Source organism: Candidatus Symbiopectobacterium sp. 'North America' (genome assembly GCF_015762685.1).
Classification (GTDB): domain Bacteria; phylum Pseudomonadota; class Gammaproteobacteria; order Enterobacterales; family Enterobacteriaceae; genus Symbiopectobacterium.
On sequence record NZ_PEHF01000033.1, the window covers coordinates 1 to 57,671 of the forward strand.

Sequence of the window (57,671 nt, forward strand, 5' to 3'; positions counted from 1 at the left end):
AAGGTACAAGTATAGATAATTATACTTGATTGAGGGTGTGTGCCACCATGATAGGGGAAGACCCCTTGTTGATCACTCTTTATATCAGCTTGGTGCTCAGGCAAAAAAACCAATCCCTTAAACAAAAACTCCACCAGCGACAAAAAGCCGAGGCGGAAATTAACCGAGTATCAGCCCAATTCCATTCAGTATTAGATGGCCTTCCCTGTGGGGTTATCCTGCTGGATTAATACCTGAAAATAATCTGGCAAAACGGTAAATATCAATGGCTGTTAGCACCAGACAGGCTCGAACAGGCATATCCAAAGGTCGCGCTCACACAGCTTATCCAATCAGGGTTTAATGGTGAAGAATCACAATTAATCGAATTTTCTCTCGACAATAAACGCTGGAAACTGAATTTATACTTGATCTCCAGCAATATGATCTCCTTATTTATCGAAGACTACACCGAACCCTTTGAGTTGAAAAAGGTGAGCGAACTCTCGAGTCGCCTGGCATCCCTAGGGGAGTTGACTACGGGTATCGCCCACGAAATTAATAATCCCGTGGGGCTCATCAATCAATCCATGAGTCTGATGCAGGATATTATCGACGATATGAAACGTGCATCGCCGTCCACGACTTCGCAACCGCAGGTGCTGCAACAGGGACTTGAGGAAGCTGAATTATACCAGCCAATCGGTGCAGGAATCGGCTCAGCGCATTGGCAGTATCATCCACGATCTCAAACACTTCTCACGCTACGGACTCAGCAATGTTAAGCCTGTTGCACTCAACCATATTGTCGAAACCGCGCTGCGGTTAACCCATAACAATGTCAAACGGTTGCAGTTGCAGCTCTCACTCCATCCTCAACTTCCTGCGATTAAGGGGGACGAGCTGCAACTCCAGTTGTTACTTATCAATTTGATCCAGAATGCCTGTCTGGCGATGGACAAAATCCATCCATTGCTGACGATTGAAACCAGAATCGAAGAAGGTCGGGTATACCTTAAAGTCATCGATAATAGCTCTGGTATGCAGCCTCACATTCAGGCACGTATTCGCGAACCCTTTTTCACCACCCGTCGCGAGCAAGGAGGAACCTGGGCTTGGGCTTTCGACCACCAATAAAATTCTTGTCGAACACGGAGCCCAGTGGCTTATCCATTCGCAGCCCAATATCGGCACCGAAATGAAAATCTTGTTAGGAATGTGCAATGAAGCTTAGTCGCAATATTCTCGTTATCGATGATGAAACCCGCTGGTTGCGCACCATCGATATGTTGCTTAATCGGCATATTCCTGAGGCCAAAACCTACACCTGCGAAAACAGCCGTCAGGCTTTGCAACTTATCAACGATTTGGATATCGCGCTGGTGCTACTCGATCTCAATATGCCCGCCCTCGACGGTCGGCAATTACTGAGGGATATTCGCGAGCATGCTCCCTATGTGCGAGTGATCGTATTGACGGGACTCAATGAAACCGAAATCGCTGTAGAGTGCATGAAGCAAGGTGCCTACGATTTCATTACCAAAACCAGTTCGACCGACCAGCTACTGATAGGCGTGCGCCGCGCCATGGAGATGATTGGGCTGGAACGTCGTTACCATCAAATTAAAGAGGGTTTCTTTAATCGCATGAATCTGAGTGCGTTCGATAGAATCCTCACAACTGACATCAAAATGCACGACTGCTTTACTTTCGCTGCCGCGTTGTACGATAGCCACGAGCCTATTTTAATCGAAGGGGAAATAGGCACGGGTAAACACCTGTTTGCGGAGGCGCTGCAACAACAGCTTTGTCCAGAATTACCCTTGTTAACGTTGCCACTGGCCGACATCTCGCCGCAGATATTAGAGCAAAAACTGTTTGGGGTTGCCAATCAAGCGGGCTTGCTCGACATGGCAGGCTCAGGCTTTTTGCTGCTTGGGCATCTCGCGCTAGCGAGTGAGGAAACCCAAAGGGTGCTCACTCAACTGTGCCAACGCAAACGCTATTTTCCACAGGGTTCATTACAGGAAACCGCTCTCAAGTGCCGATTATTGTTTAGCACCACCGTGCCGCTGGAGCAGCTCGAGCAAAAGCATTTTTCCCACGGATTGCTCTATTGCCTGCAACCACAACGCATCAGACTACCGCCGCTCAGGGAACGGACCGCTGATATTGGTTTGTTATTACAGCATTTTAATGAGATGGCCTGCCAGGAGTTAGGGCGGGATTACCTCGCGCTGCCCCACGATCTCGCGAGCCGGTTGGAGCGTTATGCATTTCCCGGAAATATTGCCGAATTAAAGTCGTTAACTTTTACCGCGGCGGGGATCAGTAACGGTCAGGAACTGGCGCTCGCGCCTTTTTTAAGGTGTTAGAACAGACTCAACAGATACCTCAAAGTGAACGAATGACTTTTCCAGCGAATTTGCCCACCATCAGAGAACTCACAGAGCAGCTGATACATGAGGCACTCATTCGCACCAATAACAACCAGAGTGCCGCAGCCAAACTGCTAGGGATAACTCAGAGCGCTTTGAGCCGCTGTTTAGGCAATGCGTGCATGAGTAGAGAAACAGGCATCCAAAAACAAAAAGCTAGCGAGAATACATAATACCAATCGGTACATTTTTGTGTTAATGGCTGAGTTTGAGTTTCATCAACGCTTCTTTGGATAGGCCAGTGGATTTTATTACAATCGCGAGCTCCACACCGTTGTGAAGCAATTCAGAGGCTATTTTCAACGTAGCCTCACGCTGGCCTTTTTCAACGCCTTTTTCGATGCCCTTCTCGATGCCCTTCTGTTCCAGTTGCTCTGCTATGGTCATCAGTTCATCTCCGTGTTGCGGTACCCGTTGTGCCAACTGTCTTAGATAAGCTTGAGCGTCTATCGCGTTTCCTGCCTGTACCATATAGTTTATCAGCGATCTGACCTGCTGTCTGGTCATGTTAGTCGTCAGGAAAATGGTTACCAGCATGTCTGTTAGCTCAGACAAATCGCGTTGGCGAATGTGCTTTTGTATCAGTGTCAACGCGGCTATACTGCGATGCCGCATAATTTCATCATCGGGAATAATCGTCACATCAACTAGCGGAAAATCCTCACTGTACAGCTGTTGGGCCAATGCAGGATTGTCAAACAGCTGTAACCAATTGGTGGTGTTCGGACAGGGGCTAGGTTTGCCTGCATAAAACAACATCGGGATCACCAGCGGCAGTTGTTTATTTCCAGCATCAAGGTGTCGTTGCATCGCGGCAATAGCGTACCGCATCAGTCGGAATGCCATCTGCTTATCAGGTTTGCTTTGGTGCTCAATTAAAACATGAACATAGCCTGCTCCAGCACGGGTCTGTAGGCTGTAAAGCACATCACTGTAATACGCTCTCAGATCATCTTCAACAAACGAGCCGGATTCCAGTTTCAGCGTAGTAAGATCGCAAAGCGCCAATAACTTTTCAGGCAAATGCAGTTGGATAAAATCCCGCGCAGACTCTGGATACGTAAGAAACTGCTTGAAGGTTGCATCGTGGGGGCAGGTGACTTTGTTGTTGGCCTTTTTCATCAGTGTGGACTCTGAAATTTATCCGCACCAGTTTACTGGCTGTAACCTCTCGCGTTCCTCAATACCACCAAGCCATTAATTACTGCCTTCATCTTGCCTGTCTACACGTTATAACTCTCTATAAGAGGCGCTTTCTAAACAGCCGACTTAGTCATCGCGTTTCAGAGGGGTATCTCCTTTACGCCAAACCACCCCGCGAATGTAGGTTGGTTTGGCAAGGAGGTGATGACAGCGTTTCAGACGTTTTTCATGCTATCAGGCACTAAAATGCATCCGCAACGCGACTGGTGGTGCACCTACTCCATCATAGCGCCATCCAACGCAAGAAACGCCGTTGCTTTTCGATAAGCGTCGTCCATATCGTCCGCCAACGTTTTGGGGAACGGCAAGATCTTTTGCACCTTGGGAAACATGGCGCTCAGGCTCTCACGCACTTCAGGCTCAGAGGTCAAATACACATAACCCGCGCAGTAATCCCGCAGTTCGTTTTTATATTGCTTCATCCATCGCGATGCCTGCTTCTCTTGTTCATGCGGTTCTCTCTCATGTCCATGCCTTGCCGGAATCCACGCCAACGCCACGCGCTGCTGCTGCGTCAGAATGTGCGTCAATCCTGCCAGTAACCTGTCCGTGCGATTCGGCATCTCCAATGCGGGAAAGCGCAGGAATACCACGGGCCAGCGCGAACTGTCGAAAATTTCACTGTCCAGTTGCTCACCGGAATAATGATGTTGTTGGTTCATTTTATTCATCCTTTTCTGCTATGGGGGCACGCAATAGCCCCGTGATAATCAGTAATGCCAGCGCACCCAATGCGTAGAACCAGGGCCAGCTAATCCAGCTCACCATTTGCGCCCCTGCAATGGTGGCCAGCGTGCTGGCAAACCGTCCTACGCCGTAAAAAGCAGCGTAATCGGTGGCGGGTTGCGCCCCGCGTGACCACCCCAATATTCTGGCGCTCAGCGCCACAAAAATGCCGCTCACCGCCGCGCCCACCGCTATCGCTCCCGACATGGCGAGCCACGACTGCACCCGAACAAAACCAGTTGTCATCGCTGCCAATGCCAGCAAGGCCAGCGCGGTGAACGTTATTAGCGCACCGGAAAGCCCGCAGCGGCGCATCAACGGCATAGAGATAACGGCGGTGATCAACATGGTGATGGGCCCGAGCGTGCCGACGATCCCACCGATCTGCTCTATTGGCACATTGAGATCGAGCAGCATCAGGCGATTCAGTCCCGCAATCGGGAAGATAACGCAGCACGTTAACGTCAATAGTGTGAGTCGCTTGCGCTGTACCGGGTTACGCAGCAGCGCACTTAGGCTCGCGGCGTCCCGGCGCGTAGCGTTCGGTAGGTCAGCATGCGGTAGCTCTTTCATTAACAGCAGCACCGGCAATACCAGCAGTAAGAGAGAGGCCGCATAACACAGGAAGATGGCCTTCCAGCCATAGGTGTGAAACAACTCGACAAAAGCACCGCCGCCAATCATGGCACCTGTCAATAATGCACCCAGTTTGCAGGCCGCAGCACGCGGTCGCCAGGTTGGGTGAATGCGTTCTACCGCCAACCCGTCCAGCGCAATATCCATGGTTGCCATGGTGAATGCCACTGAATTAGCCCCATGGTCATGCCGAAGCCGATGTACAGCGCGCTAATGCCGAGCAGTGTGGCTAACTGCTCACCCGTGCGCAGTGACTGCGTGTCAGACAGTGTTGCTTGTTCCATCGGTATCGCCAGCGATAAGCCAGTGAGGCATACACCACGCGATCGTTGCCATAGTTACAGAAGTTATTGGACAGGCACGTGACATAGCGTTTATCGAACAGGTTATTGACGCTGACCTTGCCGCTTAATCCGTTAAGCGTTGGCGATCTTTTGCCGAAATCGTAACTGACTGACGCATCGAATACGGTGTAGCTCGGCGCATCCAATCGCGTGGCGTTGGCGGTGTAAACGTTAGGCGAATATCCCCCCACCTTGCTACCGACATAGCGCACGCCGCTGCCCACGGTAATCCCCTCCAGTACGCCGGAGCGGAAGCGATAATCCGCCCACAACGAAGGGGTGTAATCCGGAATGCCGATAGGTGCCTGCCCGACATCTGCACCTAATCCTTTAACCACTTCGGCGTTGGTGTAGGTCAAGGCACCGGTCACATTGATGTTATCCGTAACCGCCATCTTGCTTTCAAACTCAACGCCGCGTGAACGTTGTTCCCCGGTTTGGTAGGTGGTGTAAGGGTTGGCGGAGGTGACGACGTTACTTTGCGTGATATCAAAATAGACGAGCGTAAACAGCGCATTAAAATGCGTAGGTTAGTATTTTACCCCCCACTTCGCGCTGCTTCGCTGTGGTCGGCTTAAAGGCGCTGCCGCTGGCATCAGTACCATTGACCGGCAGGAATGACGTGGAGTAGCTGACATAAGGCGCAATCCCCATGTCAAAGTTGTAAATAAGCCCGAGCTTACCACTCACCGCTTCGTCATCTTGCACGCTACGGGTGTCATTCAGTCGGTTATCGGTTCTGGTTCGAATGGTGTCATAGCGCATACCATCCACCAGCGTCCAAAGATCGATATCGATCTGATCCTGCGCGTAAAAACCCGCCTGATTGTTGTGCTGCTTCTGATTGGTGATGCGCGCCAGCGTCAGGTTGGTCGCTACGCCATATATCGGGTTCAGGAAATCAATGGAGGGTGCACCGCCATAATCCCGAATTTGCGCCCAGTCCGATTGCTGATAATCAAAACCGAACAAGGCCGTGTGATACAAACGTCCGGTATCAAATTCAGCCTGAAGTTGCAGATCGGATGTCAGACCGCGCAACGTTTCATCCGTCCCCAGCGCGTAACGCGAGATAGTATGCCCATCGGCCCCCATACTGGACGTACCTACGCTCTTGGTCACTGTAGAGTGATCGAGATAGCGGAAGTTGTGGCGCACGCTCCAGGTGTCATTGATGCGATGCTCAAACTGATATCCCACCATGCTCTGCTTACGATCGAATTGATCAAACGCCGAATCGCCGTCGTTGAAATTACGGGGGATTTGCCCTGCCGGGCTGGGCCACAGTGAACCGACCGTGGGCAACACGCCGTAGTATCCCCCTTCAGGATCGTGCTGATAGCTCATGTTCAGCGTGAATGAGGTATCGGTATCGGGGATCCAGGTCAGAGAGGGGGCGACATAGACGCGTTCTTCTTTGGTATTCACTACCTGCGTGTCAGATTTCCGGCCAAGCGCGACAACACGATAAAGCAACGAGCGGTCATCGTTGAGCGGCCCAGCGGAATCCACACAGAGCTGCATCCGGTTATGGCTGCCGTAGAGCATCTCAACCGCGTGCTGCGGCTCGCTGGTAGGCACCTTGGAAATCGCATTGATCAACCCGCCAGGCGTCACACCGCCATACAGCGTGGACGATGGGCCTTTGAGGAATTCAATGCGCTCGATACCATAGGTTTCAATCTGCGGAATGGCATAACCGCCGCCACGCAGTAAACGTAAGCCATCAAGATACTGGTTGCTGTCGGTCGGTGAACCGAAACCACGAACATAAGGCAAATCATAACGCGATGCCGAGCCGCGAACTTCTGCCGCCACGCCCGACGAATAGCGCAATTCCTGAACCAGACTTTGCGCGCCCTGCGTGTCAGCCTGTTCGCGGGTAATCACGCTGACCGACTGCGGCGTTCTCATCAGCGGGGTGTTGGTTTTGGTACCAGAGGTGCTGTTGCTGGCAAGATAACCCACTACCGGACCCAGTCGGCTATTTCCCTGCGCCTGAACCACCATGGTGTCGGGCGTTCCCCCTGATGCAGTCATCGCTGAAGGAGGCAATACATAAATTTGCACCGTGGTTGCATTACTAAAGCGGTAGCCCAGCCCGGTGCCATTGAGCAGGGTTACCAACTCCTGTTCTGCGCCCAGCGTGCCACGCACGGGTTTGCCAATGGCGGCCATTTCCGGCTCTTCACGGAAAACAACGGACAGGCCAGTGATACGCCCAATGTCGTTCACCGCCTGAGTGACTGATTTCGCCGGGAGATTGAAACTGAATTGCTGCGCTGCTTGCTGCTCAACCTGCGCTGCGGCGCAGTGCGCACCACTAAAGCTGGTCAATAAAAGGGTGGCGAATACGTAGCCTGCCTGGTGTGCTCTTTTTTGTTTCATTAGAAGGGATCCTTATCTCGTGTCATGAACTGCGAGCGCGTTAATAATAATAATTATCATTTGCACTATCACTACATTCACGAATGAGAAAACGGATCACTGAACCATGAAAATGAATTTTTTAATCAAAAAAATCACAAGACATTGTAAAATATATTATTTTATGGAGAGAGAATCACCAGCCGTTCAGTGACTTTGTGCATCTGAAACCCGACGCTGGCCTGCAACGACGCCAATGCCGCATCGCTATCCACCAGCGAAAAGCTGCCAGTCACAGTTTGATTGGCCAACGCAGATGCCGGGATGAGAATACGCCCGGGACGATAGCGTTCCACCTCACGCACCACATCAGACAGCCGAGTACGATAGAACACATAACGTCCTTCACGCCACGCCATTTCATCAGCAACATTCACGCTGACAGGTGCATGGGTTCCGCTGGCGCTAAACCATACCTGCTGTCCGGGTTTAAGCATGGTGGGAGTCACAGCCCCACCCGCTGTGACCGCAACACTTCCCTTTGCCAGGGTCACCAGAGCAGCAGTATCCATCAAACGTACATCAAATTGCGTACCAAGCACCCGCACGTCACCCGCCGCCGTTACCACCACAAAAGGCGTCTGCGACGGCGTGACATCAAAAAAAGCGGCACCGCGCAGCAAATGGACGCGCCGTCCTTGCGGCGTAAGCTCGACGTTGAACGCGCTATCCGCATCCAGCAATACCCGCGAGCCATCTGCCAGCGTGACGTCTCGACGTTCGCCTTTGCTTGCCACGTGGCTCGCTGTCGCATTCTGTATCCAGTAGGGATTTTCCAGCCAGAGCATCCCCTTCAACACCAATGCACAGCAGGCGCTGGCCGAAACCAGCCACCGCCTTGCGCGTCGATGACGTTTTTCCTGCTTGATTGCCGTGAGATAGACCGCCAGCGCGTCAGACTCCTTTTCCGCCAATCGCTTGCCCGGTGCATCGGTTGCCTGCCACACCGCCTCGACCGCGCGATATGCTTCATCGTGCGCGGGGTTACTCTGTCGCCACTGATCACAGGCAATTCGCTGAGCGCGCGAAGGATTATCCCGCAGAGAAATAAACCGGTCGCGCGCTTGTTCGCGGATCTGCGTCTCAGTCGGTGTCATCGTGCTGGCCTCCTATGCGCGCTTCGCAGGCAGCTACAGCCCGCGCCATGTGTTTTGCCACCGCTCGTGATGAAATCTCCATCACCGCAGCAATTTCCGAGAAACTGCGACCATGAACCCGATTGAGCAAAAAGATATGCCGCGTTTTTGCGGTAAGGCAGCCAGGATTTCATCAATATGATGGATGTTCTGCTGTGCGGATACAATGTCTTGCGGCGACTCGGCTTCCTCAGCGTAGTGCTCGGGCAGCACGCCCTGAAGATAGTCCGCTTTGGTTTTTTCCGCTCGCAAATGGTCAATTGCCGCATTGCGGGCACAGCGGGTGAGATAGGCAGCAGAGTCACCTTTCAACTCAATCGCCTTTTCCCACAAGCGCAGAAAAATATCCTGCACCAAGTCACTGGCAATATTACGGCACCCCACCCGACGCCGGATCTGCCGTTCCAGGCGTTCATGCTTTGTGAGGTATAGCGCGGCGAGATCCTTGCTTTTGTCGGTCATGACGTCGAGCCTCGAACGGTAGTAAAAACAGTTCCGAACCGCGCAAGGATCCTGTGCAACAACGCGGGAAGAATGGGCTGAACGGACGGCAATTATTGCTGATGTTATCAATCGTTTCCAGCAAATAAAAATGATAATCAATGTATTACGTTTAGTACGGTTATCGCTCGGGTGGCTTGCAGTGGAGATATGCATTGCATGGGATTATCCTACACTTAGTGGTGAAAACACGCACAGGAATCCCATTTACCTATTAAATGACGCGAGATTACGTTATGGAATTAAAGGATTATTACGCCATTATGGGCGTAAAATCGACTGACGCTCTTAAGACCATCAAGACCGCCTATCGTCGATTGGCCCGCAAATACCACCCGGATGTCAGTAAAGAGCCCGACGCCGAAGCACGGTTTAAAGCCGTGGCTGAAGCGTGGGAAGTGCTGAGTGACGAACAGCGGCGAGCAGAGTATGACCAACTGTGGCAACACCGTAATGATCCGCAGTTCACCCGGCAGCCTCAGCAGGAAAGTGGCCAGCGCTATAAGGCTGAAGACGTTGACGATCTTTTCTCCTCTATCTTTGGTCAACATGCACGCCAGTCACAGCAATCCCGCGCAACCCGTGGTCATGACATTGAAATCGAAGTCGCGGTATTTCTCGAAGAAATCCTTAGCGAGCACAATCAAACCATCAGTTACAGGCTACCGGTATATAACGCCTTCGGCATGGTAGAGCAGGAAATTCCCAAAACGCTCAATGTGAAAATACCGGCAGGTGTGGGCAACGGTCAGCGCATTCGCCTTAAAGGCCAGGGAACGCCGGGTGAACAAGGTGGGCCGAATGGCGATCTGTGGTTGGTTATCCATATTGCTCCGCATCCACTGTTTGATATTGTGGGCCACGATTTGGAAATTGTGGTCCCGCTTGCCCCTTGGGAAGCAGCACTGGGCGCAAAGGTCACCGTACCGATACTGAAAGAGAGCATTCTGCTGACGATCCCTGCGGGCAGTCAGGTAGGCCAACGGTTACGTATCAAAGGTAAGGGGCTTATCGGTAAACACCATACCGGCAATCTGTACGCCGTGATAAAAATCGTGATGCCACCGAAACCGGATGACAGCATCAGCACCCTGTGGCAACAGTTGGCAGACGCCCAACCATCCTTTGATCCTCGCAAAACATGGGGGAAAGCATAATGTCTACAGTAACCATCGCCTTTACCGTTTCTGAGTTTTGCCTACATACCGGCGTTTCGGAAGATGAACTGAGTGAAATTGTCGGCCTGGGGGTGATTGAACCTCATGAAGATGAACACTCATGCTGGCAATTTGACGATCGTGCAGCCGCGATTATGCAGCGCGCCCTGCGTTTAAGAAGGCAGTTAGCGTTAGATTGGCCCGGTATCGCCGTAACCCTGACATTATTGGAAGAGAACGCGCAGTTGCGCCAAGAAAATCGACGACTGCAACAGCGTCTATCCCGCTTTATTTCACATGTTGGATAAAGCCAGCCTGCGTAGCACGGTTTAAAATCCGTAGTAATGTGCTACGCATCAGAGTGCATCAATGATAGTGCGGTGCCAGCTCTTCTTCAGTAGGGCTGGTCATCCCTTTAATGTAAGTATCGGTGTTCACAGTATTACCCATCTGTGCGAGGTAGCAAATCAGCATGTAAATTTGTTGTCAGGCCATATATTGGCTGTGGTATTATTATAATTAACCTGGTTATTTTATAATTCGCCATCTTATATCATTATTAACCACAAATAACTTATTCGTACAAAAATTGCTTCATTTCAGGTCAAAGGCATATGAACATCTCTTATAAAAAAATCAAAAAACAAATATTTTCGAAGAAAATTATCCTTACCTCAATTATTCTCTCTATAATGTTTTTTATTTTTTGATATATGTTATGGGCAAGTAATATTTCTCGAAATACAATACTGATAAAATCCCTTCCAGAGCTTACAATTTATATCACGTTTGCATCGACTCTGGGGCTTATATTCGCCGCAAAAGTAGCTTATCAACGACCACTGGGAAAATCACCAAAGTATATTTTTGAAGTTTTTTTTAGCTGGTTCTGCATGGGGTTTGTTTTAATACTCAATATTTTTGATGTCTACGTCTACCTTTTCCCTGACGAAGTGATTACATATACCTCAGAATATGAAATTGTCTTTCCAGGTCCGTCGAGAGGGAAAAGCGGCCGCTGTGAAGCAGGATTATGGGTAAAAGACAGGCACACAAACCAATGGAAACAGTTATGTATCAATCAAAAGATACTGTTAACCAAAAGAAAACAAGGCATGACTTATCTACACATGATCTTTACTGATCCATAATCACCATCATACAGAGTATCAGGGCGGTTCCCCCGCCCTGTCGTATAGATCCTGCGTTATAGAGTTTCACCATTGGTCGCGGTAACATCCTGATACCAGTAGAAACTCTTCTTACGGTAGCGGGCCAGCGTGCCGTTACCATCGTTATCCTGATCGACATAGATAAAGCCGTAACGCTTGTTCATTTCTGACGTCGATGCACTGATAAGATCGATGGGTGCCCAAGAGGTATAGCCCATCAGCTCCACGCCGTCTTTCACCGCCTCTTTCATCTCTTTCAGATGCGACTGGAAAAACGCAATGCGGTAGTCATCATTGACCTGATGATCTTCGTCGATCTGATCTACCGCACCCATGCCGTTTTCCACCACGAATAGGTGGATCTGATAACGATCGTACATATCATTGAGCGCAATCCGCAGCCCAACCGGATCGAGCTGCCAGTCCCATTCGGTAGTTTTCAGATAGGGGTTTTTCACACCACCGGCAATGTTACCGCCCACTTTATCCATCTTGTCGGCGTTGACGCTGGTGACCAGAGACATGTAGTAGCTGAAGGAGAGGAAATCCACCGTATGCTGTTGCAGGATCTCTTCGTCACCCGGCAGCATGTTGATGTGGATGCCTTTTTCCGCGAAACGGCGCGTCATGTGGCGCGGATAGCGTCCGCGAATCTGCACATCACTAAAGAAGTAGTTGAGCTGGTTTTCGCGGTATGCCAGCAAAATATCTTCCGGCGCACAGCTTTCCGGATAGGTCAGCAAGCGAGTCAACATGCAGCCAATTTTTGCCTCCGGGCAAAGACGACGACAATGTTTTACTGCCAACGCGCTGGCAACAAACTGATGATGCAGCGCCTGATAGATCACGGTTTCAATCTCATCATTCGAGAAGCGCTCCGGCACAATCCCGCCAGTGGTAAACGGGTGACAGATGATGCTGTCGATCTCATTAAACGTGAGCCAGTACTTCACCTTATCTTTGTAACGCTCCAACACGGTAACGGCGAGTTTCTCAAAACAATCCACCGTCTTTCTGCCATTCCACCCAGCAAAATTGTTGACCAGATAGATCGGCATTTCGTAATGGGACAGTGCTACCAGCGGCTCAATACCGTTATTGCGCAGCTCATCAAACAGTTCGTCATAGAAACGTAGCCCCTCTTCATTCGGCTGCTCTTCAACACCAGTGGGGAAGATACGTGTCCAGGCAATGGAGACGCGCAACACCTTAAAGTTCATCTCGGCAAACAGGGCAATATCTTCACGAAAGCGGTGATAAAAATCGATACCACGGCGTTTAGGGTACGCGCTGGTGTCAGTGGCGGCGATAGCGTCGGGAATCTGCTCATCGGAGATTTTATAGTGCTTCTCATACTCTTCACGTTTCAGGTTCTTTTTGTGAATTGCCATATCTGCCCTGGACAGCCCTTTACCTCCCACCTTCCACCTGATTGGCCGCCAGTGCGCCTCCCCATAAAAATCCTTTTGGAAAACCAGTAATTGCTGAATCTTTCATATTCTCTCTCCCATTGATGATTAAACGATAGCGCTAAACAAGGTCATTAAGGTGTTGCTGTTATTTACGCGATGTTGTTCGGTGGCGGAAATCGACTGATAGTCATCGGTATTGGCGATTACCACAGGCGTTGTCACATCAAAGCCTTTGGCGATCAGCGCCTCAAGATCGAAGGTCACCAGCAGTTGCCCTGTGGTCACACGATCCCCTTCACTGACATGGCTGGCAAAATGCTCACCGTTGAGTCGTACCGTGTTGATCCCGACGTGCACCAACACTTCCACACCATCATCAGAGGTGATGCCGATGGCATGTTTGCTGTGGAACAGTTTTGATACCACGCTGTTTACCAGCGACGTCACTACCCCTTCAGAGGGGAGAATTGCGATGCCTTTACCCATGATTTCACTGGCAAAGACCGCATCCTTAACCGAGGTGAGCGGCACGACAGTGCCATTGAGCGGTGCCACCAGCGTGATGCCCGGTAACAGGCTTTGTCTACCCGCAGTCGTCAGAGGGGCAGAAGGCGTTGTCGTTTTTGACGTTTTTGCCGTTGCTGTCGACGACTCGCCGAGTGACTCATCAAAGCCCAGCAGGTAGGTCAACAAGGCCGAGAGAGTGAACGACATGCCGATTCCAATCAGGTAATAGGCAAACGTGGTCGTCATAAACGCAGGCAACGTGGTCAATGCCGGGAAGACATAGGCCATAACCGTGGTGCCCATTGAACCGATAAAGCCACCCGCGACCGTCCCGGCAATCAGCGATGCCACCAGCGGGCGCTTATATTTGATAGAAATACCGTAGACGATAGGCTCGGTTACGCCAGCAAACAACGCGGGCACCATGCTGGATAGAGCAAAGGATTTCAGCTTTTTATCTTTAGCTTTCAGGAACACGCCAAACGCAACCCCCGCCTGCGCAAAGGTCGCTGCGGCCGTAGCCGGTTTGATGGTGTCAAAGCCACGCAGCGCCAGGTTATTAAGCATCACCGGCACCATGCCCCAATGCAGGCCAAAGATCACTAGCAGCGTCCAACCACCGCCCAGGATCGCCCCGGTCAACATGCCGCTCACGCCGTTCATGTAAGCAATGCCCTCACCGATACCGTCCCCGAGGTAGACACCAATCGGTCGGACGGCAATAACAATCACCGGCACCATTATCAGCATCCCCAACATCGGCACAGCCACCATTCCGATGCTTTGGTGAATCAGACGTTTTAGCAATCGCTCCAGATAGGAGTAGGCCCAGATAGCCAGTATCGCTGGGATCAACGTGGAGGAATATTTCATCAGCACCACCGGAATCCCCAGAAACTCGACAATGTCCCCCTGTTTTGCCATCAACCCGGTGAACGTCGGTTACAGAAATGCACCGACAATCGCCACGGAAACAAACGGATGTGCATTGAACGCTTTAGCACAGGAAAATGCCAACAGCAGCGGCAGGAAATAAAACACGCTGTTGCTCGCTGCCGCCAGAATTTTATAGGTACTGCCTGCGGTATCAATAAAGTGGTAGGTCGAAAGGATCACCAGAAATGCTTTCAGCATCCCGGCACCGGCCAATGCAGGCACAATTGGCACTAAAATAGAGGACATTTTATTGAACAAACGTCCGACCATATTGCCTTTCTTCCCATCGGATTCGCTCTCACTATCAGAGGGGGCATCACCTTTAATGCCAAACTCCTCCACTAAAAGGCGATATACCGTAGAGACATCATTGCCAATCACGACCTGGTATTGATTATTGCTTTCGACGACCAGAATAACGCCATCCAGGTTATCCAATGCGGCTTTATTAAATTTAGTGCCATCTTTTAGTGAAAGTCTTAAGCGTGTAATACAGTGAGTTAACGAGCCAACGTTCTTTTCACCGCCAATAAGCTCAAGTATTTCCCCGGCAAGTAAACGAAAATTACTCATGGGCTGACCTCGATAATAGTCATCGTCGTATTTTTATTACAAAATGAATAAGCAACTGTTTAAGCGCTTGTAGTAAACCCCATCATGAAAACTGTCTTTAAACGTTATTTCCTCACATGTTCAATATGTATAGAAAGAAACATCATTTCATCATCGGTTAGCGAGTGGCCATAATCATGGCTAATAAATTTATTCACGCGTTTGGCGCATTCATAGGAGGCAGAATATTTTAATACCACAACGTCATGCAACGAGCTGTAATCGCTGGTGACATAAGTATTACTCAGTAACCGATGCGCAAAAAATTTCAGGTGAGTAACAAACCGCTGAAAATTGATTGAGTCTTCTTGGTATTCAATTTTGAAATGGTATTTAACAATGTTCAGAATATCCTGAATCACTTTCGATACGGCCTTTATATCCGGCATCGCACCGTCTTTCTGCGAGTTCAACAGATGTAGGGCAATAAACCCTGCTTCGTCTTCAGGCAACGCCACGTGGAGTTGGGCATTAATTTCAGCAATCGCCCACTGACTGATGATAAACTCATTACGATAAAGGCGCTTAATATCCCACAGCAGCATATTTTCGACATAAGTACCCTGCCAGGTTCTTTCGATAGCAAAACTCAAGTGATCTAGCAAAGAGGCATAAACGCTTTTGTGAATTTTTCTGTCGAGTTTACTGGTCGCCTGCTTAACGATATCCAGAACGATATTAAACAGCGCATCAGGAACATCCTTAAATGCTTCGCTGGTTTTATCGATGCAGTTCTCTTCATCAAGTCGAAATATTTTTTGAATACAGGCCTCATCGACCAGGTCATCGGTTTTTTTGTTAAAACCAACGCCTTTTCCAATAACAACGCACTCCTTGCCGCTAAAATCGCGTGCAACGATGACATTGTTATTCAGAACCCGCTGTATTCTCATATTCTACCCAAAAAAAAAGCAAAACCTAAAAGAGTCTTTTATCTCTTTTAGGTTTTACCTGTTATTCAAAGAGTAACAATCCATGCCTGAGAATACACCATAACCCAGTATACCTTGCAAGTAGGAGATGTTTGATTTTCGTTTTATTGTGATGATTATCAAGCATTAACAAGAGATTTACCATACCCTACAGCCTGCATAAAATATGGCAACAAAAAAACATCCCTGTCTCAGTTTTTTCGCTCTCAACGCGGGTCGAGCGGTTCCAACCGATCCCGAATCTGCTCCCGCCAGGTAGCCGACAAGGTTTCAATCTGATAAACCGCTTCCAGCGCCTCTCGGCTGGCGGCCAGATCGAAAATGATATCCTGCACGCGACTCAGCGGCCATTGACCGTAAGTGCGCTCCAACAGATCAAACGTGGCACCCGCGTAAACCTCGCCCTCCTGCAACACGCGATAGAACCAGCCGTTGCGGGATTGCGCATGCATTAAGGCCGGTGCGGCATTATCTTCCAGTCGCCCCGCCATGGTATTGCAGGCAATACGCCCCCAGGATACCTGAAGCAGCGCTGTTCCCACGTTGAAGATATCACCCGCGCACACGCTCTGTTCAGTCATCCCCTGCGTTGAAAAATTTTCACCAAAAATGCCCGGGGCGTCAAATAGCGCAGCGCGATCGGGGTACTTAGCGCGCCAGAAAGCATAGTGTTCCCACGCATAGTGTAATAGAGCACAGTCCGGATCCGGGTAGTAGGTTTTATCCCCCTGCTCAGTTTCCAGACCGTGAGAGTGAATCCAGGCCCGCTCGCTAAACACCTTCTTCCCATGAGAGGTAGTTGTTTGTTTCGCATTGCACAAAATACGGGATAACGTTGCTGTGTGTTCCATAAAGCTTCCACGTTCCATAAAACCTCCACCCTCAATGCAGGTGCTCCCCAAGACAATCAGAACTTGTAGGCAATTCCCGCCCAGAAATTGCGCCCTTGCTCAATGAACCCTTCGTTATAGGCATACTCGGTATTGAACAGGTTATTGACCGAGGCATTGACGCTGACACCACGGCCCACGTCGTAATCGGCACGCAGGTTGGTCACGGTGAAGTCAGAAGCACGCTGTTTCGCGTCACTGCTGTTGTAAGCCGAGGATAGTGCTTCCTGCGACATGGTGAAGCTTAAGGTTTCGCAAGGCTTGAAGGTCATCCATGCCACCAGCGTATGCGTCGGCAAATCGGTCACTTTACCCACTTCGTCCTGTTTCACATCAGCATGAATCAGGCCATAGCTCAGGCCAAGGTCCAGCATCTCCGTCACGCGCCCTTTTACACCTAGATCCAGGCCGGTGTAGTCCACGCGCCCGCTGTTACGGTTTTGCAGGGTATTGGCATCAATGGTGTGCCCCAGAATCGCATCATTGACGCGGTTATAATAGACGCTGACATCATAGGCCCAGTCGCGGGTAAAGGTGCCGTTCCAAGTCACATCAATGGCTTGCACCCGTTCTGGGTTCAAGTGCGGGTTCACCAGCACCGTCTGGCCGTTATAGGCGGGTTTCGAGGTGGTGTAACGCTCTTTGAGCGTGGGGAAACGTGTACGATCCGAGAAAGAGAGCGACAGCGTATCTTCATTGGCGAAGTGATATTTGGTCATCAACTGCCAGTTAAAGTCATTCTGGCTATTGTTGGCGTAATGGGTAATATCGCCGCTTTTCTCGTGTTTCATGCCCTGACGACTGTCGCGCAAGTCATAGCTGATACCGGCCACCACGTCGAGATTATCGGCCGCGGCCCATTGGTATTCACTCGCCAAAGACCAGGTACGATCTTTGTAGCGGTCAAACGGCGCATCGACAGCCCCTCGTTCCCGATGCACATCATCCTTCTAGTTCACTGCAAACGAGAGCAAATCACTGGTGCGCACATCGGCAGCAAGTTGCAGCCCGGCCCCGTTAGTGAAATCGGAGTAATGGCTGTAATTTCCTTTACGGTTATTCAGGTCGGCCAGCGATTGATACATCATCAGCGTATTTTCGAAGGTATCACGATAGAGACGGCTCTTCAGGGTATAGCGATCGCCAAGCTGTGTGGTGCCCTGATAGTAGTAGCTCTCTTTATCATACTCCAATAGCGGGACTGCTGGCCGCTGTTGCCCGAGTAGGGTGGGTTCTCTTTGCTGCCGTCCTGATTGATATAGGTAAATATGTATTCGTCATTTTCGCACGGGGTAAAGCCCACTTTGACGATCCCGCGTTTATCATCCGCCGCGGAGTTGATCATCTTGCCATTCTGACCGGCAACCGGATTGTCTACGCTGCGCGGCAGGCCGAGAAAATCCTGTTTTACCCGGCTACCGCTGAGCTGGATATAGCCCGTGTCATTACTGGCACCCAGTGATGCCCGGGTGTCGAAGGCGTTTGTTTTGCTGCGAGTCCAGCCCTGACGATATCCCACGCTGGCTTCCAGCGGCTTGGTTGGCTTCTTGCTGGTGATATTGATGGCCCCGCCCATCTGATTCGGGCCTTGCAGCAACGACGAATAGCCTTTGGACACTTCCAGCGACGCCAGATCGGAGGTAAGGAAACGCCCTAAATCCAGATTGCCGTCATAAGGAACATAGACCGGTACGCCGTCAAAATAGACCGGCACCTGGCGGCTATCAAAGCCACGTACCTTGACCTGCTGTTCATTACGTACGCCCGATTTTTGCAATACCACGCCAGGCACCACGCTAAGCGCCTGTGCCACATTGCGTTTATCCAGCTTTTGTATGGTTTCCTGATTAAGCACCGTGGTGGTAGCCGCAGGCACCGGGCTCGACCACACGGTCATGGTGTCGCTTTCCAGCCCAGCAACAGCGTTATGCGCGAAAGCAAGCGACAGCGCGGTGTAAAGATAATTTCTCTTAAATCTCATTGTTATTATGTCCTTTTTTTATTTTCACTAATGCGGCGCGTAATAGGGCGTCGAGGTCACAAACAGCGTGATGCAACAATCGAGATAATCCGGCAGGGTGGCGAGCGTGATGCAGCCAGTCAGCGCCAGCGTGCAGGCAGGCGCGAGGGTGGGGGCAAAGCGGGCAATATTCGCTGCTTGTTCAGGGGTAAATTTGTCGAGTTGTATGTAATCAGGTGCCGCAAGCAGCGCTGCCAATGCCTCGTCCGGCGTGTCCGCCTCCACCACGATCTTTCTTTCCGGCGCATGGCGGCGCAGTTGGCTGACCATGGCAGGCCAGTCATTAGCATTCGCGAGAAAGCGGCGGTGATTGGCAAACAGCAGGATGGTTTCACTACAACCGGCGCGATGAATCAACCCGCCAGCGGCCCGCACTGCATGCGTGGCGAGCAGCTTGGTGCCGGGGATCATTTTGCGCGTGCAGGCGATATGCCCGTCAGGATGGCGCTGGCGCAGCAGTTCCAGCATGCGCGCCAGATAGCCAGATACGCCGCAGCTCCATTTCAGTACATTCTGTACCGCCTTCCATCCCTGATGCAGCGCCGCCGCTGATCCGCTGGCATACAGCAAGGGCTGCCCAGCAACCACGTACTCGCCATCACTCACCGAGGCCGTCACATTCACCCCGAGTGACGTGAGCATCTGTCGTGCAGCGGCAATCCCGCTGACACAACCACCCTGCCGATGAAAGAAGGTGATATGTCCTGGCTCTGCGCCAATACCGAGCGCCTGGGTCGTCAGATCGCCACCCTGAATATCTTCGAGCAGCCAGGCGTCGGTGAGCGCCTGCGCAAGGAAAATCATGATGTTGCTCCGAGCGGCACGCTGTCCCAATAGATCAGCGCCCAGTCACGGATTGGTGGCGCAATCGCGCTGACATCCTGCTGCTGATACCAGCGATACAGCCGCTCACGCTCCTCATCGCTGAGTGTGCCGAAGCTCCATTTCACGTTTTCTTCGAAGCGTGCATAAGTGCTGTTATCCTGCTGGCAGTTTGGCCCACGGATAAAATCGACTTGTGCATAAATCCCCATTTGATACAGCACATTGAGGGCATAGATATAGTTAGGCAGCTCCACCACTTAGCGCCCTAACGCCCGCTGAATCACCGGTGACATAAACGAGGTGCTGACCAGATGTGTGGTATACACACGCAGTCGTGCCTGCCGGTTCAACTTCGCCATTGCCTGTCGCATATCGGCCACCAGCGTCGAACGCGACGCCACCGCGATATCACACACCGGCAGTTCATCCCAGCTTTCTTCCCAGGCACGACGCACCCAGCTCACGTTATCTGCACCTTGCTGCTGCGCACGACGGGCTGCCACCGCCAGCATGCCCGGGCTGTAATCCACGCCATATAACGTCTCCAGGTTATCCGCCAGCGCCAATGCCACGGTGCCCGGACCGCACCCCATATCAAACAGCGACTGCGCACCGCGCAAATCAATCTTCGCCACCAGCTGTTGCAGATAGCAGTCCTGAGGCGAAGCACAGTTTTCTGCCATCTTCTCCGCCCGTTTATCCCAGTGATCGGGCGTTTTTTCGGTGCGATGCGCCAGCGCCAATTGCTGGCGGTAAAGGTCTGCAAAATCAATATCATCAATCAGCATTGCTATCCCTTCTCAATGAGTACCATACAAATGGCGGTGAATCTGCGCGGGGGTTACCCGGTACAACGCGGCGAGCCTGTCGGTGTGCAATTGCGTTGCGGGTTCGCCCTGTGTCACCCGGCCATCGGGCTCCACCATCACTACGCTGTCGGCAATCACGCGGACATGAAGAGGATGATGCGTTGCCATCAACAACGTCATCCCCTGCTGTTTCAGCGCCACCAGCGTTTCCAACAGATCGATTTGGTGACCAAAATCCAAACTGGAAGCCGGTTCATCCAGCAGTAACAAGCGTGGTTTCTGTGCTAACGCGCGGGCAATCAGCACCAGTTGCCGTTCACCGCCGCTCAGCAGGTTCCAACGCCGCTCGGCCAGATGGGCGATCCCCAGCGCAGTGAGCTGCTGCAAGACGGCGTCTTGTTCGCGCTGGCCCGGCACGGCAAACGTGCTCATGTGCGGGGTTAGCCCCATCATCACCATATCGAGCACGCTAAAAGCGAACGCGCCTTCATGCGCCTGCGGCACCCAGGCAATCACGCTGGCGCGCTGCGCATCTGAATAACGGTGCAAGGGAGTATCGGCCAGCACAATTTCGCCGGAAAGCAGCGGCAACACGCCAAGAATGGCGCGCATTAACGTGGTTTTCCCGCAGCCATTGGCGCCCAGCAGACAGCAGGCACTGCCCGCTGGCAGGGAAAACGCCACATCGCGCAATACCGCCTGGCGGGCATAACCTACCGTGGCCTGCCGCACCTCGAGCAGCGACATCATCGGCCTCCTCGTAACAACAGCAGCAGGAAGAATGGCGCACCGATAAAGGCGGTCAGAATGCCCAGCGGAATTTCAGTGGCGCTCAGCGCACGCGCCAATGTATCGGTCAGCAGCAGCAAAATGGCACCGATGCTCATGGCAACCGGCAACAAACGCTGGTGATTATTTCCCGTCAGTAGACGGCCAATGTGCGGCACCACGAGCCCGACCCAACCGATAACACCAGCCACAGCCACCGCGCTGGCGGTCATCAGCGTGGCGCAGACAATTAGCCCCATGCGCAAGCGTGTGACATTAATCCCCAGAGCACGTGCTTCATCGTCTGCCAGCGTCAGCAGGTTCATGCACCAGCGCAGCAGCAGCAATGGCAGCATGCCCAGCAGAATGATCGGTGCACACAGGTCAAGATCAGCGCGCGTCACCGTGGAGAGCCCACCGAGGAGCCAGAAGGTAATGGAGGGCAGTTGGGTATAAGGATCGGCGAGGGTTTTGATCAGTGAGATCCCCGCGCCGCACACCGTTCCCAGCGCAATGCCAACCAGCACTAACGTCAACACCGGATCGTGCCGCGTCACCTGTCGGGTGATCAACCAAACCCCGGCCACCACCAGCAGTCCTCCAGCAAATGCCAGTAACTGGATCAATAGCAGCGGCAAACCCAGCCAAATCGCGATGCAGGCACCGAAGCCCGCCCCCGATGCCACGCCGAGAATATCAGGTGAGACCAACGGGTTACGAAACATCCCCTGATAGGTGGTACCTGCTCCTGCCAACGCAGCGCCAATCAGCAACGCCGCCACAATGCGCGGCAGGCGGATCTGCCAGAAAACGATCTGATCTTGCGGCAAAAGGCTGTCAGGGCTGAAAAACAGCCCGATCACCCGATGAAGGCTCAACGGATACGCGCCGGAAAAAATAGCCAGCGCAATACACAACAGCGCCAGAGTACTTAACAGCGTAAACAGGGTTACCGTTCTCATTGCGCGTTAACGATACGGTTAAACCGGGCCTCGCTCAGCGGTGCATGCCAGAACAACGTGGCAAAGCGCATCATGTCGGCTTCAAATGAACGTGCCACGTCCTCATCCAGCCAAGCGTGCAAGCGTCTCAAACCGAGCAGCCGATTGATACCCGGCGGCGCATCTAACCAGCCAAACGACAAGCCGCTAAGAAACAGGATGCGTTTTTGCGCAATGGCCTTCACACCCTGCCATACCGGATCCTGCGTCAACGTGTGCAGGGTCGCCGACTCCTGCACCAAAATGATGTCCGGCTGCCAGGCCAGAAGGTTTTCCAGCGACACCTGCGCCAATCCCTGACGTCCCGGCAGTTGCGCGACATTTCTCAACCCCAGCAGTTCGGCCGCTTCAGTGTGCAGGGAACCGGCCAGCCCGGTTTCCAACCCACTGGCCCCGCGTGCGGCATAAAAGCGAACGTTGGCGGCATCCGAGTGGGCGAAGGACTGCGCCTCCTCAATAAACTGACGCGCCAATTCCGCCTGCGGCTCGGTGCGAAACGCCACGCCCAGCGCGTTCCCGATCTCCTGTAACTGCTGCGGCGTGCGCGCCAGCGTGCCGTTGATCAGTAGCCACGGGGTTTGTGTTTGGCTGCTGATACGTTGCGCTTGTGAGGTCCAGGTTTCATCCGCATTGCCACAGTCGACAATCAGATCGGGTTTCAGTGCGAGCAGTTTTTCCAGTGACAGCGTGGTCGCACGCCCCGCCAGACGGCCCAGCTTGGGTAAGCAGGTAATCACTTCCGGCAACAGATCGCTACCCGTTTGAGAGAAATCGAAGGAGGATAAACCCAGCAATTTTTCCGGTGCCGCCGCCATTAGCAACAAATCGGCAGGCGCGCCCGCACTGATCACGCGCTGAATATTCTGCGGAGCGGGTAAGCTTCCCACCGCAAATGTCAGAGCGTCGCCGGAAAAGGCGGGCCATCCTCGCAGTAACCCTGCGGCAGCCATCGCCTCAAGTAAGCGTCGTCGTGTTACTAGCATAACATCATCCTGAATACGCAATATTTCGTTACATATTTACACACATAACGAAAGGAACGTTGCTCAATGTCAACATTTGCTAACTCAGGTAATCATTCACTGCGTAACTTTTCAGATTCCACCGACGCTCAAAGACAAGGAATGCCAATACACTAACGTGGCCGAACTTAAGCTAATATCTTGGAAAATAAATATAAAATAGGGTGGTTATGGCATGTTATCAATGGCGTTCACGCGCCGTAATGGCGACACTGATTGCGGTATCCGTCAGTGCCTGTGTACCGATGCAGCGCCAACGCGCCGCCTACACGGATCTTTGCCAAAGTGAGTACAGCTTCAAAGTGCCTGGCCCGCAGGGTGAAACCACCCTGACGCTCGAAACCTATCTCTACGATCACGCGATCTCCTATGCCCCTTCCCGCTACAGGCAAGCGCTGTTCTCCATCCCTTACGTGAATGAGCCGGAAGCCAAACCGGAGTTTTATGTCCAACTGATCGCCTATAACAAAAACCGCCTGCGCCCTTCCCGCCCCGGTAAAAAAGGCGAACCTGCCATTCCGGTGCTCTACGACAGCAGGCAGGCTTATGTCACGCTGGAAGATGGCACGCGGGTAAATGCGCGGCCTGAACTGTTTCTCGGTATGCTCGCCTACGATTTTCCGATTCCCGATATGAGATACGCACACCAGTCCCCCTACGACATCAACAGTGATGAAGTGCACCGCCGTATCCCGAAACTCACGAACAACGACGATTACGGTTCAGTCTATGTAATATTCAAAACGCCAAGCCTCACGGAAAATGCCAAGTGGACCATCCACTTAGGGGAATTAATGGTGGCGGGTCAAAAAGTGGCTATTCCCCCGATGCCGTTGTGTTATCACCCTAAGAAAGAGTGGATCGGCATTGAACCGCTGATGCGCCCGTAGCGAACCAAACCCTATGTATCACCGATGCATCAGGAAGGAGAGGCTGGCCCACGGAACGCCCGACGCCATTCGCTCGGGCTCAGGTTAAAACGGGCCTTAAAACGTTGTCGGAATGAAATCGGCGAGGCAAATCCCGCCATGTGAGCTACCACCTCGACGCTATGATCGCTGCTTTTCAACAACATCTGACTGCGCTGCAATCGTTCCGCGGTAAGCCACTCGCCCACCGTCATACTGGTTGCCTTGATAAAGTGGCGGGTAAAGGTGCGGCGACTCATGCTGACAAAAGCCGCCAGCGCGTCCAGAGAGTGCGGCTGGTCGAGATGGCTGCGCAGATAGTCCAATAGCGCATTAATATGCGTGTCTCGTGTGGTTTCCGGCACCGGGCGTTCAATAAACTGCGCCTGCCCGCCATCGCGATAGGGAGGCACCACCATGCGACGCGCCACGCGATTTGCCAATGCACCGCCACAGTGACAACGGATAATATCCAGACAGCAATCAATCCCTGCCTCCGTCCCGGCAGAGGTGATCAGGCGATCGTCACGGGTGTACAGCGCATTGCTGTCCAGTTGCACATCAGGGAAACGACGGCTGAAATCGCGCTCAAACTCCCAATGGGTGGCCGCGCGCCGGCCCGCCAGTAACCCAGCATAAACCAGTACGTAAGTGCCAAGGCACAGCCCCACCACTTCCGCACCACGTTGCCAAGCGCGAACCAGTGCCGCCAGCAGTTCAGGCGCGGGTTTCTCATCCGGGTGATGCCAAAACGGAATAATAATGATATCGGCCGTTTCCAATAGCGCCAGACCGTGCTCCACATCAATGGAAATCCCACTATCAGAGCACACCCTGTCTGGCGTTAGTGCACAAATGTGCATCTCAAACCGACCCGGCTCCGGCAATGCCTTGCCGAAGACCATGCTGGGTACAGAAAAATGAAACGGGCTAAATCCTTCAGTGGCAACAATAGCAACGCGTAACGCGGACATAGGCTATTTTCTGTGGCATATCGGTTTGCTGGCTACGGGCCATTGTCGTCACCAACGCCTTCAAAGCGCGAGCATTTCCCCATCGTCGGGAATCAACACCCGTTGTTCGATGCCGTTTTCCCGACAGTATTCAAGCAGTTCGGCACGGCTAAGCAGGCAATGGTTCACCGCCTCCATGTGTGAGGCGCACAATAATGCTGTGCGGCAACAGATCGAGCGTTCGACTGGCATCCTCTTTTCCCATAATAATCGGGCCAAAGCCATCCACGGTAGCGCACCCGATATTCAGCACTATTACCTCGGGTTGGTAACGCTCCAGACTGTCGACATAAGGGGGAGCCCATACGGTGTCGCCCGCAATATAAAGGCGTTTTTCCTCCGCGCTGTCAAACACCAGTCCGCTGGTTTCCCCCATACGCGCCGCCAGACCTGGGTTAGCATATAGGGCATCACTGCCATGCTGCCCGCCGGTTTTCCAGAGCGTGATACCGGCCAGGGTATTCTCCTGTGCCAGCACCTGTACGCACGTGAACCCCTGCGAGCGAATCAATGCGGCATCCTATAGATTCTGGGTATAAATCGGCATGTCCTTGGGGATATGACGTTGGGCGGCTTCGTCCCAATGGTCGGAATGGGTGTGCGTCACAATCACCGCATCCACCTCCAGCAGTGCTTCTAACGACAAGGGCAGCGACACCATCGGATTGCGCAGCCAGGAACGGGCGGTTCCGGCAAAGCCCTCCCAGGCCTCTTTCTCCGCCAGCATAGGGTCGATCAGGAAAGTCGCTCCGGCATAGTTCAACTTCAGCGTGGCATTACGAATTTGCGTCAATTTCATGGAAAACTCCCGTGGATAACATCCAGCAAGACAGTGTGAGCATCAATGGGTTGCAGTGTAAAACGCACAAAGAAAACGCATAAGTTGCCCGTAGGCCATTGATCGATGAAATTGGGACAATCTGATTGACGCAGCGCGGCGGCATAATTATTTCAATCCCTATAAAGGTGTATTTTTATGTATGAACACCAATTTTAATTAAAAACAGGATCGAGATTAATAATCTTATTCACGCTGAATGTGCACACACATCAATTATTCACTGATATTGAAATGATAATTTAACCTTACCTTTCCACGATGTCATCACAGACCAAATAATAAAGAAAAGTGCAATGAGGGAAAAAACAAGACAACGCTGGCAGCGCCGTCCCGGCACCACGGGGGGAAAATTGCCATGGAATGACTGGCGTAACGCTTCAACCTGGCGCAGAACGACGCAAATACTGTTATTGGCTATCAATATCTATATCGGCGTGACCTTCTATTTTTGGGTGCGTTACTTTGAAACCGCCGGTGCCAGCGTTTATCTGCCCAGACCTGGCGGTATCGAAGGATGGTTACCAATTGCCGGACTAATGAATATCAAATATCTGTGGGAAATGGGACGTTTGCCACCGATCCATGTTGCCTCGATGCTGCTGCTTGTTGCCTTTATTATCACTAGCCTGCTAGTGAAAAAATCATTCTGTTCCTGGCTGTGTCCTATTGGGACATTTTCAGAATTGATTGATGCTGTCGGCAAGAAAATATTCAAACGGCATTTCACGCTGCCTACCTGGCTGGATATTCCACTGCGCGGCCTGAAATATTTGCTACTAGGTTTTTTTCTTTATATTGCGTTATCCATGCCAGCACAGGGCATTTATAGGTTCCTGATGTCCCCCTATGGCCTGATTGCCGATGTCAAAATGCTCGGTTTCTTCCGTAATATTGGCAACATCACCCTGGGCTTTATTATTGGATTCACCGTTATCAGCTTGTTTGTCCGGCATTTCTGGTGCCGTTATCTCTGTCCTTACGGCGCACTGCTGGGCCTGTTTTCGCTGTTGTCACCGGTAAAAATCCGTCGTGATGCCAACCGCTGTATCGACTGCGGCAAGTGTGCCAAAGCGTGCCCATCCCATATTCCCGTCGATAAGCTCATCCAGGTGAGAACCGCCGAATGTAATGCCTGCATGACCTGCGTCGAATCCTGCCCAGTAGCATCAACGTTAAGCTTATCGCTGTTGAATGCACCGCACTCAGCGGCAAAAAGCGAGGATACGCATCGCCCCCTGTGGCAGCAGGCAACACTCTCCGGCGCGATGATGACATTCCTGATTCTCGGCATCCTTTTCGCCACCGTTGGCTTCGCCATGTTGATCGGTGGCTGGGACGGCCCTATCCCCGAACAGATGTACTTCAAGCTTATTCCTGGCTCACAATCCATCGGTCACCCCTAACCTCAATATCCCAAACCCCCCTTAAAACAGGGGGAATTCTCCTTCATTAAGCATCGCACAAAGATAGTTTTACCTTCTGATTAATAATGACAATTTTACGTAATAAAAGATGAACAAATATTAATGTTACGTCACTTGCGATTTTTTGATAATAAGTCTCATTATTGCTTCTGTTATCATCATGCCTGCTCAAGAATTAGTCATGATTTCTTTGGCTGCGAATAAAGAGAATCTTCCTATGAGAAACATGAAAGCAAAATGTCGTTCTTTCCTGCGCGATGAGAGCGGTGTTACCGCCATTGAATACGGCATTCTGGCCGCTGCGATGGCAGCGGCCATTGGCGCTATTTTTGGTGGCGATGGTATCTTTGTGAAAGCACTAAATGAGAAATTCAGCGCTATCGCCGATCAGATCACCAGCGCTGGCACCAGCACCGGTGGCGGCACGGCCTCCGGCGCGAAATAAGCACGAGATGGCGGTCAACGCACAGTGGCTGCAAGCGGCACTGCTGCTCGGGTGTCTGGCGTGGTGTATCATTACCGATCTGCTCGTGCGGCGCATTGCCAATCGGGCGGTATTGATTCTGCTGTTGGGCTGGTTGCTGTTTGGCATCACAGATGTGGTACGACTCGGCGGAGGAAACAACGCTGCGTTACAGGAAATGCTGTGGGCGCTGCCGGGTGCCGCAGTGGTGCTGGTGGTCGGGTTTATCCTGTTTCTCACCGGACGGTTAGGTGCTGGCGACGTCAAGCTGATGAGCGTGCTGTGCCTGTGGGTTGGCTCGGGCCATCAGATCGTTTTTGTGCTGGTGACAGCGCTGGCAGGGGGCATTTTGGCACTCACACTGCCGCTGTTTAATGCCGTTCCCACCGCCGTGGCTCTGGGTATACAAGCAACCAACCGGCTGTTTAACAGCCGATTACCGCTACCTCCCGCACTGCCCGCCGATCTTTCTCAGGGCATACCCTATGGCGTCGCCATCGCCTTTGGCGCGATGTATGTCCTTATTTTCCCGTTGTTTTAATTTCGATTGTTTTAACTTCGATTGTTTTAAATTTGAACGTTTTACTCCGTCGCAACATTAAGACGCACACGCTAAAGCAGGCAAGCTGAATGAAAGTAAACGCTACCTATGTACTGGCAGGACTCGTTGCGCTAATGGTTCGCAGCCATCTCGCCGCAACGCCCCCCGCACCGCCGCCGGTGGTGATTAAAGCCCCGGAACAAACCGCTATTCTGGTGGCGGCCAAGGATCTGCATCCCGGTGATTTTATTGACACGGCCTCGCTGAGTTGACAGGTCGTGGAAGGGACGGTTTCTCGCAATTTCAACTTTATCAGTGGCAAAGACAGCCAGTCACTGCTGCTGGGTGCTACGTTGCGTGAACCCGTTGCACAAGGAGCACCGCTAACCAGCAACGTATTGGTCAAGCCCGGCGAACCGGGTTTTGTCGCTGCCGTGCTGCGTAAAGGCATGCGTGCCATCTCCATTCCGACCAATGCGGTAGCCAGCAACTCCGGTCTGGTAGCAGCGGGCGATCGTGTCGACATCATTCTGAGCCTGCGACGCGATGAGCAGCCGGAACTGCCGCCTAGCAGCACGCAGCCTGTCGTCAGACCGATGCTGGCCTCCCAGACCATCGCGCGCGATCTGCGGGTGCTGGCGCTGAATAACCAAACCGACACCGATGTGCGTCCGCGCCGCGATGTGGAAGAGGACAGCGAGCAGGACGCCAACGCGCACAGCCACACGCCGGCCAGTACCAGCAGCTCACGAACCCCAAGCTACCAAACCGTCACCGTTGAAGTGACCCCCGAACAGGCAGAAGTGCTGGCGGTCGCGAAAGAGGTAGGGATGTTGCACATGGCGCTGCGCAGTGCGACACCCGATGCCCAGGATGAGAAACAAGGCCACTCTCGCGTCACCACCCTGTCGCAAAGCACCACTATTTATAACGGGTTATCCAGCTATCAGGTGAAAGTTTATCACGGCGAGCAGAAGGGCGTGCTGGTGTTCCCCGCCCGCTGACGAACTGCATTCAGGCAGCCTGACAATGCCGCACAGCGGGCTGTTGATGGAACCATAAAAGCCATAACGGAATTAACGTAAATGACGATGTTTTCGCTGTATTTGAAATCGCACCTTCGGGAAACATGCAAACGATTACTCACTGCAAGTCTGCTCAGTACTGCGTTGCCCATCGCCGTGGTGATGCCCACCACCGCGCTGGCCGCAGGTGTATCAGAAGTGGCGGAAACCAATGTGGTGCACCTGACGGTTCATCAAGGACGCCTGTTGCAACTCGATGGCCTGCCGGACAGCGTGCTGGTCGCAGACCCTAATATCGCCAGCTTCGAGCTGCCTTCGCCGGGCAACCTGTTTGTCTATGCCAAAAGCATCGGCACCACCACGCTCTACGCCATGGATGAAAACGGCACGGTGATCAACGCCATCCGTCTGGTTTCCGAGCACGATTTAAAAGCGCTGGGCGAGCGAATCAAACGCGAGTTTCCCGGCGCGGATATCCAGTTGGAAGAGTCCATCCCCAGCGGCGTAATTGTGCGTGACAGCGTAGACACCCCGCAAGATGCGAAACGCGTCATCGACAGCGTGCAGGCATACATCAGCGCATCCGCCGGTGCACAAGGTGGTGGCGGTGGCGGCGGTGAAAAACTGCCGGGCAGCAGCGAATCCTCCGCCAAAGTGATTAACCAGCTCAAGATCAAAACCCCGTCACAAATCAACATTCAGGTGCGTGTGGTGGAAGTCTCACGCAAATTAACCAGCGAACTGAGCTTTAACTGGGCAGCCTCACTGAGTACCGGCAGCGGCAACATCAACGCAGGCAGCGGAACGCGATTGGGGCTGTTTGACTCCGCCACAGGGCGCTTTAGCAACCACACCGATGCCGGTTTCTTAAGCTTTGGCCGCTCACGCTTAAGCGGCTTGTTAACCGCGTTAAACCAGCAGGGCATGGCGACGGTATTGGCAGAACCTAATCTGACCACGATCTCCGGCGAGACGGCCGCCTTTGCCGCCAGTGGCGAAGTGCCTATCGTGCTTATCACCAACAACAGCGTCAGCATCGATTACAAATCTTACGGCGTGATCCTGCGTATGACGCCAACGCTGCTCTCTGCCAACCGCATCAGCCTGCACATTGCGCCGGAAGTGAGCGAAATGACGGACGTCGGCGCAGTAGATATCCCCGGCGGCTCGCGCGTACCGGCACTCAAAGTGCGCCGCACCGATACCACGGTAGAGCTGGCCAGCGGGCAAAGCTTCGCACTGGCAGGCATGCTGCGCAGCGCCAACGGCCAAACCGTGACCGGCGTACAGGGATTAAGCAGCATCCCCCTATTGGGACGCGCTTTTGAAAACGAATCCACCAGCCATGAAGAAACCGAACTGGTGATCATCGCCACTGCCTATGTCGTTGAGCCGGTCAATGCCGGAGAACTGCAAACGCCAGGGCAAGGGGTAAGAATGTTGGATGCCGTCACACCGAGCTTCGGCTCCGTCGGCTACCTCTACTAACCCTGGATGATAACGGTGAAAAACATGAATAAACACACTACAACGTGCACGCTGTTCTCCATGACGCTCTGCGCCTGCGCGCTGTTATTGGCCGCATGCGGCGACAGCAGCATCAATAAAATGCGTGCCGATCGTTTCGAACAACCGGCACTCAAACCGATCGAGGTCCGCCCGACTTCACTGGCGGTGACGCTGGCGGTTGCGCCTAACGGACGCGGCTTTACGCCCGAATCGCTCAAGCAGCTTAATGTCATGCTGAAAGATCAGGGGCGCCTCGCCAAACAAACCCTGACGCTGATCCCACATTCAGTACGCGGCGAGCAAATGGCAGACCGCCTGGCCGTCGTGCTGAAAAATGCCGGGGCTGACGCGCGCAACGTGAAGCAATTACGTCGTTCGACAGCAGGCGGCCAAACCGGCGATCTGGAAGTGATTTCAGAAGCGCTGGCGGTGAAAACCACGCGCTGCGAAGTGAACAATCCCGATCAGTTGATGGTGAAACCTTTTGAAGGCATTGGCTACCTCGGCTGTGCCACACAAAACAGCCTGGCGAAGATGGTGGCTGAACCACGTGATCTGATTCAGGCCAAGGCGCTGGACGCTGCCGATGGCGTCACCGCTGTGAACAGCATCGAACGCTATCACAAAGGTGAAGTGAAAGAGCTCATCGACATTAACTTTGACGAAGATTAAAGGCGAGGCATTCCATGAGCGACATTACCCTTACCGATGGCGAAGCGTTGGCACAACCGCTGGTCGCCTTCGTGCATGACGCCCGCGAGGCGGCTGACGTCAGAGATCTGCTCTCGCGCCTGAACCAGCAGGACGTGCCGGTGCTGTCCGGCGGTATTGCTGACGCACGCCAATGGTGCGAGTTGAATGTACCGCCGCGTATCCTGCTGGTGGATCTTGATGATACCCACTGGCCACGCTGGAAGAGTTGCTGGGCGTGTGTGGCCCCACCACCCAAGTGGTGGCGGCAGGTAAAGCGCAGGATATCGGCCTGTACCGTGCACTGCTCCAGATTGGCGTGGTGGATTATCTGGTTAAGCCTTTCACCCTCGACCTGCTGGCGACAACGCTCGCCAAGTGCGAAGGCCAACAGGCCGGGCCGGAATACGCCCGCATGGGCAGAACCATCGCAGTGGTCAGCGCCAGCGGCGGTTGCGGCGGCACCTACCGCGACGCCGCGTCAAATGGATAACCGCACCAGCTAGCGCCGCCTGATCCGTGCACAGCTTTACGATCAGATCGATGCGGGTAAAGCGGTCATGATGGGCCGCGACAAGCTGCTGGCGCAAATTGAAACCGTGATTCGCCGCATTTGCGACGAACAGCGCCTCCAGCTTTCGCGTCAGGAATAGGAAGCCATCGCCGCCGAAATGCTGGATGAAATGACCGGTATCGGGCCGATCCAGCCGCTGCTGGCATATGATACCGTCAACGATATTCTGGTCAACGGCGCACAGCAGGTGTTTATCCAGCGTTTCGGCAAACTGGAACTGTCACCGATTACCTTTATCGATGAAGAGCACGTGTTCAACACCGCACAGCGCATTGCAGCAGCGGTAGGACGGCGTATCGATGAAGCCAGCCCGATGGTCGATGCACGCTTGCCCGACGGCAGCCGCGTTAACGTGATCACCTACCCGCTGGTGATCGACGGTACCACCATTTCGATCCGTAAATTCATGCGGCGCAACCTGTCGCTGGAAACGCTGGCGGAACGCCGCTGCATGTCTTACGCCATGGCGGATGTGCTGAATAAGGCGATGCAAGCCCGCGTGAACGTCATCGTGTCTGGCGGTACCGGTGCCGGTAAAACCACGCTGCTCAACGCGCTGTCGCAGAAGATCGGCAGCACCGATCGCATTATCACCATCGAAGATGCCGCCGAGTTGCAATTGCAGCAGGAGCACGTGGTGCGGTTGGAAACGCGTCCGGTAAGCGCCGAAGGCACCGGACGCGTCGATCAGCGCGATCTGATGCGTAACGCGCTGTGTATGCGCCTGGATCGCATCATTCTGGGTGAGGTGCGCGGCGGCGAGAGTTTCGACATGTTGCAGGCGATGAACACCGGCCATAACGGCTCGCTCTGTACCGTGCACGCCAACACCTCGCGCGATGCCATCCAACGTCTGGAAAACATGGTGATGATGGCCAACATGCAGTTGCCGCTGATGGCTATCCGCCGTCAGATCGCCAGCGCCGTGCATTTGATTGTGCAGATTGAACGTATGCGCGACGGCATGCGCCTCGTGGTGTCGATTACCGAAGTGTGTGGCATGGAAAACGAAGTGATCCAGCTTCAGGATCTGTTCAGCTTCCAGATCCAGGGCATGGACGGCCAAGGCATGCTCACTGGTGAATATGTGCAGCACATTCAGCGCCCGCAGTTCTACAGCGACAAAGCGCACCTGTTTGATGCGCAGTGAGGATTGAAGGAGAGCCAATGAGTGATGTACGCCTGAATCTGATCACCCTGCTGATATTTTGCTGCGTCTTTGCGCTGGTGCTGGCTATCGCTGCCTGGAAAAAAGCGCGCCGGCAGCGCGAACAGCGCTGGCAACAGGTGTTAAAAGAGGTTAGCCCAGCCGCCGCCGAGATAACCTCCAACTCCATCCTGCGCGATGAAGTCACGACACCCTATTATGCGTGTGCCGCTGCTGGGGCGTGCACTGGCGATCCTCTGGGCGCAGTTAGCGTTTATCAGCTGGAAAAAAAACCTGGTACAGCGCGCACTCTCGTTAGGCGCTGTCAGTCTGGTGATCGGTATGATCATGGGGCAGCGCACGCTGCTGCCGTTGACGATGGGATTGGTCTTTTCCCTGCTGCTGTTTGTCAGCACGGCTGTGCTGCTGTTCCGCTCCACGTTACAAAAGCACCTGAAAGCACTGCGCGAAAGCCTGCCGGAAGCGATCGATGCCATTACCCGCAGTTGTCGTGCAGGCGTACCCGTGGCGAATACCTTCGCCATCGTGGCAGAGCACCTGAGCGGCCCGCTGGCCAAGGAATTCAAAACCATCGATCACTGGCTCAAACTGGGTATTCCCTTACGTCAGGTGATCCAGACCTCTGCCACACGGGTACCGATGGCGGAATACCGCTTCTTCGTGGTGATCCTGATCATCAACCAGGAGGCCGGTGGCCGGTTGGGTGAGACGCTGGAGCGACTCTCTGCCACGCTGCGCGACAGGCGTGAACTGCAACTGAAAGTGCAGTCGAAAACCTCAGAAGCGCGCGCGTCTGCCAAGATTGTCGCCGCGCTGTTCCCCTGCTGTCTCGCCTATTTGTATATGAAGTCACCGGAGGATTTCAGCTTTTTGTTCTCTGACCCAGTGGGCACCTCGGTGCTGATTTACGCCCTGTGCAGCGTCTCGCTGGGGATGTTGGTGACCCATTTGATGGTCAAGCGGGTTGGATAAGAGAGAGCCGAAATGACGTTATTGAGCGACCCCTTACTGCTGCTGGCCCTGGTACTGATCATCACCGGTATCCTGCTGGGACGTACACAACATCAAGCACGCCAGTACAAGCTGTTGGAAAACCGCCTGCGTGGGCACCTGCCTGAGGCTAGCCGCGAGACAGATTCACAAGACACTATCCTGCGTGGTCAGGGCACCGCGTTATCTCCCTGGCTGGAAGCGCTGCTGCGCCCGCTCGCGGTACAGGGCGAGCGACTGGCTGGTTCAGATCGCGATCGCTGCAACCTGCGCCGCATGTTGGATCTGGCGGGTTTACGCCGTCATGAAGCGGTGGGCTGGCTGGTGATGGGCAAATTTATCACCGGTGCACTGATTGCCGTACTGCTGGTCTGGGGATGGCTACCCGCAGCCGATCGACTCAGTCTGACAGGCGTCGCCACCGGCCTTATCGGCTTTTTTGTCGGCACGCTGTTGCCCGAGTGGTGGCTACGTTGGCGTGCTGCCAGTCGGGGCGAAAAGCTGGCGCGCGGTACCGGACGCGCTGGATCTGATGGTGGTATGCGCCGAAGCGGGTTTGCCAATCGGGCGTGTCCTGCACGTGGTATCGAAAGAGCTGGGCCTTTCCTCACCGGAAATGGCGGATGAACTGCACTACACCGCCTCCGAGTTGCAGATCTTGTCCGATCGTACCTTAGCGATGATGCATCTGGCAGAGCGCACTCGAGTCAGCGAAATCGAAAGCATGGTCGCCACCCTGATTCAGGCGGAACGCTACGGCACCCCGCTCTCTCAGGCGCTGCGCACGATTGCCGACGAAAGTCGAAAAACACTGATTTTAGGGCTGGAAGAGAAAGCGGGAAAGCTACCCGCCCAACTCAGCGTGCCATTGATGACGCTGATCCTGCCACCGATTATCGCCATTATGGCCGCCCCCGCCTTAGTGCGCGTGGTGCGCCTGTTGTCACAATGAACCACCGATGGAGTCCGTGAAGATGTTTGTTCAGATAACCTTGAGTAACAAAACGGCTTACCGCCGCCACACCTTCTCATTGACCGTGTTGCTGCTCATTATGGTGCTGGCCGGTTGTGGCAGTTCAATGGCGATCAAGGGCAATAAAGACGAAGGGCTGCGTCTGGCGCGTTTACTGCGCGATCAGGGTCGGGTGGAAGCCGCAACCGACGTCTATACGCGTTTGGACAGCCGCAACATGCTGAAAGGCCGGGAGATGCTGGAATACGCCAGCGTTGCTGCACTGGCGAGCTCCCCCCAGCAAACGCTGGAGCTGTACAGCTGTGCACGCCAGGTATTAGGCGGCGACACGGATAAAATGTCCCCCGAAGAAGCGCTCGCCGTGTGTCTCGGCATGGGTCGCGCCCAGCTCGCGCTGGGGCGTAACACCATGGCGCAGAAAGATTTCACCTGTGCACTGAAAGCGCAGCCAAACAACACGCTGGAGCTCAATGGCATGGGCGTGGTGATGGACAGCTCAGGACAGCACACGCACGCTCGTCAGATGTTCGAAAAAGCCTTGCAAGTGAATCCGGCTGATGTCTCCGCCATCAACAATCTGGCGCTCTCCTGGCTTGCCAGCGGCAACCCGGACAAAGCAATTCCGTTGCTGCGCTCACTGGATGACGGCAACACCACCGGCAAACTTAATCTGGCGCTGGCCTATCTCGCCAGCGACCGGGAAGAGGACGCACGCACGGCACTCGGTGCCATCGCCCAACCACAGCGCATTGATGCCCTGATTGCCTCGCTGCATCAGCGTTTGCAACAAATGCAGCAGGATAAAACCCGTGGCGAAACGCTGCTGGCCTCCAGCCGCCAACGCCTGCAACTGAGCAACCCGAAATAATGGCACGCATGCGCGATACGCTCCGACATCAAGCCAAGCGCTGGCGCGCCGCGCACGGCGTGGCCGCGACCGAGGTGGCCTTTTTGGTTCCGGTCGCGATGATCGGTGTGATGATGCTGTTTGAGCTGGCGCGTATCGGGCTGGTGATCGCGGTCGGTAGCGCGGCGCTGGATAAAGCGGTGCAGAGTTTCCGCCTTGATAATCTCAGCGCCGCCAGCCCGGAAAAGATGAGCACGCGCCTGAAAACGCGCATGGTGGATTCGGCCTATGGCTACCTTAGCGCGGACAACCTTACCGTTAACGTGCTGCATTTCGAAAACCTGAACCAGTTGGGGGGATTTACCGCCAGCGGTACTGCATCAAACGACACGCAAAACGGCGAAGAGAACACCACCACGCTGCCGGTGTGGTCCGTCACGGTGCAGATTGAAAAGGCGTTTATCACGCCGCTGCCGGAAGAGTTAACACTGGGCACCACCTTCCGCTACCAGTACAAGCACGTGTTCGGCACGGAGTTACGCAATGACAATGACTAAGATGCTATTGCGTTACCTGAAACGCTTTCGTCGCTCATGCCGTGGGGTTGCGGCAGTGGAAACCGCGCTGGCGTTTCCGATTGTTCTGGCGATTGGTTCGCTCTGTGCCGACATGTACAGCGTTGGTCTGGAGCGCTCTCGTATGGAGCAGCGTGCAGGTGCCATCGTCTCAATACTGGCGATGCAGCAAGATCTGACGGAAACCGGGTTGCAGGGGTTACTGGATACCGTGCTGCCCAACCAGGGATTAGGGAATTATCAGCTGCTGATTAGCAACGTGCGTCAAACCGGCGATCTCTATTGACAACTGAGCCGTGGCACGGTGAAAGGGCTGTGCGTGGGAAGCGAAATCCAGCCGAATCCCCCCTATTTGCCAGACCTGCCCGAGCGCGATGCCAAATAGGGCAACAAGAGCACCTCCATGCTGGTGGTGGAGATTTGTCGCCAGGGTAAAGACCTCGCCCTGCTGGGTGGCATGTCATTAGGCGGTTTGTTACACGCCACGGCAATCAATCGGGTTGCCATCGGCGTCGTGGATTTAGATGAAACCCTGAGCAAAGAAGCTGGGTTGGATAACGATAAAACATAACGACGCGTGACGGGCAAAAAGACCCACCATAACCACGCGCACCGATACAGAGCCATGTCGTATTTTTTCCCGCTTATTCGGGCGGGATACCTATGCACTAAATTTGGTCAATCAGGATAATAAAAGATAAAAAACGATTAAAAACAGTCGATTGAAAAATACAGCCGTCGCATGCGCCCCTTTTGGCGTGCTGCGCTGTCCGCTTTTATTCATCAGGAAACCGGCGCAGGCACGGCGTTCTACGTGCTCGGCACCATGGCACTGCTGGTCAGCGCTGCCTTCATTGTCGATACCTCAACGGCCACTGGCGATGCCACACAGATCAAGCGCGCAACGGACGCCGCCGCACTGGCTGTCGCGCATCAGGCTACGATCAACGGCGACGAGTATGACCCGGAACAGATTAAAGAACTGGCCTATCAATATGTCAAAAACAACCTAGGGTTAAACAACGCGCTCGACAACAAACTCACCCGTGAAGACGTCACCGTCACGGAAGGCCGTAAAAACAACACGCGCAAAACGTACACCGTCGAAGCCAGCTTCAACACCCAGCCCAGCCTGTTGAAACTGGGTGCTCGAAAACAGGCGGTTTATTCCACGGCGGAAGTGATCAATCGCCCGACGGAAATTGCGATGGTGCTGCCCGTCATTAACGGTATGAGCGCGCGCGATCTTGCTGCGCTCAAGCGGCTGAGTAAGGATTTTGCCAAGCGCATGTTGGACAGCGCAGACGGCAAACGTGACAACCTGTGGATCTCGTTGGTGCCGTTCAGCCAGGCGGTGAATGTCTACGACGCACAGGACGCCAACCGTATTCGCCGTTGGGCCAGGCCGGGAGCGCTGAACCCGATAGAGCTTAGCTCGCTCTTTCGTACCGGTTACGCCAGCCTGGCCGATCGCCGTATTCCCGATAGACGTGCCAATCTGTTGTGCATGTATAGCGGGCTGGGAGAAGAAGAGAATTTTTTCTGGGATGAACCCCGGTGGCGCAATTCAGGGTGTATTACCGCGCCGACTTGCCACAAAACGGTAGCCCTGGCGCAGAGCCTATCTCATGGGTTGGCCCCAATCCTTTCTTTGGTCAAGCCGCAGGGGTTAACGACATCCGCTGGATGGTTGCGGATCTGGATGGTTGCGGATAAAGGTTGCCCCAACGCCGCTTTGTTGCCGCTCACCAACGATCTGAATAAGGTGGACGAACGCGTCGATCAGTTCTCAATCCGTTTTAACGTCAACTACGCCATTGCGATGTCTTGGGCGGGTGCGGCGTTATCGCCCAACATGCGCGGCAGCGAAGGCTGGGGCGACGCGAAATTGCCGCTGGATTTCAATGTCGACGGCAGCGGTGACGGCCAAAAAGTGGTCATCATGCTGGCGGACACCTATTCCGATCCGGAAGGCACGGGCGGGTACGGCCAGTTCGACACCGACAGCTACAACTTCAATCCCGGCCAATTCGCTGGGGAAACGGGCAGCGATGGGTCACGTGAGTTCGCAAAACGCCGCTTCGAAGACCTGTGTACCAGCTTTCGTGCACGCAATATCAAATTTTATTTCGTGGGTGTCCGGCCAGGAGATCCCGATAACTACGGTCAGAATCTGTTTGATGACATTGCCACACCTGGGTTGTTGATCTGCACCGAAGGCGATAAACGCATGAGCTTTATCGACGGTCGAGGGTTTGGTGCAGCGGAAGACCCGCTGGCAGCACGTCTGGAACGTATCGCCAGCCAGATCGAAACGGAAGGCGGCTATGTGCGTCTGATTGAATAATTATCTGACTTTAAAAGAAATGATGTGATTCATCCTTCAACGTTGGCACGTTAATTTTGGCACTTTAACTACAGGACACGACACCATGACATTTTCCCGTTCCAAAGCCGGTAATACACCTGCGCGCCCACCCCGTCAGGCATGGGTGTTGGAACCGCGCATGATGTTCGACGCCGCCGCCGTAGCCATCGCTGATGCCGTCGCGGCTCAGGTTATCGCGCCGACCGACAGCGCGCCGGGTGTGGATGCCACTCCCGCCCACGGTACGGTAACCATCAACGAAGGGGAAACCGGCTTTGCCGCCGTGGATCTGTTCAGTAAGGTGACTGTGTCCACTGACACCGGTGCGGATAGCAGCGGCAAGGAATTGACCGAATTAGTGATCACCGTCGATCGCGCCGGTGCCAATCAAGTGCTGATGATCGATGGCAGTGAAATTGCCCTGAAACCCACAACCACCGGGAGCGATTCGACCCTCAACAACGGTTATAGCTATAAGGTCACCGTCAGCGGCGACACCACCACCATCACGCTGAGTATTGCCTCGTCAGAGGCTTTTCAACCCGAAAATGTTGCCACACTGATCGACGGCATTGCCTATAAACCACTGGACAGCACTGTGGCAAGTGGTGATGTCACTGTTACGCTGAAAAGTCTGAGCGATCAGGATGCTACCGCTACGCTGGATATTCACGCCACCGTGACGGTAGACAACAAGGTTAACGTGCCACCTGCGCTTTCCGGCAGCATATTACAGGAAGCGGAGGCCTTTACCGCAGGCACACTGGCAAAAGCGACGGAAATTGCCTATTCCGCAGATGGCAGCCATGTATATGCCGCCGGCTACGATAACACGATCACCGTTTTCGCGGTTGACAGCACCGGGCGCTTAACCCAGCAGCAGAGTCTGGTGGTTGAAAACCTCGGCACCGTTAACCATCTGGTGTTCAGTGCCGATGGCAAATCGGTCTACACCATTGCCGGTAACGGTAACCTGATTCAACTGAGCGTTAACGACGGCGAGCTGACGTATGTCAGCACCACCAAGATGGAAGGCGGCAGCTCAACCGGTGGGCTGGCGATTTCTGATGACGGTAAACAAGTCTATGTGGATGCCAGCAGCAACAACGAACGCGCGGTGAATGTCTACAACCGTGATGAAAATGGCGCATTAACACCGGGGCAGAAACTGGAAGCCCACCGTAACGGTATGATTGCCACCTCCGGTGACTATGTCTATGTGCTCCACAGCGGCGCCTCGTTCATCGCTCCCCACGAGATCAAGGTATATCAGCGTAATGCAACGACTGGCACATTGACGCTGATCGATGACCTTATTCTCACTAAAACAGGGCAAAGTGCCGTCGACTACGCGCTGACCACCTCCAACGATGGCACGCTGCTGTACGTCGGTGACCCAACCAGCGCCAATATCCTTATTTACCAACTGGGCAGCGACAACAAGCTGGCCCTGATCAACACCGTCACCAGCGACAAAATTGGCAGCCTGACGCTGAGCAGCGATGGCACCCAGCTTTATGCCGCGACCACGACGGGCACGGTGAATATTTACGCCGTGGGCGAAAATGGCAGCCTGACGCCCACCGGCAGCAGCACCGGCACGACCAACGGCGGCGACATCGCCGTCTCTGCCGATGGCAACTCCATTCTGGTTTCTGGTAACGGCATCAGCCGCTATTCGCCCATCCAAACGCTGTTGCGCGGTGGAGAAATTACGCTGGCACACGGCTTGACGCTATCTGATGCCAACAATGACCGTCTGGTAGACGGCAATGGGGATTATAACGGCACCACGTTAACGCTTTCCCGCGCAACCGACGTACAAGCCGACGACCAGTTCGGCTTTGCGCAAGGCAGTGGCCTGCAACTGATCGATGGGAAAGTGATGAAAGGCGATACCGCGATTGCCACCTTCAGCCAAAGTGCAGGCACGCTCACCCTCACCTTCCTGGTGGGTGCCAGTAAAGCCGATGCCAATGCGGTATTGCACCAGATCACCTACAGCAACACCGGGGCCGACACCAATGGCACGCTGGTGAAACTGGCCCTGCGCGCCAATGACGGCAAGGCAGACAGCCAAACGGTCACATTGGATGTACTGATCACCAACAATACCGCCCCAACGCTCGATGCCACTACCATTGGCAACAAGACCTATGATACCCATGGCACGGTGGTCAATCCGTTTATCAATACCACGATCAGCGCCGGTGAGATCGGCCAGTAAATTATCGAACTGACGTTGACCATTGAGGGCGTAGACAACGCTGCGAATGAATTTATTGTCATTGCTGGCACGCGCATCGATCTGGCGAGCGAAAGCAGCGGTCAGGCCGGTCACTATCACTACACATACACTCGTAACTACGAAACAGGCACACTGACGATCAGCCATGAAGCGGGCGTAACCTCCGCTGCGGCACAAACGCTGGTCAACGGTATCGCTTACGTCAATGACACCGAACAGGCCACTACGGGCACACGCACTATAACGCTGACCAGCTTGCGCGATAACGGTGGCACCGAAGGTGAGGGGAACGACACCGGCGATCTGGCAATCAGCGCCACCATCGCGTTGGCCATCAATAATCCTCCCGGGTGGCAAAACAACATCACCAACCCCGATGCCACGCTCTACTACAACAATGGCACGCTGAGCGGATACGGTGAATACGTCACGGCGATCGCTGTGTCGGCGGATGGCAAAACGCTGTTGGTCAGCGGCAGCGACGGAGCCAATGCGGGTGGTAACAGCACGCTGCGCATCTATAGCCGTGACAGCACGACCGGTGAATTAACCCTGGTGCAAACCTTTATTCAGGGTGAGAGCGACAACCCGGATACAGCAGCCATTGAAGCCAACGGCCTCAGTGGTATCAACACGATGACGATGCATGGCAGCGATTTGTACGTCGCCGGTCACAGCGGCGATGCGGCTACCTACTCACTGGTGCGCTTCACCTACGATGCCACCACTGGCCAATACACCTACGCGGGGATCGTCGCCACCCAAGGGGTGGACGGTGCGACAGGGCTGGATGCACAGATCACCGAAATCGTGATTTCAGCGGATGGCACATCGCTCTATACCATCAACGGCCTGACGACGATTGATGGCTCTACCGGCAAATCGGTGTTAGCCCAATTCGCTCGCGATCCGGATACCGGTGCCCTCACCTATTTAGGCGAGTATCAAGGGGGTTCCGCAACGCTCGGCATGAATGCGCCAAGCGGCATAATCATCTCCGGGGATGGCAAATCGGTTTACGTTGCCAACAGCAGCAACAGCAGAAACAGCACAACAGCAGAAACAGCACAACAGCACAACAGCACAACAGCACAACAGCACAACAGCACAACAGCACAACAGCACAACAGCACAACAGCACAACAGCACAACAGCACAACAGCACAACAGCATGATCACCGTGTTTTCTCGCGATACGCAAACCGGAAAACTGACTTACGTCGGCCTGATCAATGATGCCAGCATTAGCGCCTATCCTGACAGCGCTGCGTGTCCCAGCGATAATCGCTATTTAGCCAATCTGCAAGACATTACCCTCTCCCCCGACGGCAATTTTGTTTATGTCGGTTCCGGGCAACAGGCCACGTTGTCCATTTTCAGCCGCAACGCCAGCGATGGCAGTTTGACCTATGTCGGCACGCTGGACCTCTATAACAAGGGCTATACCCCCGTCAATGCGCTTTCCGTACGCGAGTTGGTTATCTCTCAAGACGGCACAGCACTTTATGTTGGCATGAACGGCGGCTCAGTACTGGTGTTTAGTCGCGATGCCGTTACCGGTGCTCTGACGTTTGTCAGCGCACTCAATACCGGATCGCGCACCAACCACATTGCGGTCAGTGCGGATGGGCTTAATCTCTACAGCGGACGCAGTTCCGGCGGCACCGGGTTGGCGATCGTTTCTGCATTGCCGAATGCGACTTACACCACCAATGGATCAACGCGCTTCGCTGAGGGATTACACTTCTCCGATGTCGATGCGGATCAAATCACGGATTACAAAGGCACGACTCTGACCCTCAATCGCGCCAGCGGTGCCTCGGCAGACGATCAATTCGGTTTTAAGAATGGTTCCGGGTTGCGTCTGGAAAACAGCACCATCATGAAGGGCAAGACAACCATTGCCACCTTCGCAACGCAGGATGGCGTACTGACCATCACCTTTAGCGCTAATGTGGACAACGCCACCGCCAATCAGGTATTGAAGCAGGTCATGTACCTTAACACTGGTACCGAAGCGCCCGCGCGGATTGATCTGAACATCGCCGTGCTCGATAGCGGCGGCAAATCTGCCACAACCACCGTGGCGCTGCTGCTAACCGACCCACCGGTTGAACCCACGCTAAATGCAGAAGGTAAGCAGACCACCACCATCATCTCTACCAGCGGCCTGCCCGCAGCGGTCGATCTGTTCGATAATGTGGATGTAGGACTCGGCAGCGCGGGCGCTGCGCTCTCTGAACTGACCTTCACGATCAACCGTTCCGGCACCCATGAAACGCTGGTGATTGATGGCACCGCCATCTCGTTGACCGGCAGCGAAGGCGAGACAGCGCAAGGCCATCACTATAAGGTGACGGTTAATGATGGCACCACCACCATCACCCTCACACTTAAGGGTGACAACAATACGACAGATACAGTAAACACCCTGATCGACACGCTCCAATATCAGGTTACCAGCAGCGATGTCGCACAGGGCGCAGTCACCGTCACCCTGACACAGTTGGTTGATGCCGAAAATAATACCACCACACTCGATATCCACAGCACCGTTGCCGTGCTCGATACACGTTTGACGCCGCATCTGGGTGCCGAAACCGGCGCACTCGATTATGACAGTCTGTTCGATGTGAAAGACGAGCAAGGCAACTCGATCTTTACCGGCGTTCAGGGTATCACGGTGGTGGAGGATAAAATCTACCTGGTTCGCACACACTGCGATTGGGTTTATGACGAAACAACAGGCACCGGACAGGACGTTGAGTCCAACGTTCTGTATCTGGTCGAGAGTGATACCGACGGCACGCTCTACATGACCAAAAGCACTGACATCACCGGCTTGACGGACGCGGCACAAGTACGCGTTTCCAGCGATGGCAACAGCCTGTATGTCATTGATGCGGATAATATCGCGCTATTCGATGCCAACGATTTGCATGAAATTGGCGCCGTTGGCGGCGATCTCGACATGGTACGCGATGTGTTGGCACAGGGCGATAAAGTCTACCTCACCAGTGGCGATAGCCTGCTGGTGTTTACCCGCAGTGGAGAGACATTGACGCTCACCACAACACTCACCGACGCTGGAGATACCGGCCTGCAACTCGACGGGGCCAATGCCTTAACGCTGTCACCAGATGGCAAAACGCTGTTTGTCGCGACGTCCGGCGGTAAGCGGGTTTAGCGTCGGCGATGACGGCACCCTGACCTACAAGCAATCTATCGCCGGATCGACGGCCAGTGAGGAGGGTTACTACGCGTCTGCCATCACGATTTTACCCGACGGGAAATCGCTGTATGTAGTGGATAACAACACCTCGTTGCATATCTTTGCGATAGCACAAGATGGCACGCTCACTGCAACATCCACCCTGGCGATTGGCGAAGATGCCACCAGTGTCAAGCAGGTGCTGGTCTCCCCCGATGGTACCTCCGTGGTGATCACCGGAGAACTGGGTCGCAGCGAAAATTATAACACCTACAGCGTTATTCTCTATGCACGCGCTAGCGACGGTAGCCTGACACAGCTTCAGGCGGTGGAAGGTTTTGGCGATATAGCTAACTACAATGGCACAACGTTAAACGAAGTGCACTATGCGTCATTCAGTGCCGATGGCAAACAGTTGTACCTCACGGGAACCCTGAATTACGGTACGCCGGAAGGGATCATTGTTCTCGATCTCATTCCCAGCAGCGAAACCTTTACGGAAAGAGGCGATGCTGTCGCTCTGATCCCCAGCGGAACCTTGTCTGCCCCCGTCAACGATCAAAGCAGCTATCAAGGTGCCACGCTGGTGATTGAACGCACCGGCGGTGCACAGGCTGGAAATCGGTTAGGGCTTTCCGCTGGCAGCGGTCTGACCCTGGCGGAAGATGGCAAGATCTCTCTGGGAGACAAGGCGATCGCCAATGCCACGACCGATGCCAATGGCAAACTGACCCTCACTTTCCTGGCAGGCGTCACGCAAGCGGAAGCACAGCAGGTGCTGCGAGCTATTACTTATCAGTCCACCAGTAACGACCCGACGGCTGCTGGCACTGAGGCCACTTTCCGTATCCATTTCAATGATGGGCAAGATCATACGGCGGAGTTCACTACTGTGGTGAATCTCGTCGGCATTAACGATCCGGCAGTGGTCAGCACAGAACCAGTGAACTCAACCTACGTACCGGGCAACGATGCGATCACATTGTTCAAAAATACGGTCATAGACACCATTGAAACTGGCCAAAAAATCCATCGGGTAGAGATTTCCGTTTCCCCAGCCAGTGTAGGTGATGTGCTGCATGTAGAGGGGGGGAGATTTTGCTCGACAAGACCATCGACTATCAGGCTTTTGTTGGTGAAAGCGGAATGGAACACCGCGTCAGTGTCAGCAACGGCGTTGCCACCGTGACGCTGTATGTTGCGCGTGATGGAGCCAGCACCGCACAGTTGATCGATGGTATCACCTATAGCCACAGCGACGCAGAGGCTACGGGTAGCCGCACGGTGGGCCTGACCGTTTATGAGGAGGGGGACTGGCGGCAGGATCTTAAGACTGAATTCAGCGAAAAAACCGTCATCGCCTTCAAAGGCAGTGACGTCCCCGAAAACAGTGCCCCAGTCTACAACGATAACGCCGGGCTGAATCTGGGCACACTGCAAGCGGGCAGCGCGTATCACTACACCTTGCCGGCAAACCTGTTCACCGATGCCGATAACGACACGCTGACCTGGAGCGTCAGGGGTTTGCCAAACGGGCTGAATTTTGATGTGGCAAGCCGCACCATTTCGGGAACGCCTACCACATCAGGCACATTTACCGTGGTGCTCACAGCCAGTGATGGCAACGCGCAAGCCACGCACTCGCTCAACGTAACCGTTGCGCAAGCCCCTGTGGAACCGCAACCAGAAACGCCTGATAGCTCAGCCCCGGCCCCAGTGATCCTGACGACCTCATCAGCAAGCGTACCTGATGTGTTGAATGAACGGGAGCAGGAACAGCCCTTAAGCGCGATCGTGGCGGCACTGTCTCAAGCACCTTCACCGACAGCGGCACACACTCAATTACCGGCGCGATTTGCGGCAATGCAGTCTCACTCAGCAGCAGAACGCACCGCTGCACCGTGGGTGCTCGATCCCGTGATGCAAACGCTACTCCCACCGCTGGAAACGGTGAATTTTGCCGCGCGCGGCAACGCGGTTCAGCGTGACAGCACGCCGGGGCAAGCGACGGATTCAGCGCTGTTCCAGCGCGTACCCGGTCAAACCACGTCATTGGAATCGGCCTACAGCAGCCTACAGGGATCGTTGCAGCTCGCCAATGGTCGTCCTCTGCCCGCCTGGATTCAGTTTGATGCCCGCAGCGGTCAGCTACGCATCACCGATCCTGACGCCGTGCAGGTAAACCAGATCCAGCTGGCACTGAGCGCGCAGACGGCAGACGGCGCGCGTCGCACGATACCTGTCACGTTGCAAACCGGACACGAGGCATCGGCAAGTCAGCCAACGGATCGCGGTGCTTCCACCGCGTTGCCGCCGTTACCGGACGAAAGCGTGCAGGACAACTGCATTGAAATCGCATTGCCCACGGGAAAAACCGCGTTTAGCGAGCAGCTTAGCGCACCGCGTGCCGAGCAGGATGCTCTGCTGGCCGCACTGAGTGAATTGAGCCGTCTGCGCGCGTGACAGATGCGGGACATATTGCAGCATTTAACCATACGTTCAGTCGGTTGCGGGCCGTTTAGCCCACAGTCGACAGAGAATAAACCCATTACAAGAGGGAATAATCCGGTGAATCAGCACACAGCCACTTTCTGGGATAGCCAGCACCACCACCATCAGCCTGTCACTGCCGTGCGGCAACGGCTTTCTGGCACCAAAGCACTGCGTATCGCCGTCGCCCTTGCCTGTATCGGGCTGGCGGGCTGCGCCGTCAAACCGGAACCGATCACCACCGAGCAGCAGGTGGCACAGGCTCTGAGCGACAGAACGCAGATGTTCGCCAATCAGGAGCCGGTACGTGGCACCATTACGCTGGAAGAAGCCATTGCGCGTGCGTTGAAATACAACCTGCAACAGCGCGTGGCGCTGCTGGAACAGGCCATGGAAGATAACCTGCTTGGCGTCCAGAATCTAGATATGCTGCTGCCTAAACTGACTGCCCGTGCCGGGATGCAAACCCGCGACAGCGTTGCGGCGTCCAGCAGCAAATCAATCTCCAGCGGGCGGGAATCGCTGGAACCCTCCACCAGTCAGGATCAGACCACGCACACTGCCGATCTCTCGTTGAGCTGGAACGTGTTGGATTTCGGTATCAGCTACTTTAACGCCAAGGTGCAGGCCAACAAATAGCTGGCAGCAGAAGAGCGCAGCCGTCGCGTGGTGGCAGATATCACCCGGCAGGTGCGCACCGCCTACTGGGAAGCCGCCACCGCCCAGCGTTTACAACCGGAAGTCACCACCGCGCTGACGCAGGCTCGTCAGACACTGGACTATGCGCGTCAGACCGAACAACAACGGTTGCTGGCTCCGGTGGAAGCGCTGCGCTTCCAGAAAAACATGCTGGAGATGGTGCGCCAGCTAGAGATCGTCGACAGCGACCTGGTGGTGGCGAAATCGCGTCTGGCTGCGCTGATGAACCTGCCGCCCTCCAGCAAGTTTAACGTTGTGGTGCCGAGTGAAAGCAGTCTGGTGGCACCAAAGATCGTCTATTCACTCGACGATCTGGAAAACTTCTCCATGGTAAAACGCCCCGAGGTGCGCGAAGAGGGCTATCTGGCGCGTAACAGCGTGCTGGAAACCCGCAATATCGCTGCTGGGCCTGCTGCCGGGCGTTTCGCTGTTTGCCGGTGTGAACAGTGACAGCAACAGCTATCTGGTGAATCAGCAATGGGCCAGCGCCGGAGTTCAAGTCAGCGGCAATCTGCTTAACGTGTTGTCCTGGTCGTCGGTAAAACGTGCCGGTGAAGCCAATGAAGATCTGGCCGGAGTGCGCCGTCAGGCATTGCGTATGGCTGTACTGACGCAGGTGAACGTGGCCTGGCAGGAATACCAACAGAGCACACGCATGTTTGGGCGTTATCAGGAACTGGCGCGCATCCAGCGTGGCATCCTGAATCAGACGGCACTGAGCGTACAGCACCGGGCCGAGACGCAGATGGAACAGGTGCGGGTCAGCACCGAAACCATTCTCACCACGCGCGCACGCGATCGCAGCTTTGCCGACGTACAGAACGCGTTGGGCGCGGTCTACCAAGCGGCGGGGCTGGACGTGCTGCCGGATAACGTCAACGATGTCAGCCTGGCCGCATTGAGCAACAGCATCGCCCGCACCACGGGCACGCTGGAAAAAGGCGGTGTCGCCGTGCCGCGCCTGTCGCTGGCAGCGGCTGCGCCCGTGGCACCTGTAGTCGCGCCCCACCCGGCCCCTTTGCCAACCACAGCCACGGCGATCACTCCCGCCCCCACAACAGCATCAGCAGCCAAACCGTATCGCGTGGTCAACACCGATATGTGGGATAACCTGCAATCCCTTCAGGCGGGAGGCACACGGTAATGATGAGCAGCATGATTCGACCGCTGCTGCTGGCAAGCACGCTGGCTCTGCCCCTGTGGGGGCAGGCCGCGTAGGGTGACATTCGCGTTCAGCTCAGCGCACAGCGCTATAGCGTACTATCGAGCGAAATTGCCGGTAAAATCACCGATATCACCGTGAAAGAAGGTGAACACTTTAAGCAGGGAGATACCCTGCTGACCTTCGACTGTACGGTGCTGCGTGAGAAATTGAACTACTCCAGCGCGGCGGAAAACGCCTCGCGTAAAAAGCTGGCTATCGCCGACCGCCTCGACAAGCTCAATGCCATCAGTCTGTCAGAAGTGGATCAGGCACGCTCCACGGTCACCATGGCACAGGCGGAAAGCGGCGTGAATCGTGCCATGTTGCAACGTTGCACCATCAAAGCGCCCTTCTCTGGGCGCGTCACCGAAACCAAGGTCAAACGTTGGGAGTCCGTACCGGAAGGCAAGGAGCTACTGGCTATCTATGACGACAGCGCCTTTGAGTTGGAGATGATCGTGCCTTCTCGCTGGATGAAATTGGATTAACCTACCCGGCGGAGATTAGTCGTATCTCCTCCTCGGTGGAACCGGTGAGTCAGTCAGTGAAAGTGTTTGGACGTTTGGCCCTGCCGAGCGCGGGCTTACTGCCGGCCATGAGTGGTGTCACGCGGATAGCGCCGCCAGATGGCATCACTCCATGATCAGTCCGACCGCCGCGTCGGCGGCGCATACTGAGCAAGACCCACAGCTCAGGCTATTGTCCGAATTGCTGCAACTGCAACTGCAACTGCAACGGCGCGCTCGCGCGCGTGAAACGGCGGATGAATTGGCGTTTTTCATCGTCAATGAAACCCATTCGCTGGTAAAATATCGTCAGGCGTTGTTGTGGAGCAATGATCAGCAACGGTTACAGGCGGTCTCGGGATTGGCATCGCTCGATCACAATGCGCCTTTTAGCATCACCTTTAGCCGGTGGTGCCGTCAGTGGCAGGCAGAACAGCGTCAGAGCAGCACGCTACGCTGTCAGGATCTGCCGGTTGAGGATCAGGCGTTGTGGCATGAGCATCTGCCCGAACACCTGTTGTGGCTGCCATTGCGAACCGCACAGGGTGAAACCTCACTGGCGCTGATTCTGGCGCGCGAAACGCCGTGGCTGGCACCAGAAATCCTGTTGCTGGACACGCTGGCAGAACCTTACGCCCACGCGTGGTCCAGCTTGCATAAACAGCGCCGTCCTACGCCGACACACCCGAAAAAACGCCGCATGATGCTGTTTGGCACCGTAGCATTGGCGTTAATCATGCTGATCCCGGTGCGCCAATCCGTGCTGGCCCCGGCAGAGATTGTGGCGCATCAACCGGTGATGGTGCGTGCGCCTGTCGCTGGCGTGGTAGACGATATTCTGGTGCGCCTCAATCAGCCCCTGGCGCGGCTGGATGCACGTGAACTGGAAAACCGACTGGAAGCCGCGCGCCAGACGTTTGCCACCGCCGACGCCCAGTATCGTCAGGAACAACAACAGGCGCTGTTTGATGCCAACAGCAAGGCCAGTCTGGCGGTTCTGCAAAGCCGCCGCGAGCAGGCGCAAAGCGAGCGAGACTTTCTCCTGCGCCAACTGGAGCGTATGCAGTTGACCTCACCGCGCGACGGCGTGGCGGTGTTTGATGATGCTAGCGAATGGATTGGCCGTTCAGTGGCGGTCGGAGAGCGGATCATGATGGTCGCCGATCCAAAAGATGTGGAACTGGAGATCCAACTGCCTGCCGCGGATGCAATTGCGCTGGAAACCGGCGCAGATGTGCGACTATTCCTGAATGTCGCCCCCAATGCCGCTCAGGAGGCGCAACTGACGCAAATAGGTTATCGTGCGGCGCTCACACCGGATAACGTAATGGCCTACCGCCTGCGCGCCCGCTTTACCGAGGACGATGCGCAACGGCGCGTCGGGCTAAAAGGCACAGCCAAGCTGTACGGTAAGCGCACGCTGCTGGTCGCTTACCTGCTGCGTAAACCGCTGGCGACGCTACGCGTCTGGCTGGGGGTCTGATGCTGCCGGGAACCCCTTCGGCTTCTGCGCTCAGCCCGTTACGGGATGAGCTGATTTTGCATAAAGGCCCAGCGAACCGCGATGGTTCCCCCAGTTGGACGTTGGAAGATCCGCTGCGCGGCCTCTATTTTCGTATCGGTTGGCCAGAGATGGCGATGCTGTCTCGCTGGTCACTGGGTGACGCCGCACGCATTATTACGGATATCCAACAGGGGTCGACGCTGGCGCTGGATGAAAGTGATGTGCACTACTTCAACCACTTTCTGCAAGTCAACAGCCTGACGCGCGTCAGCGGGGATAAAGCGTTGGCGCAATTTTCTCAGCAAGTACAGCGCTCACGGGTATCACTGTGGCGCATGTTATTGAAGAACTATCTTTTTTTCCGTATTCCCCTGTGGCACCCGGATCGTTTTCTTAGCGCTACGCTGCCAGGGGTTTCGCTGTTTTATCACCGTTCATTCTTAACGCTGACGCTGCTGGCTGGCATGCTGGGGCTGTTCCTCGCCGGACGGCAATGGGACACTTTCACCCACACGTTTCTGCATTTTTTCACGCTGGAAGGTGCCGCACTGGCCGGGCTCACGCTGTACTTTACCAAGATCCTGCATGAGTTCGGCCATGCCTACGCCTGTAAACATTTTGGCGCGCGCGTAGCCACCATGGGTGTGGCATTTCTGGTGATGATGCCGATGCTCTACACCGATACCTCCGGGTCGTGGAAACTGACGCGTAGGCGTCAACGCATCACCATCGGTGCTGCCGGTATGCTGACCGAACTGGCGCTAGCTGCCTGGGCCACCTTAGCCTGCAGCTTCCTGCCGGATGGCATGCTGCGCAGCGCTGCCTTTATGCTCGCCACCACCACCTGGATCATGACGCTAGCGGTCAACCTGAGCCCGCTGATGCGGTTCGACGGTTACTTTTTGCTGTCGGATACCTTGCAGGTGCGCAACCTGCAACAGCGCGGCTTTGCCATGGGCCGCTGGCAACTGCGCGAATGGCTGTTTGGTCTTGTGGATGCGCTACCCGAGATCTTTCCCCGCTGGTTGCAGCGCACGCTGGTTGGCTATGCCTTTACCGTATGGGTTTACCGCCTGTTTCTGTTTACCGGTATCGCGATTCTGGTCTATCACATGGCCTTTAAGCTATTGGGCATGCTGTTGTTTGCCGTGGAGATCGGGGTTTTCGTGGTGATGCCCATCGTCAATGAAGTGCGCGCGTGGAGTCAACGCCGCAAGGACTACCGCATGAATCGCAATATGATAACCACCCTGACGCTCAGTGTCCTTGTGCTGCTTCTGCCCTGGCAACGAAGCGTTTACGCGCCTGCCTTGCTGCGAGCAGAACAGCAAAGCAGCCTCTATACGACGTTACCCGCCATGCTCGCCAGTATCGCGGTAAAGGTAGGTCAACCTGTTCAGGCCGGGCAAGTGTTGTTTCAGCTCTCGTAGGAACCGTTAACCCACGAGCGGCAGCAGTTGGAGCGACAAATCGCTACGTTGGAGTGGCAAAGCACATTCCAGTTGTTCAATAAGGAGACCGCTGGCGATCACCTGCGTGTCAAGCAAGAACGGGATGCCGCACAACAGCGTTTGCAGGTGCTGTTACGCCAATCCGAACAGCTAACGGTGCGCGCCCCGATGGATGGCGTGGTGGCAGATATGGCAACACCGCTGTCGGAGGGAGAGTGGCTTGGACAAGGTGAATGGCTGGCAATCGTCACTCAGCCTGTCGGCGGGCTGGTAGAGGCTTTCGTTTCTGAAAAAGAGTGGCTGCGCCTTCGCACCGGTGATCACGGTACGTTTTACGCTCAGGATGTTAACCACAGGGCGATACCCGTCACCATCGCCGATATTGACAGCACGGCCGCACGCGATCTGAACAATGTGCCGGAGTTGGCTTCCCTCTACGGCGGTGCAATCCCCACCCTGAGCGATGGACAGCGTAAACTCCACCCGGAACAGGCGGTATATCGTGTCCTGCTACGGCTTCCGCCTGATTTTCATGCTCCGGGGCAAGTGCTACGCGGTACGGCAGTGATGGAGGGTGAAGCGCAAAGCCTGTTGGTGCGCGGCTGGAAACTCGCATCGGCAGTATTGATTCGCGAGCTCTCCTTTTAAATCATTATTTGGCATAACTCACTATAAGAAAAAACAGTGTAGCGAGTGATTTTACCCTTCAGTATCAGTGCTATATGGAACATTTTCAGCAAGAAAACAAGTGGCTGTAGCGCATACTGAGCGCTAATCACGAACAACAAGGAAGATGACATGATTATCACACTCTACAAGTCCCCGAACCTCAGCCCCCTCATTGCGCAAGAGAATTGTAAGAAAGCACAGGCTCCGAAGAAAATAACACTTCATCTTATGAAAAAGATTGAAAACAGCTTGCTCACCCTGCTGACAGCGCAACGAGAGCTGTTTCTGTTTCACAACGCCAAAAAACACCCTTGTTTGAAAAGCGTATACCGCAGTGCGGTTAAAGAAGGCCATCAGGGCCGCTGCCAGGCGATGGGTATCGCGGTCACTGCGGTCGACGACATTTTTAAAAATACCAAACTGAGGGGAACGGCAACGCGCATCTGTCAACAAACGCCCCGTAATAACACGCTCCCACTGGAAAAAGATCCGGTTATGGCGCTGCGCGGTAAGAAATTTATCGAGACTTTTTTGGTGCACAAGACAACGTTGGATGAAGAAACCTACCTCACCGCGCTTGGCATCGGCTACCAACTCAAAAGGCTCAAGTTCGATCCGGTGCTAACGGATATGTTTGCCCAGGTATGGTACGAGCGGGAGCAGTTGTTAACCCCGGAGACCATTACTCAATCAAAGGCGCGCTCACGAAAACAAAAATAATTTTTTCTGCTCAATGACGTTATGGACAATTGATGGAGTAATTTAACGCTGCTTGCCCACATCGTTCAGTGCCTCCATTGCCGGGCTGATGAGATAGCTAAGGAATGTCCTGTCCCCGGTTTTGATTTCCGCAGTAACCTGCATACCGGGTTCCAGTTGCCACTCATCGGGCCCAACGCGCAACGTCCTGTTCTTTAGCGCAATGACCGCGCGATAAACCAGCCCTAGTTCCTTATCCTCTGTAGCATCGGCAGAAATCTTTTGTAGCGTGCAATCTCCCCAGCCATAACGAGTAAAATCAAATGTGTCGATTTTTACCGTTACCGTTGCCCCACCCGCAAAAATCCCACATCCTGGTTTTTAATCATGACTTCCGCTACCAGTTCGCTATCGACGGGGATAATTTTGGGCAGTTCCTGTGGCGGTTCGACAGCGTCTCCCGCATCACGGAAGACTAGCGAGTTAACGATACCCTCTACGGGTGAGCGCAAAGTATACTGCGCTATTTGAGCATTAACCTGCTTAAGTTGGCTCGCCAACAGGTGATGTTCATGTTCACGCTCCGCGATATTCTGAGCTACCGAATTGATTTTTTCCGCCCTTTCGCTGCGTTGTTCCTGTTCCAACTGCGCCAGACTACGGCGACGTTCTTCCAGATTTGCCACTACGCCATCGACAGCATGATGCGCTTCCAGATATTGCTTTTTGATCTCTAATAAGCTGTCACGACTGGTTATATTTTTATGGTACAAGCTCTCAATCGCCTGATATTGTTCTTTCAAAACCATCAGTTGCTCGTCAGCCAGCCGTTTACGAGATTGATGGCCCATTGTTTGCGCGTGTAATACCGCCTTTTTGCTTTCATATACTGCTTTCTCATACCGATCATTTTCTACCTCGGTCATCAGCAGTGCAGCTAGCCGATCGGCTAACAGAGAATCTTCACGCCGGTAACGATCAGGAAATATGTTGGACCACATTTATCCGTTGTAATACCGATTGAGTATATCGAGTCGAACAAGTTGAAAACGATTTAGCTTCTGTCTCAGTTTCAGTTCTTCGGCACGCTCATCCAACTGCTGGCTATTCAGTTTAATGAGCACTTTTCCTTGCTTAACGGTCATACTGTCCCGTACCAACACGCTGGCAACTTCTGCGGTAACCGCGGTACTGACAGGTAGAGACAGTTCTCTCACCGCCACCTTACCGTGAGTCACGGTCACAATATCGACCTTGCCCTCGCCGCCCACGTTACGGCGAGGGCAAGGGAAACCATAATTTCCCATAACATTGCTCTGCCTACGGGAGAGGGCGGCGTATCCTGGATTTCAATGACCGCAGGAAGAAATTCACGATAGTGTGCTTTCATCACGCGTCTCCCTGCTGCAAGGCATAAAGCCGGGCATACAGCACCCCCAAAGCCAGAAGCTCGTCATGCGAACCTTGCTCACTTACCTTGCCTGATATCATGGCAATAATGCGATCGGCACGGCGCACCGCCGATAACCGATGCGCGATAATAAATACCGTTTTGCCACGGCATATTTCGGCCATATTATTCTGAATCACGCGTTCTGATTCATAATCCAGCGCACTGGTGGCCTCATCAAAAATTAATATTTTAGGTTGAGTGATAAGCGCTCGTGCAATACCAATACGCTGTTTTTGCACACCGGAAAACAGATTGCCTTGTTCACCGACCGGGGTGTCATACCCCAGCGGTAGCGCGCTGATAAACTCATGCGCGCCTGCCAGCGTGGCCGCCGAAATAACCTGCTCGATGGGCGAGTTAGGCAACGCTAACGCAATGTTGTCGCGCACTGTGCCAGAAAAAATCTGGGTCTCCTGCAATACCACACTGACGCTTCGCCGCAGCCAATATGGATCGGCATGGGCAATGTCGGTGTCATCAATAAAGATCTGCCCAGACAAAGGGAGATAAAGACGCTGTATCAGCCGAGCCAGGGTACTTTTACCCGAACCAGAGCGACCAACAATGCCAATGATTTCCCCTGCCTGCACAGATAAGTTGAGGCCATCCAATACGGGAGGCACATCAATACCGTAGGAAAATCGGATATCGGCAAAACGCACGGTCCCCTGTATTTCCGCAAGCGTTACGCCACTTTGCTGCTGATGCTCTGGCGGGACATTCAGAATTTCTCCCAGGCGTTTAACGGAGATAGAGACTTGCTGTACATCTTGCCACAGTTGCACCAGACGTAAGATCGGGCCGGTAACTTGTCCAGCAAACATATTAAAGGCAACAAGCCCTCCAACCGTCATTCCCCCGTCAATCACCAACCGAGAGCCATACCACAAAATAACTACGCTAGTGATTCTGCAGATAAAATGCGATATCTGATTCACGATATTGCTCAAATTGCCGGTTTTAAAGCTACTGCTGACAAACACCGCCGTCTGTTCATCCCAGCGACGCGTCAGGTGATGCTCGACGGACATGGCCTTGACGGGTTCAATGGCTGTAATGCTCTCAACCAGAAAAGCCTGATTTTTCGCCCCCTGACGAAACTGATCCTCTAATCGACGCCGCAGTGGTCGAGTAATGACAGCCGACAAAACAACATAAGGCAGCAGGGATATCAGGACGATAATGGTCAAAGAAAGACTATACATCGCCATGACCACAAAAAAGACGACCGTGAATAACAGATCCAAACCTAACGTCATTGCACTGCCGGTTAAAAACTCTCGTACTGTTTTGAGCTCATGCACGCGTGCAACGGTCACCCCGGTCTGACGCCCACGAAACCATGCCAAAGGGAGCGACAGAAGGTGACGATAAAGCAGCGAACTCAACGTGGCATCAATACGTTGCGAGGTATGTGCCAACTGGTAGTTACGCAACCCATCCAGCACTACATCCGCCAGCGTGACACAAATCATCCCCAGCGCCAGCACATCCAAAGTCGACAAACTTTGATGTACCAATACCTTATCCACGACAATCTGAAAAAATAAGGGAAGAATCAGAGCCTGTATCTGAATAAAAAACGAGGCAAGCATGATCTCAGCCATCAGCCTTTTATAGCGAACAAAAGCCTGAGTAAACCAGCGTAAATTAAATTTTTGAGCCAAATTTCCAGAGAAAAAACGCCGGGTGAACATAAAACCGCTTACGGCCTGCCCCTGAGCGGGATGGAAAGTTGCAGATTGATCGCGAGCTATATCATGTATCAGCCACTTTCCCTCTTTAACCGCCAGCAGCAAGACATACCCTTTGTCTGGCAAACAAATCAAAGCAGGTGTAGGCATGTCTCCTGAAACAAAGATACGGTGGGAGTATCGACAGCGTAAACCGCAGTGACGCTCAGCACGAACCAGTTGCACGTTGATATGATGGTTTGCATCGATGCCGAACTGCGCTCGCAATGCCTCAATGTTGACAGCATTACCGTGGTACCCGGCGATCAATGCCAACCCTTGCCACACGTATTTATCCTGAGACATGCCCTGCCTCCATTAATACGAGCGAGAAGATTGCTGAAGATGCTGATTCGATGATGCCCTTGCTAACGACAGCGAGACGGAGGAGACGCTGGCATCGTCTTCTTCTCCCTCAGCCATAAACTGAACGACATTTTGA

44 protein-coding genes and 11 pseudogenes (1 of these 55 running past the window's edge) are annotated in these 57,671 nt (G+C 54.0%); 30 read left to right on the forward strand and 25 right to left on the reverse strand.

From position 1 onward, the window contains the following. Positions 1–654 precede the first annotated feature (654 nt). The 3 genes from CS369_RS07745 (at position 655) to CS369_RS25095 (ending at position 2,590) form a co-directional block, all read left to right on the forward strand. Positions 655–1,116 carry an ATP-binding protein gene (locus tag CS369_RS07745; protein WP_196906642.1) on the forward strand — a complete coding sequence of 154 codons (462 nt, stop codon included), beginning with the start codon at positions 655–657 and terminating at the stop codon, positions 1,114–1,116. Positions 1,117–1,202: 86 nt separating this feature from the next. Further along, entirely contained in the window at positions 1,203–2,354 is a 1,152-nt protein-coding gene (locus CS369_RS07750) for a sigma-54 dependent transcriptional regulator (RefSeq protein WP_196906643.1), read from the forward strand. 32 nt (positions 2,355–2,386) lie between these two features. Beyond that, positions 2,387–2,590, forward strand: a complete 204-nt coding sequence (locus CS369_RS25095; protein ID WP_196906644.1) for a helix-turn-helix domain-containing protein — start codon at positions 2,387–2,389, stop codon at positions 2,588–2,590. 22 nt (positions 2,591–2,612) lie between these two features. Here CS369_RS25095 and CS369_RS07760 read toward each other — a convergent pair whose 3' ends face one another. From CS369_RS07760 to CS369_RS07795, 8 genes are all read right to left on the reverse strand, one after another. Then, complete coding sequence (locus CS369_RS07760; RefSeq protein WP_196906645.1) at positions 2,613–3,539, reverse strand: Rpn family recombination-promoting nuclease/putative transposase; 927 nt, start codon at positions 3,537–3,539, stop codon at positions 2,613–2,615. Positions 3,540–3,835: 296 nt separating this feature from the next. Beyond that, positions 3,836–4,282 (reverse strand): hypothetical protein, encoded by a 447-nt coding sequence (locus CS369_RS07765; RefSeq protein WP_196906646.1) that lies wholly within the window; start codon positions 4,280–4,282, stop codon positions 3,836–3,838. A 1-nt stretch (position 4,283) separates the two neighbouring features. Beyond that, positions 4,284–5,150, reverse strand: coding sequence for a hypothetical protein (locus CS369_RS07770; protein ID WP_196906647.1), 867 nt, complete (start codon positions 5,148–5,150; stop codon positions 4,284–4,286). Positions 5,151–5,211: 61 nt separating this feature from the next. Next, the gene (locus tag CS369_RS24545; RefSeq protein WP_196906693.1) at positions 5,212–5,838 is read right to left on the reverse strand and encodes a TonB-dependent siderophore receptor; all 627 of its coding nucleotides are present in this window, start codon (positions 5,836–5,838) and stop codon (positions 5,212–5,214) included. Between the two features lie 4 nt (positions 5,839–5,842). Continuing rightward, entirely contained in the window at positions 5,843–7,714 is a 1,872-nt protein-coding gene (locus tag CS369_RS24550) for a TonB-dependent siderophore receptor (RefSeq protein WP_196906648.1), read from the reverse strand. 161 nt (positions 7,715–7,875) lie between these two features. Continuing rightward, the gene (locus CS369_RS07785) at positions 7,876–8,850 is read right to left on the reverse strand and encodes a FecR family protein (RefSeq protein ID WP_196906649.1); all 975 of its coding nucleotides are present in this window, start codon (positions 8,848–8,850) and stop codon (positions 7,876–7,878) included. Beyond that, the gene (locus tag CS369_RS25100; protein ID WP_196906650.1) at positions 8,837–8,980 is read right to left on the reverse strand and encodes a sigma factor-like helix-turn-helix DNA-binding protein; all 144 of its coding nucleotides are present in this window, start codon (positions 8,978–8,980) and stop codon (positions 8,837–8,839) included. Before CS369_RS25100 ends, CS369_RS07785 begins: the two co-directional genes overlap by 14 nt. Next, positions 8,932–9,546 carry an RNA polymerase sigma factor gene (locus CS369_RS07795; RefSeq protein ID WP_196906651.1) on the reverse strand — a complete coding sequence of 205 codons (615 nt, stop codon included), beginning with the start codon at positions 9,544–9,546 and terminating at the stop codon, positions 8,932–8,934. The genes CS369_RS25100 and CS369_RS07795 overlap by 49 nt, the downstream gene beginning before the upstream one ends. An 80-nt stretch (positions 9,547–9,626) precedes the next feature. Here CS369_RS07795 and cbpA point away from each other — a divergent pair, with 80 nt between their 5' ends. Next, positions 9,627–10,547 (forward strand): curved DNA-binding protein, encoded by a 921-nt coding sequence (cbpA, locus tag CS369_RS07800; RefSeq protein WP_196906652.1) that lies wholly within the window; start codon positions 9,627–9,629, stop codon positions 10,545–10,547. After that, complete coding sequence (gene cbpM / locus CS369_RS07805) at positions 10,547–10,855, forward strand: chaperone modulator CbpM (protein WP_196906653.1); 309 nt, start codon at positions 10,547–10,549, stop codon at positions 10,853–10,855. The genes cbpA and cbpM overlap by 1 nt, the downstream gene beginning before the upstream one ends. A gap of 899 nt (positions 10,856–11,754) precedes the next feature. Here the strand turns inward: cbpM and CS369_RS07810 are convergent. The 10 genes and pseudogenes from CS369_RS07810 to CS369_RS07855 all read right to left on the reverse strand — a co-directional run bounded on the left by CS369_RS07810 (position 11,755) and on the right by CS369_RS07855 (position 23,414). Continuing rightward, a pseudogene (locus tag CS369_RS07810) lies at positions 11,755–13,216 on the reverse strand (glycoside hydrolase family 1 protein). A 20-nt stretch (positions 13,217–13,236) separates the two neighbouring features. Continuing rightward, a pseudogene (locus CS369_RS07815) lies at positions 13,237–15,147 on the reverse strand (beta-glucoside-specific PTS transporter subunit IIABC). Between the two features lie 104 nt (positions 15,148–15,251). Then, a complete protein-coding gene (licT, locus tag CS369_RS07820; protein WP_196906654.1) occupies positions 15,252–16,079 on the reverse strand; it encodes a BglG family transcription antiterminator LicT in 828 nt (275 codons plus the stop codon). A gap of 245 nt (positions 16,080–16,324) precedes the next feature. Next, the gene (locus CS369_RS07825) at positions 16,325–16,987 is read right to left on the reverse strand and encodes an MOSC domain-containing protein (protein WP_196906655.1); all 663 of its coding nucleotides are present in this window, start codon (positions 16,985–16,987) and stop codon (positions 16,325–16,327) included. A gap of 38 nt (positions 16,988–17,025) precedes the next feature. Next, positions 17,026–18,989: pseudogene (locus tag CS369_RS07830) on the reverse strand (TonB-dependent receptor plug domain-containing protein). A 27-nt stretch (positions 18,990–19,016) separates the two neighbouring features. Beyond that, positions 19,017–19,832, reverse strand: coding sequence for a ModD protein (gene modD, locus CS369_RS07835; protein ID WP_196906656.1), 816 nt, complete (start codon positions 19,830–19,832; stop codon positions 19,017–19,019). Further along, positions 19,829–20,641: pseudogene (locus tag CS369_RS07840) on the reverse strand (class I SAM-dependent methyltransferase). Before CS369_RS07840 ends, modD begins: the two are co-directional and overlap by 4 nt. 12 nt (positions 20,642–20,653) lie before the next feature. Beyond that, the gene (locus CS369_RS07845) at positions 20,654–21,409 is read right to left on the reverse strand and encodes an ABC transporter ATP-binding protein (protein WP_196906694.1); all 756 of its coding nucleotides are present in this window, start codon (positions 21,407–21,409) and stop codon (positions 20,654–20,656) included. After that, positions 21,409–22,392, reverse strand: coding sequence for an iron ABC transporter permease (locus tag CS369_RS07850; RefSeq protein WP_196906657.1), 984 nt, complete (start codon positions 22,390–22,392; stop codon positions 21,409–21,411). Before CS369_RS07850 ends, CS369_RS07845 begins: the two co-directional genes overlap by 1 nt. Continuing rightward, positions 22,389–23,414 carry an ABC transporter substrate-binding protein gene (locus CS369_RS07855; protein ID WP_196906658.1) on the reverse strand — a complete coding sequence of 342 codons (1,026 nt, stop codon included), beginning with the start codon at positions 23,412–23,414 and terminating at the stop codon, positions 22,389–22,391. The genes CS369_RS07850 and CS369_RS07855 overlap by 4 nt, the downstream gene beginning before the upstream one ends. A gap of 209 nt (positions 23,415–23,623) precedes the next feature. On the opposite strand from CS369_RS07855, the gene CS369_RS23365 reads away from it, so the two are divergent. Beyond that, positions 23,624–24,343, forward strand: a complete 720-nt coding sequence (locus CS369_RS23365) for a hypothetical protein (RefSeq protein ID WP_244664878.1) — start codon at positions 23,624–23,626, stop codon at positions 24,341–24,343. Positions 24,344–24,372: 29 nt separating this feature from the next. Here the strand turns inward: CS369_RS23365 and CS369_RS07865 are convergent, their stop codons facing one another. Both CS369_RS07865 and CS369_RS07870 read right to left on the reverse strand, forming a co-directional pair. Beyond that, a complete protein-coding gene (locus CS369_RS07865; RefSeq protein WP_196906659.1) occupies positions 24,373–25,335 on the reverse strand; it encodes a GlxA family transcriptional regulator in 963 nt (320 codons plus the stop codon). Between the two features lie 60 nt (positions 25,336–25,395). Then, a pseudogene (locus CS369_RS07870) lies at positions 25,396–26,173 on the reverse strand (MBL fold metallo-hydrolase). Positions 26,174–26,508: 335 nt separating this feature from the next. On the opposite strand from CS369_RS07870, the gene CS369_RS07875 reads away from it, so the two are divergent. The 24 genes and pseudogenes from CS369_RS07875 to CS369_RS07985 all read left to right on the forward strand — a co-directional run bounded on the left by CS369_RS07875 (position 26,509) and on the right by CS369_RS07985 (position 54,064). Further along, positions 26,509–27,618 carry a 4Fe-4S binding protein gene (locus CS369_RS07875; RefSeq protein WP_196906660.1) on the forward strand — a complete coding sequence of 370 codons (1,110 nt, stop codon included), beginning with the start codon at positions 26,509–26,511 and terminating at the stop codon, positions 27,616–27,618. Positions 27,619–27,856: 238 nt separating this feature from the next. Continuing rightward, entirely contained in the window at positions 27,857–28,084 is a 228-nt protein-coding gene (locus CS369_RS07880) for a Flp family type IVb pilin (protein WP_196906661.1), read from the forward strand. A gap of 7 nt (positions 28,085–28,091) precedes the next feature. Further along, positions 28,092–28,643, forward strand: a complete 552-nt coding sequence (locus CS369_RS07885; protein ID WP_196906662.1) for a prepilin peptidase — start codon at positions 28,092–28,094, stop codon at positions 28,641–28,643. Positions 28,644–28,732: 89 nt separating this feature from the next. Next, positions 28,733–28,915, forward strand: a complete 183-nt coding sequence (locus CS369_RS23370) for a hypothetical protein (RefSeq protein WP_244664880.1) — start codon at positions 28,733–28,735, stop codon at positions 28,913–28,915. Positions 28,916–28,921: 6 nt separating this feature from the next. Next, entirely contained in the window at positions 28,922–29,647 is a 726-nt protein-coding gene (gene cpaB, locus CS369_RS07890; RefSeq protein WP_244664881.1) for a Flp pilus assembly protein CpaB, read from the forward strand. Between the two features lie 81 nt (positions 29,648–29,728). Continuing rightward, complete coding sequence (locus CS369_RS07895) at positions 29,729–31,156, forward strand: type II and III secretion system protein family protein (RefSeq protein WP_196906663.1); 1,428 nt, start codon at positions 29,729–29,731, stop codon at positions 31,154–31,156. A 24-nt stretch (positions 31,157–31,180) separates the two neighbouring features. Continuing rightward, the gene (locus CS369_RS07900; RefSeq protein WP_196906664.1) at positions 31,181–31,849 is read left to right on the forward strand and encodes a CpaD family pilus assembly lipoprotein; all 669 of its coding nucleotides are present in this window, start codon (positions 31,181–31,183) and stop codon (positions 31,847–31,849) included. A gap of 473 nt (positions 31,850–32,322) precedes the next feature. Further along, positions 32,323–33,591, forward strand: a pseudogene (locus tag CS369_RS07910) (CpaF family protein); the annotation flags it as partial. 216 nt (positions 33,592–33,807) lie between these two features. Beyond that, the gene (locus CS369_RS07915; protein WP_244664884.1) at positions 33,808–34,581 is read left to right on the forward strand and encodes a type II secretion system F family protein; all 774 of its coding nucleotides are present in this window, start codon (positions 33,808–33,810) and stop codon (positions 34,579–34,581) included. A 12-nt stretch (positions 34,582–34,593) separates the two neighbouring features. Then, positions 34,594–35,551: pseudogene (locus CS369_RS07920) on the forward strand (type II secretion system F family protein). Between the two features lie 100 nt (positions 35,552–35,651). Next, complete coding sequence (locus tag CS369_RS07925) at positions 35,652–36,440, forward strand: tetratricopeptide repeat protein (RefSeq protein ID WP_244664892.1); 789 nt, start codon at positions 35,652–35,654, stop codon at positions 36,438–36,440. Then, a complete protein-coding gene (locus CS369_RS07930) occupies positions 36,440–36,976 on the forward strand; it encodes a hypothetical protein (RefSeq protein WP_374191041.1) in 537 nt (178 codons plus the stop codon). The genes CS369_RS07925 and CS369_RS07930 overlap by 1 nt, the downstream gene beginning before the upstream one ends. Next, positions 36,963–37,565, forward strand: a pseudogene (locus CS369_RS07935) (TadE/TadG family type IV pilus assembly protein). Before CS369_RS07930 ends, CS369_RS07935 begins: the two are co-directional and overlap by 14 nt. Positions 37,566–37,736: 171 nt before the next feature. After that, complete coding sequence (locus CS369_RS07940; protein ID WP_244664887.1) at positions 37,737–39,341, forward strand: pilus assembly protein TadG-related protein; 1,605 nt, start codon at positions 37,737–37,739, stop codon at positions 39,339–39,341. Between the two features lie 85 nt (positions 39,342–39,426). Further along, a complete protein-coding gene (locus tag CS369_RS07945) occupies positions 39,427–41,589 on the forward strand; it encodes a beta-propeller fold lactonase family protein (protein ID WP_196906667.1) in 2,163 nt (720 codons plus the stop codon). A 15-nt stretch (positions 41,590–41,604) separates the two neighbouring features. Then, entirely contained in the window at positions 41,605–42,846 is a 1,242-nt protein-coding gene (locus CS369_RS23380; protein ID WP_244664888.1) for a lactonase family protein, read from the forward strand. After that, on the forward strand, positions 42,782–44,797 hold the full coding sequence (locus tag CS369_RS07950; protein ID WP_244664893.1) for a beta-propeller fold lactonase family protein: 2,016 nt from the start codon (positions 42,782–42,784) through the stop codon (positions 44,795–44,797). The genes CS369_RS23380 and CS369_RS07950 overlap by 65 nt, the downstream gene beginning before the upstream one ends. After that, on the forward strand, positions 44,751–46,010 hold the full coding sequence (locus tag CS369_RS07955; protein ID WP_196906669.1) for a hypothetical protein: 1,260 nt from the start codon (positions 44,751–44,753) through the stop codon (positions 46,008–46,010). The genes CS369_RS07950 and CS369_RS07955 overlap by 47 nt, the downstream gene beginning before the upstream one ends. After that, positions 45,920–47,284 carry a putative Ig domain-containing protein gene (locus CS369_RS07960; RefSeq protein WP_196906670.1) on the forward strand — a complete coding sequence of 455 codons (1,365 nt, stop codon included), beginning with the start codon at positions 45,920–45,922 and terminating at the stop codon, positions 47,282–47,284. Before CS369_RS07955 ends, CS369_RS07960 begins: the two co-directional genes overlap by 91 nt. 105 nt (positions 47,285–47,389) lie before the next feature. Next, positions 47,390–49,154 (forward strand): annotated as a pseudogene (locus CS369_RS07965) (TolC family protein). Further along, positions 49,154–49,857 (forward strand): annotated as a pseudogene (locus CS369_RS07970) (efflux RND transporter periplasmic adaptor subunit). Before CS369_RS07965 ends, CS369_RS07970 begins: the two co-directional pseudogenes overlap by 1 nt. Then, entirely contained in the window at positions 49,854–51,203 is a 1,350-nt protein-coding gene (locus CS369_RS07975) for an efflux RND transporter periplasmic adaptor subunit (RefSeq protein ID WP_196906671.1), read from the forward strand. The pseudogene CS369_RS07970 and the gene CS369_RS07975 overlap by 4 nt, the downstream one beginning before the upstream one ends. After that, positions 51,203–53,323, forward strand: a pseudogene (locus CS369_RS07980) (efflux RND transporter periplasmic adaptor subunit). The gene CS369_RS07975 and the pseudogene CS369_RS07980 overlap by 1 nt, the downstream one beginning before the upstream one ends. Before the next feature lie 150 nt (positions 53,324–53,473). After that, positions 53,474–54,064: a hypothetical protein gene (locus CS369_RS07985; RefSeq protein WP_210769482.1), complete on the forward strand. Its 591-nt coding sequence runs from the start codon at positions 53,474–53,476 to the stop codon at positions 54,062–54,064. A 42-nt stretch (positions 54,065–54,106) separates the two neighbouring features. Here the strand turns inward: CS369_RS07985 and CS369_RS07990 are convergent, their stop codons facing one another. The 5 genes from CS369_RS07990 to CS369_RS08010 all read right to left on the reverse strand — a co-directional run. Then, entirely contained in the window at positions 54,107–54,247 is a 141-nt protein-coding gene (locus CS369_RS07990; protein ID WP_196906673.1) for a hypothetical protein, read from the reverse strand. A 137-nt stretch (positions 54,248–54,384) separates the two neighbouring features. Then, positions 54,385–55,044, reverse strand: a complete 660-nt coding sequence (locus CS369_RS07995; RefSeq protein ID WP_196906674.1) for an HlyD family efflux transporter periplasmic adaptor subunit — start codon at positions 55,042–55,044, stop codon at positions 54,385–54,387. After that, complete coding sequence (locus tag CS369_RS08000) at positions 55,045–55,350, reverse strand: biotin/lipoyl-binding protein (RefSeq protein ID WP_196906675.1); 306 nt, start codon at positions 55,348–55,350, stop codon at positions 55,045–55,047. An 82-nt stretch (positions 55,351–55,432) separates the two neighbouring features. Continuing rightward, entirely contained in the window at positions 55,433–57,535 is a 2,103-nt protein-coding gene (locus CS369_RS08005; RefSeq protein ID WP_196906676.1) for a type I secretion system permease/ATPase, read from the reverse strand. Positions 57,536–57,547: 12 nt separating this feature from the next. Further along, a protein-coding gene (locus CS369_RS08010; RefSeq protein ID WP_196906677.1) for a calcium-binding protein crosses the window boundary here: on the reverse strand, positions 57,548–57,671 show its 3' portion. It continues 1,529 nt past the right edge of the window; 124 of the gene's 1,653 nt are visible here — the last part of the coding sequence; its start codon lies off the right edge, out of view; it ends in the stop codon at positions 57,548–57,550.

Excerpts from the sequence above, each read along its gene's own strand:
- CS369_RS07750 (WP_196906643.1), top strand. The coding sequence starts at position 1,203 with ATGAAGCTTAGTCGCAATATTCTCGTTATCGATGATGAAACCCGCTGG.
- CS369_RS25095 (WP_196906644.1), top strand. The coding sequence starts at position 2,387 with ATGACTTTTCCAGCGAATTTGCCCACCATCAGAGAACTCACAGAGCAG.
- CS369_RS07760 (WP_196906645.1), bottom strand. The coding sequence starts at position 3,539 with ATGAAAAAGGCCAACAACAAAGTCACCTGCCCCCACGATGCAACCTTC.
- CS369_RS07765 (WP_196906646.1), bottom strand. The coding sequence starts at position 4,282 with ATGAACCAACAACATCATTATTCCGGTGAGCAACTGGACAGTGAAATT.
- CS369_RS24550 (WP_196906648.1), bottom strand. The coding sequence starts at position 7,714 with ATGAAACAAAAAAGAGCACACCAGGCAGGCTACGTATTCGCCACCCTT.
- CS369_RS07785 (WP_196906649.1), bottom strand. The coding sequence starts at position 8,850 with ATGACACCGACTGAGACGCAGATCCGCGAACAAGCGCGCGACCGGTTT.
- CS369_RS07795 (WP_196906651.1), bottom strand. The coding sequence starts at position 9,546 with ATGCATATCTCCACTGCAAGCCACCCGAGCGATAACCGTACTAAACGT.
- cbpA (WP_196906652.1), top strand. The coding sequence starts at position 9,627 with ATGGAATTAAAGGATTATTACGCCATTATGGGCGTAAAATCGACTGAC.
- cbpM (WP_196906653.1), top strand. The coding sequence starts at position 10,547 with ATGTCTACAGTAACCATCGCCTTTACCGTTTCTGAGTTTTGCCTACAT.
- licT (WP_196906654.1), bottom strand. The coding sequence starts at position 16,079 with ATGAGAATACAGCGGGTTCTGAATAACAATGTCATCGTTGCACGCGAT.
- CS369_RS07825 (WP_196906655.1), bottom strand. The coding sequence starts at position 16,987 with ATGGAACGTGGAAGCTTTATGGAACACACAGCAACGTTATCCCGTATT.
- modD (WP_196906656.1), bottom strand. The coding sequence starts at position 19,832 with ATGATTTTCCTTGCGCAGGCGCTCACCGACGCCTGGCTGCTCGAAGAT.
- CS369_RS07845 (WP_196906694.1), bottom strand. The coding sequence starts at position 21,409 with ATGTCGCTGCTCGAGGTGCGGCAGGCCACGGTAGGTTATGCCCGCCAG.
- CS369_RS07850 (WP_196906657.1), bottom strand. The coding sequence starts at position 22,392 with ATGAGAACGGTAACCCTGTTTACGCTGTTAAGTACTCTGGCGCTGTTG.
- CS369_RS07855 (WP_196906658.1), bottom strand. The coding sequence starts at position 23,414 with ATGCTAGTAACACGACGACGCTTACTTGAGGCGATGGCTGCCGCAGGG.
- CS369_RS23365 (WP_244664878.1), top strand. The coding sequence starts at position 23,624 with ATGGCATGTTATCAATGGCGTTCACGCGCCGTAATGGCGACACTGATT.
- CS369_RS07865 (WP_196906659.1), bottom strand. The coding sequence starts at position 25,335 with ATGTCCGCGTTACGCGTTGCTATTGTTGCCACTGAAGGATTTAGCCCG.
- CS369_RS07875 (WP_196906660.1), top strand. The coding sequence starts at position 26,509 with ATGAGGGAAAAAACAAGACAACGCTGGCAGCGCCGTCCCGGCACCACG.
- CS369_RS07880 (WP_196906661.1), top strand. The coding sequence starts at position 27,857 with ATGAGAAACATGAAAGCAAAATGTCGTTCTTTCCTGCGCGATGAGAGC.
- CS369_RS07885 (WP_196906662.1), top strand. The coding sequence starts at position 28,092 with ATGGCGGTCAACGCACAGTGGCTGCAAGCGGCACTGCTGCTCGGGTGT.
- CS369_RS23370 (WP_244664880.1), top strand. The coding sequence starts at position 28,733 with ATGAAAGTAAACGCTACCTATGTACTGGCAGGACTCGTTGCGCTAATG.
- CS369_RS07895 (WP_196906663.1), top strand. The coding sequence starts at position 29,729 with ATGACGATGTTTTCGCTGTATTTGAAATCGCACCTTCGGGAAACATGC.
- CS369_RS07900 (WP_196906664.1), top strand. The coding sequence starts at position 31,181 with ATGAATAAACACACTACAACGTGCACGCTGTTCTCCATGACGCTCTGC.
- CS369_RS07915 (WP_244664884.1), top strand. The coding sequence starts at position 33,808 with ATGCGTGTGCCGCTGCTGGGGCGTGCACTGGCGATCCTCTGGGCGCAG.
- CS369_RS07925 (WP_244664892.1), top strand. The coding sequence starts at position 35,652 with ATGGTGCTGGCCGGTTGTGGCAGTTCAATGGCGATCAAGGGCAATAAA.
- CS369_RS07930 (WP_374191041.1), top strand. The coding sequence starts at position 36,440 with ATGGCACGCATGCGCGATACGCTCCGACATCAAGCCAAGCGCTGGCGC.
- CS369_RS07940 (WP_244664887.1), top strand. The coding sequence starts at position 37,737 with ATGCGCCCCTTTTGGCGTGCTGCGCTGTCCGCTTTTATTCATCAGGAA.
- CS369_RS07945 (WP_196906667.1), top strand. The coding sequence starts at position 39,427 with ATGACATTTTCCCGTTCCAAAGCCGGTAATACACCTGCGCGCCCACCC.
- CS369_RS07950 (WP_244664893.1), top strand. The coding sequence starts at position 42,782 with ATGATCACCGTGTTTTCTCGCGATACGCAAACCGGAAAACTGACTTAC.
- CS369_RS07955 (WP_196906669.1), top strand. The coding sequence starts at position 44,751 with ATGGCAAAACGCTGTTTGTCGCGACGTCCGGCGGTAAGCGGGTTTAGC.
- CS369_RS07975 (WP_196906671.1), top strand. The coding sequence starts at position 49,854 with ATGATCAGTCCGACCGCCGCGTCGGCGGCGCATACTGAGCAAGACCCA.
- CS369_RS07985 (WP_210769482.1), top strand. The coding sequence starts at position 53,474 with ATGATTATCACACTCTACAAGTCCCCGAACCTCAGCCCCCTCATTGCG.
- CS369_RS07995 (WP_196906674.1), bottom strand. The coding sequence starts at position 55,044 with ATGTGGTCCAACATATTTCCTGATCGTTACCGGCGTGAAGATTCTCTG.
- CS369_RS08000 (WP_196906675.1), bottom strand. The coding sequence starts at position 55,350 with ATGGGAAATTATGGTTTCCCTTGCCCTCGCCGTAACGTGGGCGGCGAG.
- CS369_RS08005 (WP_196906676.1), bottom strand. The coding sequence starts at position 57,535 with ATGTCTCAGGATAAATACGTGTGGCAAGGGTTGGCATTGATCGCCGGG.